The organism is Salinispora mooreana, assembly GCF_000379065.1.
GTDB classification, from domain to species: Bacteria; Actinomycetota; Actinomycetes; order Mycobacteriales; family Micromonosporaceae; genus Micromonospora; species Micromonospora mooreana.
In genome coordinates, this window is record NZ_KB900614.1 from 2205835 (window position 1) to 2261326 (window position 55492).

Here is a 55492-nt window from a genome sequence, read left to right on the forward strand (position 1 = left end):
CACACGCGGGGGTGATCCCTCATAGGTCCGGCCCCGGGTTGACCGCAGAGCCTGCTCCCCGCACACGCGGGGTGATCCTGCAGGATGAGTACGCAGACTCCGGCTGTCCGACTGCTCCCCGCACACGCGGGGGTGATCCCCCGGCTACACCGACCGCCTACGCGATCTCATCCTGCTCCCCGCACACGCGGGGGTGATCCCACCCACGTACTCCCACCCAACGCCGGCAGGACCTGCTCCCCGCACACGCGGGGGTGATCCCGCCGGTAGCAGCGCCTGGACCCCGTCTGCCACCTGCTCCCCGCACACGCGGGGGTGATCCGTCAAGGAGCTTCATCCGCTTGACGACCTGTCCCTGCTCCCCGCACACGCGGGGGTGATCCGGGCCGTGCCTGCGACTGGACGATGACCAGCGGCTGCTCCCCGCACACGCGGGGGTGATCCCGGGCCCGACGCCTCTGCGCAACACCACCGCCTCAGAGTCGCGTTACGGATTGAAGGGGTGTTCACGATTCTTGGATGTTGCCGATTTCACTCTTGAGCCAGTTCAGTGATTTGAGTAGCAGGTCTTGTTCGAACTGTTGTGGTTGGTCGCTATCTGGTTGGTACTCGGCCATTGCGGCGTGAATGCGGTCGTACCAGCGTTCCAGGGCAGGCCAAGAGTTGTTCTGGGTTCGCCCTGTTTCGATGGCGTGCTGGTATATGACTTTTAGCTCCTGGGCCATCAGCTCGGGCTTTGGTCTTTGTGGGTTAACCCAGTCGTCGGCGAGTACTGGCCGGAGGCGTAGGGCGTGACGGTTCCAGTGCATCAGAATTTCAAGGTCGACGGTGAATCCGTCCGGCAGTTTCGTGGGCCATAGTTCGCGTACTGCCGCGCGCTGTCCGGACCATGGGGTGGAACCGACCTTGGGTAGAATTTCGGGGAAAAGGTATCCTGCTATGGGGGCGAAGAATCCGTGCAGCCACATTTGTGGGTAGAGCGGACGCCAGTAGAGGTCAGTGATACAGGCGTCGGCAATGCCCTGCAGGATGGGTTCCACGAGGATGGTTACGAGGGGCCGGTCCCCGAAGTATCGGATGTCTCCGTCGACAAGGCAGACGATGTCGCCGTCAGCCTCGTCGAGCCCAGCCCGGACTGCGGAGCCCTTCCCGATTGGCGCCTCCACGACGTTCGCCCCGGCGTCGGCTGCGACTTTCGCTGTGCCGTCGGTGCAGCCGCTGGCGCTGACGATCACCTCCCCCTGGGCTCCGATGAGGTCGAGTCCACGTCGAGATTCGGCTACGACTTCCGCGACCGTTGCTGCCTCGTTGTGTGCGGGGATGACGACGCTCACCCTGCCGGTGTTGCGTTCTAGGGTGCGTTGAGAAACTAGGTTCAGGCCGAGTGCTGGGTTGATTTCGGGCCGTGTCATTTCAGCCGTCCGTTTCTGGGTCGAAGGTGGGGTGCCCGGTCGGCCATCGTTCCAGCGATTCGGTGAACACCAGGCCAGTGCGGTCCGCTGGGTACGTCGCGTCCGAAATTTCGACGGTCCGGCCGTAGATGTCAACTGACTTGGTGTGAACGCACAGAAGCGGCACTCCGAGGTCCATTCCCCACCGTTGACGGTCCCCGGGGGTGGGTTCGATGGCCGTTACCGACCGTACGAGGCGTTCGATTTCGATTCCCACTGTATAGAGCTGGTGCATGTGGCCACCCGGCCACGGCTCCTTGGACTCGTCGCGCAAGTCTGGATTGGACCTGATCAGGTCAAGTGGAATGTGGGAAATACTCCACGCTAGCCGGATTCCGTTCTGGTCGGTTGTCTCGTAGGTACGGCACAGAAGTTCGGCGTTCACCTCAAGTCCGAACTCTGAAGCCAGCTCTTCGGTCGCCCGAACTTCTGTGTAGCGGGCCGAGAAGCTGGTGTGATCGATCGAGACCCCTGCAGTCTGTTCGACCGTTCCCCGCGCGGCGCGTTCGCTCCTGGGACGGAGTACGAGACTCTTCTGCTCCTGGGTCATGTCGATCGTCAGCTTGATCCGGCGCGGTGGCGTCCGTACGCGTGCGCGTCGACCACGGCCACCCGTGATGCGGCCCTCGCTGGCTAGAACGGCGAGAGCGCTGCGGGCAACACCGGGCGAGCACCGCCACTGGGCGACCAGTTGACTCACCGAGGGCACCTCAGCACCGGGTCCAAGTTCCCCCGACAGGATGCGAGATCGCAGGTCATTGGCTATCTGGTGATGGACCGGGATCGTTCCGGCCGTCGGTTCGGGATGCACGACTCCATTACAGCACAGCTTTGACAGTTCGCCAGCGAACCCCTTGCGCCTGGGCGGAGGTACTGCTAGCTTCGAATCACCTCGCTAGCGAACCGGTGAATCAGCAAGGTCGCAAGGGGTGAGGGTCCACAGACAGTGACCGACATGGTTGAAGACACGTGCAGTGAAGGGGATCAAGAGATGCGGAACATTCCGGTGAATCTTGGTGGGTTCAAGTTGCGGGTGGTGGAGGAGCCGGCGATCAAGATGGATCAGGAGGGGCGGGTGCAGACGGCGTATGGGACGGATGACCCGCTGTACACGGTGGCGGTGTTCGCGAAGCCCCTCGCTACGGAGGACGGCTACCGGGGTAAGGGCGAGGAGCTGAAGATCACTCTGTCCGCGAACCCGGGTGAGGTTGCTGAGGGCGACCTCGTGGAGCTGAGCGGGGCGACGGTGTCGCACTGGGAGCGTGATGGCCGTTCGGGCCTGTCGTGGAAGGCGGCGAGCCTGAAGCCGATCGGCTAGGAGCAAGATCTTTGGCCCTGCCCCTGTGTGGTGGGTGACCCGTTCGAGTCGGGTCAGGGCGCGTGGTCGAGGCCCTGTGGTCGGGGTAGTCCCGGTCGCATCCTCGGTAGCTCGTTTTTTGATAACTCCACAGCGGATATCCCTTGCCTAAAACAGCCCTGAATTGGCTATTTCGAAACGTCTTGTTTCGTGAGTTTGGGAGGGAGGTTTGTGATGTCTGATTTTGAGTTGATCCTGCTCGGTCTACTATTCCTGTCCGTGATGATGAATATTGGTCTGCTGCGTCGTGAGGGTCGGCGGTGGCGTCGTATGTGGCGCTTGACCGGCCGGGAGTAGCCGCCGCCTTACGCGGAAGGTTCTATCCATCCCCAAGTTCTGTGCTGGGGGTGGGTGGTGCCCGCCGCCGTGGCTGGGTGTCGTGTTTTGAATACGGAAAGGGGAGTAGGTATGGATGTGGTTCCGGAGGTGTGGAAGGGGTTGACCGGGAGGTCTCGGTATGAGGCTTTGGTGGGTAACGCGCAGGGGTTGGCGATGCTGCTGGATGGGGTGTCGAGCCTGATCAAGGCGTGTGAGCCGCCGCCCGGGAGCTTGTACCAGTTCGCAGCTCGGGTGGAGGACCTGGAGGACGCGCATAAGCAGAGCGCGGAGACGCTGCGCACGTTTGTGGTGCGGGTGAAGTCGTTTGAGGCTGATCTGGTGTCGAAGCCGTGGAAGGTGTCCTGATGTCGTATCGGGTGTCGGACACGTATGACGGGATTGATCAGGCGATGCGGTTGCTGCGCCGGTCGATGAAGGGCATGCCACAGCGGTATCGGTACATGAAGCAGTACGACGATCTACGTCGGGCGGTCGCGGTGTTGGTGATCCTTTTGGAGGAGGCCGCGCCGTGGTTGGAGGAAACCGACAAGGCAAAAACGGCTACGACGCGGGCGCGGAAGATGTTCGACGCCGTCCGCTAGCAACACAATCCAGCTTTGGTGGGGGTTCGGGTCGGCGGTGACTGATCCGGGCCCCCTCATTTTCGGTACTCACAATACGCGAATTGGGATGGTGTGACAGATGGGCACTACGCAGCGTCGTCAGGGTTGGGAATGGCGTGTGGCCGGGTGGGCGATGCGGCACCCGGGTTTCGTAGCCGTGCCGGCAGCGGGTGCGGCCAGTGTCGCCCAGTTCGGCCCGACCACGGTTGGTGGTGCTGCTGCTGGTGTGCTGGCAGCGGGTGTCGGCTGGTACCGGGGACACCCCGGGTCGTGGGAAGCGGTGGTAGCTCCTCGGCTGCGGGCGATACGCCGCCGGTGGTTATCTCGGACGTATCTGGGCCCGGGGTGGAGCCGGGTCGTGGAGGCGTGTGGCCTGGTCACGGTCCATCGGGTCACCGGGGTGATCAATGTGCCGCGCATCATCCGGATCCGCTCTCACTCCCCGTCCACCGAGACCGTCTACGTACGCCTGCTGTTCGGTCAGACTCCGAAGCTGTGGGAGGAAGCCTCCGAGGCCCTGGCGGTGGCGTTACGGGCGGAACGCATCGGGGTGGAGCGGGTCGGCCCGCAAATCATCGCCCTGATCGTGCAACGCTCGGAACCGTTCGATCAGGTGATCATCCCACCGGACCTTCCCGGCGATGCGGACGCGACCAGTCTGGGCCGGGTTTACCTGGGGGAGACCGAGTACGGCACCGACTGGCACGCGCCCCTGATCGGGCAGCACTGGCTCGTCTCCGGCGCCACCGGCTCCGGCAAAAACTCGGTCACCTGGATGGCGCTTCGGGCGTGCGCTCCGCTGATCCGAGACGGCCTGGTCCGCCTGCACGTGGTCAACCCCAAAGGCACCGAACTCAACGCGCTCACGTCGGTCGCCTACCGGTACGCCGAAGCTGACGGCGACATCGTGGACGTGCTGTCCGGCGTCTGGGAGATCATGCAGGACCGCAAGAAGGTCCTGGCCGAGCAGGGCCGGCGCACCTTCGACATGTCCCACGACACACCCCTCGACCTTCTGCTCATTGACGAGCTGGGTGCGGTCACCGGGTACGGAGACCGATCACTCACTCGGGGTGCTCAGGCGGTGCTGCCGCTGATCCTGTCCCAGGCCCGCGCACTCGGCGGCACCGTGATCGGCGCACTGCAAGAGCCGACCAAAGACGTGATCCCCCAACGGGACCTCTTCTCCTTGCGGGTGTGTATGCGGTCCACCTCCGCCGGACACCCGGACATGGTCCTCGGTGAAGACATGCGCCGCCGGGGCGCCTTGGCCGATGAGATCCCCAACGAACCAGGCTCGGCGGGTATCGGCTTCGTCGTCAAACAACGCTCCCGCACCCCAATGCGAGTGCGGGCGGCGTACTGCGACGACACCGATGTTGCCGACCTCGTACACGTCGCCGGGTGGCCGCACACCGAACTCGCCACCACCGGGTGAACGCCATGGACGACGACACCGGCAAGTCCCGTCAGGTCCGGCAGCCGCGCCCGGTCCGACGGTTGACCAAACGGCTCGACGTGGCCCGGCAGCTTCACGACCTGGAACAAGACTCCGCCTTGGACATTGTGGAGATCGAACGGCTGCGGGTGAGCGTGACCCGCTGCTTGTGGTTGTTCCTCGCGGTCGGATCGGCGTTCACCACCACCGGTGTGCAGGACTTCCTCGCCGGGCACCTCACTCCCGCCGACCCCGTGTGGTGGGGATGCTGGGGAGTAGAGCCCTGCCTCGTCGGCATCCTGATCACCATCCTGCGCTGGGAAGCCGCGATGATCGCCCGAGAGATCCCCATCAACTCCCGTGCCGTCGACTGGCTCAAACGCTTCCTCCTCACCTCCACCCTGATCATGAACGTCGTACCCGCACTATGGCCCAGAGAAGGCAAGATCAGCGCGGGCATGCTCGCCGCGCACATCATGGTCCCGATCCTCGTGTTCTTCCTCGCCGAAGTCATGCCCATCGTGCAAGCACGCTGCACCCAAGCACGCCGCGCCATCACCCTCCCCACCCCGAAACACCCGGAACCCGTACCCGCGCCGGCACCCGTTGCAGCTCCAATCAGCATGCCGGCCCCCATGATGGAACCCCCGGTACCCCCAACTCCGGTTCCGGCTCCGGTTCACCACCTTGCTGAGGTGAGCTCGCCGGTGTCTCTGGACGGACTGGGTATCCCCGCCGGGGTACAAACCCAGATCCGTCGTCTCGTCACCGACCTGGACCGGCCAGTCACCGCCGCTGACATTCAGCAGGCCACCCGACTACCGCTACCTCTCGCGGCCCGGGTCGCTGACCGGCTCACCCCCGCCGGCATGAACGGGCACGCCCACTAACCCTGGGCACCCGCCGGTACTCGTCTTTCTGGTCTGCCGCGCCCCCACCTAAACCCCTCCGGGGGCGCGGCAGACCCCGCGCAGCTTCCTTGATCCGTTGATCCAGCCTGCCCGGAAGTGGAGACACAGTCATGTTTCATCCACTGCTCGACCTGCCCGCACCCGATCCCTCGGCCCCTGAAAGCGCGGCATTCGTCGCCGGTCTGCTCCTGGCCGCCGCTGCCGCCCTGACCTCCCGGCACCGGATACGGGCCCTGCGCCACGAACTCGCCGCGCTGCGCCTCGCCGCCCTACTCGACCCACTGACCGGCCTTGCGAACCGGGCCGGACTCACCCAGGCATGGGTACATCTCGCCCCCACCCGACCGCACGTGGCCGTGATCGACCTGGACGGCTTCAAACCGATCAATGACACCCACGGCCACGCTGCCGGCGACATCCTGCTCACCACCATCGCCCACCGCCTCCAAACGGTCACCACCGCCGCGCGTCTCGGCGGAGACGAATTCGCCGCCCTCATCTGCGACCCCAACCCCACCACCACCGCCGCCCGCCTCGCCCACACCATCGCCGCCCCCGTCCGACTACCGAGCGGGGCCACGGTCTGCGTCACGGCGAGCATCGGCCTGGCTCCTACCGCTGGTGACCTACCCGCCGCCCTCGCCGCCGCCGACGCCGCCATGTACCGCGCCAAAACCAGCAAAACCGGCCCCGCCGTCTACGACCCCGCCCGGGATGACCACACCGCCCCCGACTCCCGGCCAGGTGTGCGGACCCGCGACCTACCCACCCCCACCCCCTGGCACCTACCCACCACGGAGGCCATCGCATGAACCCCCGATCCGCCCGCCGTGCCGGTCACACCGACTGGTGTGCCCGTGACCACCGCTGCAACCTCGGCGAACACCGCTCCCACGAAATTACCGTGGACCTACCCGCCCGTGCCCGCGCTGTTCTCGTCCGCGCCCGCACCGCCACCGGCCGCGACTACGCCGACATTCGTATCCGCGTCGCTCTCGCCCCCACCGAACCCGCCGCCCGCCGCCAACTCACCGGCCTCCTCGGCGACCTGAGACACACCATCACCCGCGCTGCCATCGCCACCCAGCCCCACCCACGAAGGCACCCGCGATGACGCGCCCTACCCATCCCGCCGCCGCCGTCCGCGCCGCCCGACCCGGGCATGTCATGTGCGCGGCCGGCTGCGGCTGGCCCCTCGACCCCGCCGCCCGCACCGGATGCGACGGCAACCCGACTGCGTTCGACCGCCACCCCGGCTGCGAACCCCCCACCACCACAACCACCACCGGGCGGTCCCGCCGGCATCTTCGGAGCGTCCCATGACACCAAACCAACCCACCCAAGGCGGAGAAGCAGCCCTGGCCCACTGGATGCGCAGCCCCGCCTACAAGACCTGGCGCGCCGGAGTGGAGAGCGTCAAAGGCTGCCTCCACCCCGTCCGGCTCACCGGCACCTGGGAAGTGCGGCACGCCGGCACCGGGAATCTGATCACCTCCCGGCACGGCCGGGTGTGGTCGTCCTGCGGCACCCGACGCGCCGCCGTCTGCCCCTCCTGCGCCGACCGCTACGCCGCCGACGCCTGGCACCTCATCCACTCCGGCATGAACGGCGGCAAAGGCATCCCCGCCACCGTGGCCCACTCCCCGCGGCTGTTCGCCACCCTCACCGCCCCCTCCTTCGGCCCCGTCCACAACCGCCCCAGCAAACGACCATGTGCCTGCGGACGCTGGCACCCCGACGGACATCCGCTCCTGGGTAGCCCCATCAACCCCGACACCTACGACTACACCGGGGCGGTGCTATGGCAGGCCCACAGCGGCCAACTCTGGCACCGCTTCACCATCGCCCTACGCCGAGCCGTCGCCGCAGCTGGCGGACTCACCGTCCGCGAAACCAGCCGACACCTACGCATCTCCTACGCCAAAGTCGCCGAATACCAACGCCGAGGCCTGGTCCACTTCCACGCCATCATCCGCGCCGACGGACCCACCGGCCCCGACACACCACCCCCCGCCTGGCTCACCGCCGACGTCCTCGCCGACGCCGTACACACCGCAGCATCGTCCGTCCGGGTCGACACCCCTCGACCCGACGGCACACCACTACCCCTGCGGTGGGGCACCCAGGTCGACATCAAAGACATCACCGCCACCGCCACCGACCTCGACCTCCCCGACAACGCAGACGACGGGGACCAGGTGGTCGCTGACACCCGCCTCGCCGGCTACATCGCCAAATACGCCACCAAAGGCACCGGAGCCACCGACACCGGAGACCGACGCATCCGCTCCCAGACCCACATCGACCAACTACGCGTCTCCGACCACCACCGAGCCATGATCCAAACCGCCTGGAACCTCGGCGGCCAGGAACAGTACGCCGACCTGAAACTGCGGCACTGGGCACACATGCTCGGCTTCCGAGGCCACTTCCTCACCAAAGCCCGCCGCTACAGCACCACCTTCAAACACCTCCGAGCCGAACGCCAAACCCACCAACTCCACACCGCCCTCACCGACGCCGGCCTCCCCGAACACACCGACGTCATCGTCATCAACGACTGGCACATCCTCGGCATCGGCTACGACACCCCCGAACAACTCGAACTCGCCACCGCCATCGCCGACCGCATCCGACGCAACGCACAACAAGCCAGAAAGGAGACCCGATGAAGATAAACGATCCGCGGCCGACGCCTCTGCGCTTTTACCTGCCGTCCGAGGTTGCCGACCGGCTTCGCTGTTCGGAGTGGTGGGTCAAGGAACAGGCTCGACGGCGGCGAGTCCCGTACTGCTGGATCGGTGGCGCCTATCGCTTTACGGAACAACACGTCGAAGCGATTGCCCAGCTTTTCGAGGTACAAGCAAGCGATGCTCCTGTGTCACCGGGCCGGGTTAGCCGAGCGGTCAAGCCCACAACGGAGGAAAGCGGACCCGTTGCCCGCCTCAGCGCACGTGTACCACGTCGGGCCAGAATCCTAGTATCACAATCGGCAGCATGAGCAGGGAGCAGGAAGAATGGGCTACGCGGAAAAGCGGGGCGAGTACTGGCGGGGCCGCTATAAGGTTGACGCTGGAAAGTACAACACGGTTAAAGACTCAGTTGGCGCTACGATTCGCTTTCGCACCAGGCGCGAGGCTGAGCAGGCGGCTAATGATGCTGAGTCCAAGGTCCGTGCTGGCGTTCGGCGTGACGTGATTTCCCCTCGAATCACCTTCGGTGACTTCGTTAACCGTTGGTACTCGGCGCAGGATCTCGCCGCCTCGACCATGCAAAACTACCGGCGTCACATTGAGGAGCATTTGCTTCCGACGTTCGAGCACACGGCTATGGCTGACATCCTTCCGGCGGACGTCACGATGTGGGAGAAGAAGGAGCGGGCGGCCGGCTACGCCGAGTCAAGTATCAAGACCTGGCGGGCGACGCTGCACCTGATCCTGGCCGACGCGGTTGAGGAAGGACTCCGGGACTCCAATCCGGCGTCCCGGCGCCGTGGCAGGGGCAAGCGGGCGGGGCGGTCTCGTAGTCGCGGTCCGGAGAAGGCGGTAACCACAGCGCTCGGTGTTCTGTTGATCGCAGAACGCGCGGCATTGCTGTCGGGCCGTGACGATGAGTTCGTTGCCATAGTCACGAAGGGGTTCACCGGCATGCGCTGGGGTGAACTGGTGGGGCTGGAAGCCGGCTACGTTCGTCCGGCGGAGATCCGGGTTGAGTGGCAGCTCTACGAGCTTGACTCCGGCGAGTTGCACCGCTGCCCACCCAAGGATGACTCGCATCGCACAATCGACCTACCGGCCTGGCTGGATCGGCTGCTGGCGGAGCATGCGGCTCGCACCCGAAGGAAGGCATGCGGGTGTCATCAACGCGCATATGTCTTCAGCGGTCATCGTCCCCCGAAGGGCATGGCTCGTACGTCGGGACCGACCTTAGTGGATGTTGCTCGCCGGGCGGGTGTCTCGTCGGCCACCGCGTCGGCCGCTCTGAATCATCCTGAGGTGGTGCATGGGGCGACTCGCGCGCGGATCACGGCGGCTATCGCGGATCTCGGCTACGTCCGTGGTGGCGCTTCTGGGGAGTTGGCCGCGCACTGGCGTCGGACGAACTTCGCCACCTGGTTGTTTCAGCCGGCGGTGACTGGCTGGTATCCGACGAAGGGGCACCTGAAGGTCCGGCCGGTTCCGGTGCTCGGGGAGCCGTGGCCAGGCATTCCGGTTCGGGGACGCAACGCGGCGGGCCGCGCTGACGCGTGCTGGCTTCCGGTCGCTCCGGGGCTGACCCCGCACGGGCTACGGCACACGCACAAGACGCTCATGGAGGAGCTGGGCACACCGGCGAAGTTGGCGGATGAACGGATGGGCCACGCGGACGGCTCCGTTCAGGCCCGCTACACGCATGTCACGGCGGTGATGCGAGCCCGGCTGCTCGACGGCTTGACGCAACTGTGGGAGGCGGCAGTGTCCGAGCGGCGAGCAATGGCACCCCGGTCCCCCGTGGCCGTCCTGAACCGACTGCTGACCGAGGAAACTGAGTCGGCCGTAAAGATCGTCTCCCAGACTTCTCCCAAGCACCGGTGAGAGAAACGAAAGAGGCCAGCTCCCCGATTCGGGAACTGGCCTCTTACCTGTAAATATTCAACGTGGGCGATACTGGGATCGAACCAGTGACCTCTTCGGTGTGAACGAAGCGCTCTCCCGCTGAGCTAATCGCCCGTTGGCTTGGGTGACTCTACCTGATCGCCGATGTCGACCCCAAACCGAGGCTCAGTTCGCCTTGAGGCGATCCAGCGCCCAGGCCACCACATCGATGCCGACGCTGTACTTGAGCGACAGCCACACGACGGTCGACACGAAGACGAGGCCGACCGAGCCGATAGCGAACCGCACCGAGAGTGACTGACGCGTAACCCAACTGGTCCAACTGGAGACGTGCCGGCGGGTAAAGGTGAGCAGCCGCCGCGCCCAGTGGAACTCCACCGCCCAGATCCCGAGGCCGGCGATCACCAGCAACCAGCCGGGGCCCGGCAGTGGGATCAGCGCGATTCCGACGGTCACGACGATGGCGCCAGTCATCGCGACAAGGGCCTTCAGGGCAAGTCGGCCGGTGGGGTTGGCCCGAATCAACGCGAGGGTGGTCGAGACTCGCTGGCGCCACCGTGGCCGTTCTCGCCGGGCATCAACCAGCGCCGCCCCCGCTGCCGGTGCACCCACATCCGAGCCGGATCGAACCGGCTTACTCCGCTGTTCGTTCGACACCCCGTACCCCCGCCGTTCGGCCGCCTGGGTCGCGATGATCGGCCGACCCGACGGCGTGACACGATCCACTGAGGATCACCCCGTCACATTTCCTCCTCCCAGTGTGGCGCGCGCCCGTCACTGCAACCGTGGACTGGACGTTACCGGAGTAAGTCGACGACTGAAGCACCTGATGCCGAGCGGCACCGCGGACGGGCGGAACCGGAAATCCTACAGGAACTTTCACATTCTGGGGGACACTCCGAAGACCTTCCCACCACTGGGTGAAGTCAGCGTATGGCGGAGCGTAGCTAGGGGCAGCACCTGAGTATGGGAAAAGCGGGACACGCGCGTTCCGCAGCGGTGCCGGGGGGAGAACGTCCATGAGTGTCATCCGACCGACGACCGTAGAGGTCGAGACGTCGCTAAGGCTCGTCGCACCTGACGCCACGGCCTTGCCGGTGCGCGCCAGCCTGCGCTACGACCCTGCTGACCCGTATGCGGTCCACGTCCTGTTCCATGCGGAATCGGCCGGTGGCGAGGCGGTCAGCTGGTCGTTCGCACGGGAACTACTGGTGACCGGCCTCGATGAGCCGGCAGGCATCGGCGATGTGCGGGTCTGGCCCTGGGCCACCCCGCGTGGGGACTTCGTCGCCCTGGCGTTGTCGTCCCCGGACGGTAACGCCCTGTTTGAGGTGCCGCGGAGCGTCTTGGTGCGCTTCCTGCGGCGGACCTACGTCGTCGTCGCGCGCGGCCGTGAGGCCGAGCACCTGGACGTCGACACGGCGGTGAACCGGCTGCTCGCCGGCCGCTGAGATCGAAAGAACCGGAATCTGGATTGAAGGACCGAAATCTGGTGACCGGCTAGCCGGGGCCGCGCGGAGCTGCCGAGTCCGCGCGACCCCGGCCACCCCGGCTACCCGGGTCGATACGTGATACGACCCACCACCGGATTGGGCCCGCTCAGCCATGGGTGGTGATGCCGCCGTCAACCGGGATGACCGCGCCGGTCAGGTATGCGCCAGCCCGCGACGACAGGTAGATCGCGGTACCCGCCATGTCCTCCGGCCGGCCGATGCGACCCAGCGGCACCTGCTTCTCGATGGCGGCCCGGGAGGCGGGGTCATCCAGGGCAAACGCCATCATTTTACTCTCGAACGGGCCCGGGGCGATCGCGTTGACGGTGATGTGTTCGGCGGCGAGTTGGTGGGCGAGGCTGCGGGTCAGCATGTGCACGGCCGCCTTCGTGGCGGAGTACGCGTACACCTCCATCCCCGGGACCCGAATCCCGTCCACCGAGCCGATGTTGATGACGCGGGCGGGATCGTCCGCGGTGCCCGCCGCACGCAGTACGGGCAGCAGTGCGGTGGTGAGCCGGAAGACGGCCTTGACGTTGACCGCCCAGAGCTTGTCGAATGCGCTCTCCGGGTAGGCCTCAAGTGGTGCACCCCAGGTGGCACCCGCGTTGTTGACCAGTACGTCGAGTCGGTCGTGCCGCGCTCGTACGGCGGCGGCCAGCGCCTCGGCGCCGACATCGCTACCGAGGTCGGTGGGGACAGCCGTGCAGTCGCCCAGCGTCGACAACTCGGCGGCGACCGCGGTGCAGACCTCCACCTTCCGAGCAGCGATGATCACCTTGGCGCCGCCTCGTACGAAGCCTTCGGCGATCATCCGGCCGATCCCGCGCGAGCCACCGGTGACCAGGACAGTCTTGCCGGAAACCGAGAAAAGATCCGTCATGCTCATCCCTTCACCGTCCACCCCTACCGCTCGGTAACGTAATCGTCTCGGTCAGCCCCCACAACCCCGTCGCCGGCGCGGCGGAGTCGGCGCGGCAAAGTCGGCACGGCGGCGGGTTGTGGGGGCTCCGCACCGGGACTCCGTCGATGCTGGCCCGCCGCGCGGCGCGGGGCCGCGCGGCGAGGACGGTGCTGCGGGAATCGGCATACCGGGCTACCGTCGCAGGTGATGTTCTCTGCTGTTCATCGCTGCCCGGACGCCGCCGTGAGCGCGGCGCGCGGTTTCGGTGACCTGGTGGCCGATCCGGCGTGGCGGCGTCCGGTCCTGCTGGCGGAGGACCTGCTCCTGCTGGTCACCGCGGGGCGGGGCAGCGCCGAGGTGGACTTCCACCCCTTTCCCTGCCATCCGGGCACACTGCTGCGGGTCCGGGCTGGCCAGGTGCTTCGATGTGGGCCACCCCACCTGGGTGCGATCGTGGTGCACTGGGCCTCGGCGGCGCTGCACGGCTTTGACATTGACCTCGAGGCGGCTCCGACCTGGCTTGAGCTGACCGGTGCGGATGGGGCGGCCATCAGTGCCGGTCTCCGTCAGCTCGCGGTGGACTGCGAGCTGCATCGCGGGGAGACCACCGCGCTGCTCCGCCACCAGCTGGCGACGCTGCTGCTTCGGCTGGCGCTGCTGGCGGGCTCCAGCCGGGGGCCTCAGCCCGCGTCGCGGTCGGCGGCACGCACCGCGGCCGGCACCTTCCTCCTGCTCTGCCGCGAGTTGGAGCAGGGCTACCAGCGCAGCCGGCGGGTGGAGGACTACGCCGACCAGTTGGGCTGCTCGGTTCGTACCCTGACCCGCGCCTGCCTGGCAGTCACCGGGCGCAGCGCGAAGCAGGTGGTGGACGAGCGGGTGGCGTTGCAGGCCCGGCGCCTGCTCGCGGCGACCGACGAGCCGGTGGCGCAAGTCGGCCAGCGGCTCGGTTTCGCCGAGCCGACCAACTTCGGCCGGTTCTTCACCCGGGAGGTCGGGGTCAGCCCGGGTGCGTTCCGCGCCGCTCGGGAGCACCTCGCCGACTATTCAGCGCCGACCGGACCGGTAGCAACCGATTCGGTAACGGCCACACCGGTAGCGGCAGGCCCGGAGTCGGTGCCCGCTCTGCCCGCCCGGGAGGTTCCGCCCCTGGTACGCCCGCGCCCGCCCGCCGATGCTGGCGGCGGTCAGCTACGAATGCCGGGCCACAGCGATGACCACGTCACCGCCGAGTCGACCGTGCTCGGGGTCGCGCACGGCGGCGCCGCACCGCAGCAGCCCGGTGAGCGCCCGCTGCACGTCGACTGACCGGTACGCGGTCGCGGTCAGCGCGTGTCGGCGCAGTTCGGTGACGGTACGGGGGCCAGAGCGGGCCAGCTCGGCGAGGAGTTCCTGGCCCAGCGACTCGGGGTCGGGTGCGATGTCGAGCAGCTGCCCGCTCGGGTCGGCGGGGTCCCGATAGCGCACCGCGGTGTCGTCGTCCACCGCCCACAGGTTTTCCTTGAACGCATCCAGGCTGCGGTCGTGGCCGGTGCCGAAGGCGAGCCGCCGCGTGCGTGACCCGTCCACCGCGACCAGGTCGATCTGGGTGGTGAGCGGGAAACCGGCAGTGGCGAGCCCGGCCCGCACCGAGCCGGCAGAGCCAGCAGCCGCAGTGCCGGCCGAGGCAGTAGGTCCGGTAGAGGCAGTAGATGCAGTGCCACCAGACGCAGTGCCAGCGGAGGCAGCAGGCGCGGGTTCCGCCTCGGTGACCAGCAGGAGCTCGGCAGGGCGGCCGGCGGCGCTGGCGGCCAGCACGCCGGGGTCGGTGGCGCCGGCCCCGTCCAGGTACGACAGCAGCGGCGCCCCCATGGCGCCGGCCGCCTTCACCGCGACCGGCAGCCGGGCGGGCCCGCCGGGCACCAGGTGTACGGCAATCTCGGCCGGCAGGGTTGCCTCGATCGCGCCCAGCCGGGCGGGGAGTTCCTCACTGCCCTCGGCGAGCACCAGCACGCTGAGCTGCCGCCCGCGAAGCTGGTTGGCATGCTCGGCGAGCACGCCGAGTACCGCTTCGGCGGAGTCGGTGGCCGCGAGCAGGGCTCCCGGCCCGTAGGCGAGCGCCACGACGCTGGGCCGCCCCTGCGCAACCGCCCGGGGCAACCACGCTTCGAGCTGCCGGCCGAGCAGTTCCCGTACCACCCCGTCCATCACGTCATCGGTTTTACCGTACTGGGATGGACCGGGGGCGGCGGGGCCAACAAAAGCAGCGCGGGGAAACCCAACCGGCGCGGGTCTTGTACATACCGTCGCTGGTTAAGCACCATGGGGCGTGCCTTCTGGCTTCGGTGAACTGACTGACCACGCGCATCATCTGGTGGCTACCGGCGATCTCGCCGGCGCCCAGCGGCTCCTCTCCGACGCGCTGGCCGACGCCGATCCACGGCCTACCAACGCCAGTGCCGAGTTAGCCGAGTTGGCAGGCCTGCAGGCGCGGGTGCTGGTGGGGCTCGGCGATCCGCAGGCCGCGCGGGGATGGGCCGCCTATGCGTACGCGGCGAGCAACCACCTGCACGGCCGTTCGGACGAACGGACCGTCGCGGCCGCCGCCACCCTGGCCGCGGTGCTGCACCGGGTCGGTAGTTGGTCCCGCGCGGCGCGGATCTACCAGGAGGTGATTATCGAGCTGACCGCCTTGGATGGTCCAGAGTCGCTTCGCGTTCTCGCCGCGCACGCCGATCTGGCCACGCTGGAGTACGCCCGCGGCCAGTGCCAGGTCGCCCGCGACCGGCTCGCCGACGCCTGGGAGCTGCACCGCGAGGTGTACGGCGACGGGCATCCCAGCGGCATCAAGATGCTCGCCCGGCTCGGCGCGATGCAGCGCGACTGCGGGTTGGTCGGTTCGGCGCAGGAGAGCCTGGCGCTGGCCGAGGGGTTGTGCCACCAGCACCTGGCCGCGGGGGATCCACTGGCGGGGCAGGTGGCCGCGTTGGGCCGGGCGGGTGCCGATCCGGAGCACCGTTGCGCGCCCCACGGGCGGGAGGCCCCGATCGTGCCGGCCGCTCGAACGCCCCCGCCGGGAGACGGGCCACTCCCCGAGAACCGACCGCTACCTGGGGACGGGCCGCTCCCCGACGACGGGCTACTCTCCGACGACGGGTCACTCCCCGATGGTGCACCACGGGATGCGGACGGGCCGCAGCATCCCGCGCAGCCCGGATATCGACCGACCGACCTGTACTTTCCGCCGGAGCCAGAGCCAGACCGGCCGGTGACCGAGGAGCATCCCGCGGCTGGGTATTCGCCGCCGCCGGCGGTCCCGACGCCCCGGCTACCGCCGGAGGGTGCCGCGTTCCACGAGCCACCCGAGCCCTTCCCGCCGGATCTACCGGTCAGCGGGGACGAGTACGACCCGTGGTGGCGCGAGTCGTCGACCGAACAGTGGGGTGCCGCCGTGCCCCCAGCGGTGTTGCCCCTGACCCACCTGGAGGAGGCCGACGGGGTCCACCGGGTCGGACCCCACGGGATGCCCGATGCGCCGACGGACCAACCGTCGCGGCGGTTGCCGGTGCCGGTGCCGCGCGCCACACCGCTGCCCCGGCACCGGCTGCCGCTCGTGGTGGGTGCGGTGGTGGTGCTGCTGGGGACGGCCGCGGTGATCGCCGGGGTTGCCCGGTTCGACGGGTCGGCACCGCGGCCGGCGACGGACCCGGCAACCGAGGCTCCGGCCACACCGGCGGACGCTTCCGGCGCTCCGCCGGACGCGGTGACCCTGACCGACAACCGGGACAACGTCGCCCTGCGCTGGACCTACCCGAAGGCAGGCACGGGCCCGGTGGTGGTTTCGGGAGGCCAGCCCGGCGAGTCGCAGACCGTATTCGCCAACCTGCCCGCCGGCAGCACCGAGTTCGTCGTGTACGGACTCAACGGTGGCGTCGACTACTGCTTCGCCGTGGCGGTGGTGTGGTCGACGGAGAGGATCGCCCGGTCCGAGGAGGTCTGCACCACGCGCGGTTGACGCCACGTCCGCCCATGCGGTGGGCGCGTCCGTTACTCGGTAAGCGCGTCCGTTACTCGGTAAGCGCGTCCGTTACTCGGTGGGCAGCGCGGGCAGCGTCACCCGGACGCGTAGGCCCGGCGGCGGGTCGGCATCGTCGAGGTCGATCCAACCGCCGGCCCGCCGCACCAGTTCGCGCACGATGGCGAGCCCCAGGCCGGCGCCGCCGGCGTCCCGGTCACGCGCGACATCCAGCCGGGTGAACCGGCCGAAGACCCGTTCCCGGTCCGCCGCCGGGATGCCGGGCCCGTCGTCGGTGACCGTCACCCGGTGGTACGCGGAACCGCCCGGCTCGGCGCCGAGCAGCACCCGACTGCGGGCGTGCCGTACCGCGTTGTCGACCAGGTTGACCAACACCCGGCGCAGTTCCTCCGGGTCGCCGGCCGCCCAGAGCGGCGACACCGACGGTGCCACGTGAACCCTCCCGGCCGGGTAGCGAGCGGCCACCTCGGCCAACAGAGCACCCAGGTCGACCGGCCCGGCGCCGCGGGCGGGCGGGGCCTCGTCGAGGCGGGCGAGCAGCAGCAGGTCGTTGACGAGCCGGCCGAGCCGTTCGGTGTCGGCCAGCAGGTCCACCGAGACGGCCGGCCAGTCGGTCCGGTCCCCCAGCCGCTGCGCGACCTCGAGTTCGGTCCGCAGGTTGGTCAGTGGGCTGCGCAGTTCGTGCGCGGCGTCGGCGACGAACGCCCGCTCCCGGTCCCGGCTGACGCGCAGCCGATCCAGCATGTCGTTGAGGGTCACCGCGAGCCGGTGGATCTCGTCCTGCGACGCCGGTACGGGTAGCCGGCCGTGCCCGTCCCGACCGGTGATCTCCTCAGCGCCCCGGCGCAGCGCCTCCACCGGACGGAGCGTCACGCCGACGGCCCGCCAGGCCACGAGGGCGAGCAGACCCACCAGCGGCGGGAAGCTGACCAGCAGGATGGTCTGGACGACGTGGATGCTCTGCCGCACGTCCACCAGCGAACGGGCGACCAGCACGGTGAGCGGGTCGCCGTCGGTGCCGGCCGGCACGGCCACCACCCGCATCGGCCCGGTCAGCCCCATGCGTTGCCCCGGCACGGTGGTGCCGGCTCGGGCGGTGCGGTCGGCCTGGTCCGGCCGGACCATCGGCACCAGCCGGTCGGCGTCGATGGAGGCGGCGCGGACCCGTCCCTGCGCGTCGATCACCTGTACCCGCACCTGACTGCCGGCGACGGGCAGGGGGTCGGGCAGGGCGTCCTCGGCGGCCAGCAGGGCGATGGCGTCGGCGGTGCGCAGCGCCTCCGTGTCGACATTGCGGTGCAGGGTCCAGTTGAGCACGGCCAGGAGCACCAGGCCGCCGACGGCGAGCCCCGCCGACACGCCGAGTAGGCCGATCGCCATCAGCCGTCCGCGGAGGCCAAGCGGGGTCCGGGGCCATCCGCGCGCCCTTCGCGCCGCGGTGGGTGGGGGGCCGCTGCCGGGGCGGGGACGACCGGCGGGGGCGGCGGGTTCGGTCATGCGGCGACGAGGCGGTAGCCGGCCCCGCGGACGGTCTCCAGGCGGTCTCGGCCGAGCTTGCGGCGCAGGTAGCCCACGTACACCTCCACCGCGTTCGGGGCGGTCTCGATGCTGGCGTCCCAGACGTGGTCAAGGAGTTCGGTTTTGGAGACCACCGTGCCGGGGCGGCGCATCAGGTAGTCGAGCAGGGCGTACTCCCGGCCGGTCAGGGCGACCTCGACGCCGTCTCGGGTCACCCGCCGCCGGGCCGGGTCCAGCCGTAGGTCCCCCACGGCCAGCACGGCCGGCCGCTCCGGTGCACCGCGACGCAGCAGGGCGCGCAGCCGGGCCAGCAGCACCACGTACGAGAAGGGCTTGGTGAGATAGTCATCGGCCCCGCAGTCCAGCCCGTCGGCCTGGTCGTACTCGCCGTCCTTGGCGGAGAGCATGAGCACCGGCAGCCAGCACCGCTCGGCCCGCAGCCGGCGGACCACCTCGTAGCCGGAGAGGCCGGGCAGCATCACGTCGAGGACCATCGCGTCGTAGTCGCCGTGCCGGGCCGCCGCCAGGCCAGCCGGCCCGGTCGCGGCGATGTCCACCACGAACCCTTCGGCCTGGAGCCCCCGGTGCAGGGCAGCCGCCAGCCGCGCTTCGTCCTCCACCACCAGCAGTCGCACGGGAACAAGAGTGCCATCGGGCGACGCGCGCCGGAAACGCCGTCCTCAGCGTCCGCACAGGGTGCGTTCGGCAGGATGGTCGGCAGGAGGTGCCCCATGTCCGTTCTGACAAGCCGTCCCGCCCTACGGTGGCTGGTCCCGGTGGCCGCCGTCGTGACCGTCATCGGCGGCGGCGCCGCGCTGGGCCGTTTCGCTGCCGAAGCCGAGCCGAGCCTGCCGCCCCGATCCGCCGCCCAGCTTCTGGTCGATCTCCAGACCGCCCGCTTCGAGGGTCTGTCCGGCACCGTCGTGCAGCGGGCCGACCTCGGTCTACCGCCGATCGCCGGGTTGCTCGCCGAGGACGGTCCGGCCAGCCTGCTGACCGGCTCCCACACGTTGCGGGTCTGGCACTCCGGGCCGGACCAGCAGCGAGTCGCGTTCGTGGACACGCTCGGGCAGCAGGACTACATCCGTAACGGGCGGGACGTGTGGCTGTGGAACAGCCAGACGAACACGGCCACCCACCGGGTACTGCCGGGAGGCAAGGAGGTGGCGAACCCACCGGAGGTGCCGGTGACGCCGCGGGAGGCCGCCGCGCAGGCGCTCGCCGCGGTTGATCCGACGACCGAGGTAAGCGTCGGGCGGTCGGCCACGGTCGCCGGGCGGGACGCCTATGAGCTGGTGCTCGAGCCCCGGGACGCCGCCTCTCTGGTGCACCAGGTCCGGATCGCCATCGACGCGACCGAGCACCTGCCGCTGCGGTTCGAGGTCTTCGCCGAGGCCGGGGATCCCCCGGCGTTCGAGCTGGCGTTCACCCAGATCGACTACGCCCGGCCGGATGCCGACCAGTTCACCTTCAACCCGCCGCCGGGGGTTCAGATCACCGAGCGGCAGGACGACGGGAAGCACCCCGGGCAGCCACCGCTGCCGGAGCAGCCGGGATCGACCAAGGACAGCGAACAGCCCGGCCCGCGTACCGTCGGCACGAGCTGGGCCACGGTTCTCGTCGCGGAGGTCGGCGAGGTGGAGCGTCCCACCACCGCCGCCGAGGAGGTGCCCGACCTGGACCTGCTCGCCGGTCAGTTGCCGGCGGTCCAGGGTGACTGGGGCAGCGGTCGACTGTTCCGTAGCGCGCTGCTCACGGCGCTGCTCACCGACGACGGCCGGCTGATCGTGGGGGCGGTCTCCCCGGAGCGACTGTACGAGGTGGCTCGGGGCTGACGTCTCGTCGCCGACAACCCCGGGGCTCGCACGGCGCGCGGGCCCCGGGGTTGTCGTTGCCCACGCCAGTGCCCGCCGCCCGAGGCGGGTGAGGACCTCCGCCCACGCCCCTGGCTCGTCGCCACGCCCAGCCCCGCTGGCACATCACCAGGGGCACCTCCGGTGGCCGCGCCGACCGGTATCCTGACCAGTTCAGGGAATAAAAAAGAACGGCATCAAGCCGTTCCTTCGGGCAAGGGTAGCGAATTGCGAGATGGCTTGTCAAGCAACTCCGGCGTTTCACAGCACTCCGGCGGTCCCGGCGAATCGCCGATAAACGACGACGAGCTCGGCCAGGAGCAGGAGTACGTCTCGATGCTCTACGGCCGGCTGGACGCGCTGCGGGAGCAGGCCACCCACCGGCTGGCCGAACAGCTCCGGGCGACCGGTGGCACCCTCCAGGCCCGGTCCCAACGCGACAGCGCGGTACGGATGTACGGCGAGCAGGTGGAGCAGTACTCGGCGGTCGAGCAGGGCCTGTGCTTCGGCCGACTGGACACCGACGACGGCGGCCGGCACTACATCGGCCGGATCGGCATCTTCGACACCGACGGCGACTACGACCCGCTGCTGATCGACTGGCGGGCCCCGGCGGCGCGCGCCTTCTACCTCGCCACCGCCGCCAACCCGCAGGGCGTCCACCGACGACGGCACCTGCGGACCCGGCAACGCACGGTGACCGGCCTCAACGACGAGGTGCTCGACCTGGCTGCCGCCTCCCCCACCGCCCACGAGGAGCTGACCGGCGAGGCGGCGCTGCTCGCGGCCCTCACCGCCGGCCGGACCGGCCGGATGCGGGACATCGTCGAGACCATCCAGGCCGAGCAGGACACGGTCATCCGGGCCGAGCTGCCGGGCACGCTGGTGGTGCAGGGCGGCCCGGGCACCGGCAAGACCGCGGTGGCACTACACCGGGCGGCCTACCTGCTCTACACGCACCGGCGGGAACTCGCCACCCGGGGCGTGCTGCTGGTCGGGCCGAACACGACCTTCCTGCGCTACATCTCCCAGGTGCTGCCGGCCCTCGCCGAGACCGGTGTGCTGCTGCGTACCCAGGCTGACCTCTTCCCCGGCGTCACCGCGCGACGCGCCGAGGCGGCCGAGACCGCCGCGTTGAAGGGCCGCGCGGTGCTGGTGGATGTCCTCTCCACCGCGGTCCGGGACCGACAGTGGGTGCCGGACGAACCGCTGGAGATCGAGCAGCCGCAGCGGGAGATCCTCCAGTTGCACCCGGAGACCGTCCGGGCCGCCCGGGACCGGGCCCGCCGGTCCGGGCGGCCCCACAACCTCGCCCGGGCGGTCTTCGATGTCGAGATCGTGCACGCGCTCGCCACGCAGGTCGCCGAGCGCATCGGCGCTGACCCGCTGGGTGGGGAGAACCTGCTCGAGGAGGCCGACCGCGCCGAGATCCGTCGGGAGCTGCGGGACGATCCGGCGGTACGGGCGGCGCTGGACCAGCTGTGGCCGCTGCTCACCCCGCAGCAGTTGCTCGCCGGCCTGTACGCCGACCCGGTGCGGATCGCCACCGCCGCGCCCATGCTGACCGAGGCCGAGCAGGCCCTGCTGCACCGTCAGCCGGGTGGGTGGACACCGGCCGACGTGCCGTTGCTGGACGAGGCGGCCGAGCTGCTCGGCGAGGACGATCGGGCCGCGGCGGCCCGCCGGGAGCGACTGCGGACCCTACAGCGGGAGTACGCCGAGGGGGTGCTGGAGATCGCCCGAGGCTCCCGGTCGATCGACGTGGAGGACGAGGCGGACGGTGGCGAGATCCTCGGCGTCACCGACCTGCTCGACGCCGACCGGCTGGTGGAGCGGCAGGAGGAGGGGGACCGGCTGACCACCGCACAGCGGGCCGCCGCCGACCGGAGCTGGGCGTTCGGCCACATCATCGTGGATGAGGCGCAGGAGCTGTCGCCGATGGCCTGGCGGCTGCTGATGCGCCGCTGCCCCAGCCGGTCGATGACCATCGTCGGCGATGTGGCGCAGACCGGTGCGTTGGCGGGCACCGCATCCTGGGCTGAGGCCCTCGAGCCGTACGTGGCGCAGCGTTGGCGGCTGACGGAGCTGGCGGTCAGTTACCGCACTCCCGCCGAGATCATGGCGGTCGCCGCGGAGGTGCTCGCCCAGATCGACCCGACGCTGCGCCCACCCCGGTCGGTACGGTCCACCGGTGTGCCGCCGACCGATCGGGAGGTGGCGCCGCAGCGGCTGGCGGCGGAGCTGGTCGATGCGGCGACCGCCATGGCAGCGGCCCTGACTGACGGCCGGCTCGGGGTGATCGTGCCGGCCGCCCGCGTCGCCGATCTGGGCGCAGCCCTGGCGGGTGCCATTCCGGAGGCCACCATCGGTGAGCAGCCCGACCTCAAGAGCCGTACCGTCCTGCTCACCGTCGCCCAGGCCAAGGGGCTGGAGTTCGACGCGGTCCTGGTGGTTGACCCCGACGGGATCGTCGCGGAGTCCCCGCGCGGTCGGAACGACCTGTATGTGGCGCTGACCCGCGCCACCCAACGGCTGACGATTCTGCGCCCCACCTCCTGATCGCCGTCCAGACCCGGCGCATCGGGCTCGCCGGGCCGCGCCCGGCTGATGACCGGGTACACCGGCGGCCTGGCCCGAACCGGGCCAGGCCGTCGGGGCGTGCGGGTCGGCGGGCGGTCAGTCGTCGGAGAGGTTCGCGACGTGCACGCCGGGACCGGCCGCGTCGCTCGTGGAGCCGGCGGTCGGGGTGCTCAGGCCGCCGGTGGTGGCGTCCCCCGTCGTGGTCGGGGCGACCCGGCCCCGGTGCCGTTCTGGTTGCCGGGCCACCCGGCGAACACTGGCCGGGCCGGCGGTCCCGCCGGTCGTCGTGATCGCGCCCTGGCCCCGGGTCGGACCACCGTCGCGCAGCACCTGCGGGTCGATCCGGCTGTGCGCCGGGTCACCCGGGTCCTCCTCCTGAATGACCCGCTGTACGTCGGTCTGCGGCACGGTCACCTCGTCCAGAACGCCCTCGCCGTACCGGTCGCCGGCGATCCGCTCCTCGGCCCGCCGGGCGGCCTCGTTCCGTGTGTCGTCGGTGCGCACGTCACATCACCTCGCAGACTCGTCGGAAGCTGCTTTGGGTTCCCGCCCCCGGGCTGGCCAAACTCGCCGACACGGTGGGGGCGGGGTTACTGCTCCCGGCCGGTCGGGTAGACCCGGGGTGTCCCCGCCACGAACCGTGCCGTGGCCGAGACGCGGTAGCGGGGCGGGGGATCTCAGGTACTCATCAAATCCGAGGAGGACCAGATGAGCACAGAGGCTGCATCCACCAGGCCAAGGAACCGACCTCCGGCGGAGGCCCAGAGCCGGGAGCGCAGGTCGGAGTTCCAGAGCCGGGACCGCCTGCAGGACGCCCCGACCCGGCCGATGCGGGCGATGGACAACGGGCACCGGGAGCAGATGTCGGCTCCGGACACGGAGACGAAGAACTCGTTCCTGACCACCGAGTTCTGGATCTACGCGGGCGCGGTCACCCTGGTGGTGATCTCTGCCTTCTGGCGTGGGTCCGGCACCAACGGGTTGAACATCAACGACCCGATCTTGGCGTGGTGGTTCCTCTCCGCCCTGACCGCCGCATACCTGATCAGTCGGGGGTTGGCGAAGGCCGGCTCGGACCGGCGTCTCACTGGTGAGCGGGGCATGGCCCGGCGTTAGCCGTTAGCGACGAAAGGGTGCCCTCCGGGAGCTGCGTCCCGGCGGGCACCCTTTGCCTGGATGACTGTTCGAGGTCTGGATTACTCCTCGAAGCCGAAGTCCTCGGCGAAGTCCCCTTCGATCGCGTCCTCGATCATCTCACCCGCGATCATGCCGCCAGCCACACCGAGCGCGGCACCGGCGATCACTCCACCCATGCCCATCCCCCGCTGGCCGTGCTGCTGCGGAACACCGAAGCCCTGCGCCCGCAGGCTGCCGTAGCGGGAGGTCGTCTCGCGCAGCCACCCGTCCACCACCTGCACCCAGTCCACCCGGTCGGCGTCCTGGTGGGCGACCTGGTAGCGGCCGAAGACATCCTGCCCGGAGGTGAAGAAGCCGCCGCGCTTGTCGCACTCCAGGATCACGTCCACACCGTGCGGGTTGGTGACGAACGTGAGCTCCACCTCGGTGATCGTCTGCGCGTACTGCGGGGAGGCGAAGAACTCGATCTCCTGGTAGAACGGCAGCGTCTGCTGCACCCCGTAGAGGGATCCGCGCTCCAGGTCGGCGTTCTTGAACCGGAAGCCGAGCCGGGTGAACGCCTCCAGGATGCGCTCGTGCACCGGCAGCGGGTGCACATTGACCTGGTCCAGGTCGCTCTTGTCCACGGCACGGGCGATCGCCAGCTCGGTCCGCAAACCCATCGTCATCCCGTGCAGGCGCTGGCCGTACACGTCGGTGATCGGGGTCTCCCACGGCACCGGTAGCTGGAACGGGATCGATAGCTGCTGCTGGGGAGCTAGCTGCAGCGGCCCGGAGACCGGCATCCGCTGGAACTCCATGAGCCCCGCGTACTCGGTGTCGTGGCCCTCGATCTCGACCCGGGTGACCAGGCCGACGACAATCTGCTCGATGGCCGCCGGCGAGTCCCCGCCGATCAGGTTGACCTGGCCGTCGAGGGTCAGGCCGGGCCGGGTGTTGGGGTTCGTGAGGACGGTGTCCACGCTGGGGCCGCCTACGCCTAACGCGCTCAACATTTTCTTGAAGACCATCGGAACTCCCGCTGGGTCTGGTGTCGCACTCTCCTGGAGCCGACGGTGACGGTGTGCACCGTACCGGATGCTGTCGAGAGGCCGTCGCAAGTCTCCCACCAGCACCGGGTCGGCCGCCACCTCCACCGGACACTCCCGTTGCTGTGGACGCTACCCGGCACCGGCAACCACACCACCGGTCCGGCTCGCCGGCGAGCTAGGCGAAATCGAACTCACCGTCGCGCACGCCGCCGACGAACGCCGCCCACTCCTCGGCCGTATAGATAATCGTGGCCGCCTCGGGGGCCTTGCTGTGCCGCACCGCCACCCGCCCCGACCCATCAAGCAACGGCCCCGCCTCGACGCAGTTGCCGCCATGGTCCGGGCTCTTGGTGCTGATATGCCAAGCAACGTCGGGCATGGTGTCGCTCATGACAACTCCTCCGCAAGTGCAGAAATCAGCCTCGCCGACTCGCGCACGGTGAGCGCGGCCTCCCGGAGGCGATCGTACGCGCGGACATATCGCAGCGCCTTGTCCGACTCCATGAAGAGCCGTCCGCCAAGCGTCTCGGCATGCGCGACGTCGGTGTAGGGCGGAGGCATCTTGAAGAGCCAGAACGTGCCGTCCAAGCCCGCGTGCAGACCGAGGGTGGTGGACAGGACCCGGATCTCGACCGTCGGCTTTTTCAGCGCCTGCACCAGGTGGTTGAGCTGGGCCGCCATTACCTGCCGGCTCATCACCGGACGCCGTAGGACCGATTCCTCAACGATCACGGCGAGTCGCGTAGCGGTGGGCTGTTCCAACAGGCGCTGCCGGTCCATCCGGAGCTGAACCCACTTCCGGATCTGCACCTCGCTGGTGGAACTGGCCTCCGCGTTCCGGATCACCGCCTCGGCGTAGTCCCTGGTTTGCAGTAGGCCGGGTATGAGCAAGGAGGCGTAGGTACACACTTGGTCCGCTCTCGACTCCAGCCAGGGAAAGTCTATGAACGACGTGTCATAGATCGTCTGATCGAAGTCGTTGTCCCAGCGATCAACCCGCCAGGCGTCCTGTGCAAGCTGGATGATCCGGGTTCGTTCCCGCTCGTCGTAGACCCCGTAGAGATCCAACAGTTCCACGACGAGATCTCGACGGAAAGGCCACTCGGCTCGCTCGTACCGGGCCAGCGACGAGAAGTCCCGCTCCAGGAACTGGGCCACGTACTTGAGCGTCAGGCCACGTCGCTCGCGCAGCTCCCGCATCTGTTGGCCGAGCCACTGCGCCCGAAGCGTCCGCACGAAGGCTTCTCTCTTGACGGCCATGCTCACCTCTCCACGCATCCTGCCGAAATGGATCCGTTGGTGTCGTTGCACCAATACCGAGGCCACTGGAAATGTGGCCTTCGGGTGAGGGTGATCACCGGCCCCCGGGGACGCCCGGTGCAAGCACGGCAACCGCGGCTGTGCCAACAGCCGAGAAGGTGACGAGAGACGGCCTGGCGTGTGGCTGACGCATACCGGCTCTCGTCGGGCCTCAACGTGGAGCCGCGATAGGCGCGCATTACGGCTCCGACCGACTTGACGAATACCTATCACGGAAAGGCGGGTCCCCGCGACCCTGCCTCGCCGCGAACTGACACCACCCACCGGCAGCCCGGTGGCCGTACCGCCAAGGAGGCTGCGGTCGTCGGGCGGGGCGGCCCTGCGCCGGAATTCTCCCCTCCGACCGGGGCCGCCCCTTCCAACACCACCGAAGGGATCCGATCAATGCGTTACGGCACCGTCTACGGCGGCACCGAGCAACTTCATCCCCGCCTCGTCCGCGAACGGAACTTCGCCACGGTGGGCCTCGGCCGGCGCGGCCTGGACCCCCAGGAGGTACGACACTTCCTGCACCGGGTCGCGCACGAGCTGGCCACTCTGCGGCAGGAGGTGGCTCGGCTCCACGACGAGAACACCCGGATCAAGCGGGCGCTGCGCGACTGGCAGAGCGCCCAGTCCCGACGGCGCACGCCCTGACCGACCCCGGGCCCCCAATCCGCCCCCGACGGTCCGTACCTCTAGATCATTCTTTTGCCCCTGGTGTCGCGGTTCTTCTGAACACCCCGACCAGGGCCGCGCCGGTGAGGGTGAGTAGGAATCCGACTGCGAGGATGGTGGGCAGGCTGACACCCGTCACTGGGAGGATGGGCTTTCGGACTACGACTGTCGTGGGGTTGGATGTTGAGGCTGGGCAATTGCCGTCGCCGTTGTAGCGCGCCCGGATGGTGTGTTCGCCGGGTGTCAGACGTGTGACCGTGCGGGTTGCGGTGGCGATGGGGCTCCCGGACAGAGGTTCAGTGCCCAGGACCTTCGTGCCGTCCAGGAAGGTCACGGTCCCCGTGGGGATGCCGCCGGTGCAGGTCACGGTAGCGGTGAGAGTGACGGGTTGATCCGGTTTCGGGTTCGGTGGGGACACCTGCAAGGTTGTGGTTGATGTCGGCCGGACGATAGCCAGACTGTGGAAGCCGCCGCCGGCGACGGCGGTGATCGTGCTGCCGGCCGGCAGATCCACCGCAACCGGGGTACTGCTACTGGTGGTGGTCCCATCGCCCAACTGGCCGGAATCGTTGGCGCCCCAAGCCAGCACGGTGCCGGTGGAGGTCAACGCCAGACTGTGGGCGGCCCCGGCGGCGATGGCGGTGATCGTGGTGCCGGCCGGCAGATCCACCGCAACCGGGGTGCTGCTACTGGTGGTGGTCCCATCGCCCAACTGACCCAAGGCGTTGAGGCCCCAGGCCAGCCCAGTGCCGGCGGAGGTCAACCCCAGACTATGGCGGTTGCCGGCGGCGACGGCGGTGATCGTGGTGCCGGCCGGCAAGTCCACCGCAACCGGGGTACTGCTGTTGGTGATGGTCCCATCGCCCAACTGACCCAAGTCGTTAAGGCCCCAAGCCAGCACGGTGCCGACGGAGGTCACCGCGAGACTGTGGAAGCGGCCGCCGGCAAGCGCGGTGATCGTGGTGCCGACCGGCACATCCACCACAACCGGGGTACTGCTGCTGATGGTGGTCCCATCACCCAACTGACCGGAACCGTTGGCACCCCAGGCCAACACGGTGCCAACGGAGGTCAACGCCAGACTGTGGAAGCCGCCGCCGGCAAGCGCGGTGATCGTGGTGCCGACCGGTAAGTCCACCACAACCGGGGTGCTGCTACTGGTGGTGGTCCCATCACCCAACTGACCGAAGTCGTTGAAGCCCCAAGCCAGCACAGTGCCGGCAGAGGTCAACGCCAGGCTGTGAGAGTTGCCGGCGGCGATGGCGGTGATCGTGATGCCGACTGGTAAGTCCACCACAACCGGGGTGCTGCTACTGGTGGTGGTCCCATCACCCAACTGACCGGAACCGTTGGCACCCCAGGCCAACACGGTGCCAACGGAGGTCAACGCCAGACTGTGGAGACCGCCGCCGGCAAGCGCGGTGATCGTGATGCCGACTGGCAAGTCCACCACAACCGGGGTACTGCTACTGGTGGTGGTCCCATCACCCAACTGACCGGAACCGTTGGCACCCCAGGCCAGGCCGATACCAGGGGGGCCCGCTGCCGCCGACGGCCCGCCCTGCGCGAGCGCGCGCGCCGCGCCGACCGAGGTTGTGCCCAGCACGATCGCCAACATCAGCGGTACCGCGAACAGCCCCCGCACACTCGCGAGCCGGGCCCAGCTCTTTATCGCGTCCGCAACCTTGCCGGTCCAGAAACTCGCCACTTACCCCTACCCCTGCACCGTGTCGAAAGCTCGCCCGCCGCAAGGTATAAGCGAACGAAGCAGGCATAGGTGACGAAGGGCCCGGAGCCGAAGAACGACCAGAACGGCAACCAGCAGTCGGGGAAGAAGCTCGGTGTACAGTTCGCGGGCAAACGAGTCCGGGAGCGAGTCGCAGCCCGACACCTCAACCAGAACGGTCAGACGCGAACCAGCATCTTGTCGTCAACGACATCGAAGGACGTATTCACCCCGGACTCGGCCGTGATCTCCGCCAGGTAGTCGCGGACCGCACGCCCCTCGGGCGTGTCCACCCGGTACGGCACCGGCTCGTTCTCCTCATTGATGACCACGGGCAGGATCTCGACCCGACTGATGTCGCCGTCAGCGATGTGGAGCCGGGCGATCGCCGAGTTCCGTCCCTCCGCCTTCAGATCCCGGCCGGGGGAGAGCTCTTGGTGGAACGCGTGGGCTTTGTCGAGCCATTCCCGACTGAACGACCGCCACCAGGAGTCGTTGAGGTCGAGGGCGAAGTTGCCGAGGCTGTAGAAGATCACCTTGCCCTGGTAGACCTCGACCGGTTTGAGGATGTGCGGGTGATGCCCGAGCACCGCGTCCGCACCGGCGTCGATCGCGGCATGGGCCACCACCGGCTGATAGTCCGCGAGCTTCGCGCGCTGGAAGTGCAGGCCCCAGTGGAGCGACACGAGCAGCACGTCCACCTCGTCCCGCAGCCGGGAGATGTCCGCGGTGAGCGCCGCCAGATCGGCGTCGTTGGTGTGGGTGGAGATCAGGGCCGGCCCGCCGGGCTGATCGGACTCGAACGGTTCGTAGTGCGTCATCGCCCGCATCGGCGCCACCCCGTGCTTGTCCCGCCCGGCGTAGTAGCCCTCCGGCGCGACCGAACAGTAGGCCAGGAAGCCGACCCGGGTGCCGTCGCGCTCGACGATCCCCGGCCGCCGGGCCTCGTCCATGTCAGCGCCCGCGCCCACCACGGTGATGCCGTCGCGCCGGAGCCGCCCGATGCAGTCGAGCAGCGCGTCGACACCCCAGTCGCCGGTGTGGTTGCTCGCCATCGAGATGACATCGAAGCCCGCGCGCGGGAGCGCGGCGTAGTTCGCCACGTCGTGCGGGACCGCGCCGCGCGGCCCGGAGGAGCCCCGGGACCCCTCGTCGGAGTACGCGGTCTCTAGCTGACCGAAGGTGATGTCGGCCTCAACCAGTTGGCCGCGCACGTGCCGGAATATCTCGTCCGGACGGTCCCGCGCGACGAGCAGATCGCCAACGGCGGCGACCACGAACCCCTCAGCATCTCCCACAGCATCGACGCTAGCACTGCTGGTAACCGGCTATCGGTGGATCGCGGTGCGGCGCTGCACCGATCCCGCCCCAGCGCCGCACCGCCCGGATTAGCCTGGGACCAGAGGCCGAGCAGGTGGCTGCGGAGGTGATGCCGACATGGCGGCAGCCAGTGATGCGCCGGTGCTCGCCGCCGTCGGCTCGGAGCAGGACCTACCGCTGGTCGACCTCGCCGCGCGGGAGGCCGTAGCCTTCGGCCATCCCCTGCGACTGATCCACACCTTCGACTGGGGGGCCGCCTTCAAGGCACCGTCGATCGCCGGCACGCACGACGAGGCAGCCAGGCTCCTCGACCGCGCCACCAAGATCGCCCGGGAGGTTGACGAGACCCTGTCGGTGCGCGACGACATCACCGAGGGCTCTACCGTGGAGACGCTGATTCGCGTGTCGGAGACGGCCTTCCTGATCGCGGTCGGCGACAGCGGCATGAGCACGCGGGAACTCGGCTGCTTCATCCCCGCCGACACGCCGGCGGTGCAGGTCGTCGCCCGGGCGGGCTGCCCAGTACTGGTGGTCCGCCACGACACCCCGTCGAAGGGGCCGGTGCTGGTTGGCGTGGACGGCTCGGTCGGCTCCCGCCAGGCCCTGAAGTGGGCGTTTGACTGCGCCGTCCGTCGGGCCGGCCGCCTGGTCGCCGTCCGGGCGGTGGAGCAGGGCCACGACGACGCACCAGAGATCCTCGCCGAGGTGGTAGCGGATGTCGGCGGCCCGGAGCCGGCCGTGCCGGTGGAGTGTCACACCATCCGGGGCGCTCCTGGCGATGTCCTGGTGGAGCAGTCCCGATCCGCACAGCTGGTGGTGGTGGCCGCACGCGGCCACCAGCCCGGCCGAGGAATGATCGGCTCAGCCTGCCAGGCCGTGCTCTACCACTCGCCCACGCCCATGGTGGTGGTGCGAGGACTCGCCCCGGCTGAGAGTCCGTAAGAACCGGGACCTATGCCTCTTAACCCGGCCGTAGCTAGCGACGAGGCTAACCACAACGCCCCGGATGCGCCGCACCTGACCGAGAGGCTTAGATAGAGATGAGCATCGCAACCGCCCAGCACAACCCTCTGACCGAAGAAGAACTACGCCGACTGGACGCGTACTGGCGGGCGGCGAACTACCTCACGGTCGGGCAGATCTACCTCCGAAGCAACCCGCTGCTACGCGAGCCACTCACCGTGGAGCATGTCAAGCCGCGACTCCTCGGGCACTGGGGCACCAGCCCCGGACTGAACCTGCTCTACGCGCACCTCAACCGGGTCATCGTCGCCCGCGACCTGAACGCCATCTACATCACCGGTCCCGGCCACGGCGGTCCCGCGCTCGTGGCGAACACCTGGCTGGAGGGCACGTGGAGCGAGCTCTACCACGGCACCTGCCAGGACGAGGCCGGCATGGCGCAGCTCTTCTGCCAGTTCTCCTTCCCCGGCGGCATTCCCAGCCACGTGGCTGCGGAGGTGCCGGGATCGATTCACGAGGGCGGTGAACTCGGGTACGCGCTCAGCCACGCCTACGGTGCCGCGTTCGACAACCCGGACCTGCTGGTCGCGTGCGTGATCGGCGACGGCGAGGCGGAGACCGGGCCGCTGGCCGGTAGCTGGCTGTCGAACGTGTTCCTCAACCCGGCCCGCGACGGCGCGGTGTTGCCCATCCTGCACCTCAACGGCTACAAGATCGCCAACCCGACGGTGTTGGATCGGCTCCCCGAGTCCGACCTGCTGGATCTGATGCGTGGGTACGGCCACGAGCCGTACCTGGTTGCCGGGGACGATCCGGCCACGGTGCACCAGACGCTCGCCGCGACCATGGACCGGGCGCTGGACGAGATCGCCGCCATCCAACAGCGGGCCCGCTCCGGTGGCAAGATCGAGCGCCCGCGCTGGCCGATGATCGTGCTCCGTACGCCGAAGGGCTGGACCGGGCCGCGCGATGTTGACGGCAATCGGGTGGAGGGCACCCACCGCGCGCACCAGGTGCCGCTGTCGAAGGTGCGCCAGGACCCGCAGCACCTGGCCGAGTTGGAGCGCTGGCTTCGCAGCTACCGCCCGGAGGAGCTCTTCGACGCGACCGGGGCGCCGGTGGCCGAGCTGTTGGACCTGCCGCCGAAGGGCGACCGCCGGATGAGCGCCAACCCGGTCGCCAACGGCGGGCAGGTAATGCGTGATCTGGTCCTGCCCGACTTCCGCGACTACGCGGTGGACGTGCCCCAACCTGGTACGCCGGCCACCAGTGCCACCGGCGCGCTCGGCCGCTGGATCCGCGATGTCATCGCCGCGAACCCGGAGACGTTCCGGCTCTTCGGTCCGGACGAGGTCGCCTCCAACCGGCTCGGCGCCGCCTTCGAGGTCACCGACCGGGCCTGGGTGGCGGCCACCGTCCCCGGGGACGAGAACCTCTCCCCCGACGGTCGGGTGATGGAGGTGCTCTCCGAGCACCTCTGCCAGGGCTGGCTGGAGGGGTACCTGCTGACCGGCCGACACGGCCTCTTCACCAGCTACGAGGCGTTCATCCACATCGTCGACTCGATGGTCAATCAGCACGCCAAGTGGCTGAAGGTGACCCGGGACATCCCCTGGCGACAGCCGGTGGCCTCGCTGAACTACCTGCTCTCCAGCCACGTCTGGCGGCAGGACCACAACGGCTTCTCACACCAGGACCCGGGCTTCATCGACCACGTCGTGAACAAGAAGGCCGAGGTGGTCCGGGTCTACCTGCCGCCGGACGGAAACACCCTGCTCGCCACGATGAGCCACTGCCTGCGCAGCCGGCACTACATCAACGTGGTCGTCGCGGGGAAGCAGCCCCAGCCGAGCTGGCTGTCGATGGACGAGGCGATCCTGCACTGCCGGCGCGGGATCGGCATCTGGAACTGGGCCAGCAACGACGGTGGTGCGGAGCCGGACGTGGTGCTCGCCTGCGCCGGGGACGTCCCGACGCTGGAAACCCTCGCGGCGGTCGACCTGCTGCGCCAGCACCTGCCCGAGCTGAGGGTCCGGGTGGTCAACGTGGTTGACCTGATGCGCCTGCAACCGTCGAGCGAGCACCCGCACGGGCTGCCGGACTCGGAGTTCGACACCATCTTCACCACCGACAAGCCGATCATCTTCGCGTACCACGGCTACCCGTGGCTCATCCACCGCCTGACCTACCGCCGGGCCAACCACTCCAACCTGCACGTTCGCGGCTACAAGGAGGAGGGCACCACCACCACTCCGTTCGACATGGTGATGCTCAACGACCTGGACCGGTTCCATCTGGTCATCGACGTGATCGACCGGGTACCCGAGCTCGGTGCGCGGGCGGCGCACCTGCGGCAGGAGATGGTGGACGCCCGCCAGTCGTGCCGGGACTACACCCGCAGGCACGGCGCCGACGACCCACGGGTGGCGCAGTGGCGGTGGGTCCGCGAGGCTGACGACACCGGCGTGAGCGAATAGCAGTGCACGGGATCGAGATCCTGGTCGGCTACGACGGCTCGCCGGATGCGGTCCGGGCCCGGGATTGGGCGCTGGTCGAGGCTGCCCGGAGTGGGCGGTCGGTGCACCTCGCCTACGTCTTCGAGTGGCTCACCATGGCCGGCTGGACCGGCCCTGGTGGGGGGCCCAGCGTCTGGCCCGACGACACCGCTCGGCAGCAGGCGGAGGAGCTGGTCCGGCAGGCGGCGGCGGACGCGACCAGCCCGGAGCTGACCGTCACCGGTGAGCTGTACGAGGGGCCGCCCGCGCTGGTGCTCCAGGAGCTCTCAGCGCGGGCCGGCCTGGTGGTACTCGGTTCGCGCGGGCTCGGCGGCTTCGCCGGCCTCCTGGTCGGCTCGACGGCGGGATCGGTGGCCGCGCACGCCCACTGCCCGGTGGTGGTGGTCCGGGGAGGCGCCGACCACCGGGAGCGGACCGGGCACGTCGCGGCCGGGGTGGATGGCTCGGAGCAGTCGCTGCTCGCCCTGGGCTTCGCCGTCGAGCAGGCCGCCGCCCGAAAGGTAGCGCTGCACGTGCTGCGCGCGTGGCGTCCGCCGCCGGGTCAGCGCCCGCCGTCCGCCCCGGATGCCCGGACGGATGCTCGGGCGGCCCGCGCCGAGCTGGAGGAGTCACTGACCCGGTGGCGGCGAGCGTTCCCGGATCTCCAGATCACGGTGGAGGTGGCCGAGGGTAACCCGGCCGAGCTGCTCGTGACGGCCAGCCGCAACGCCCAGCTGGTCGTGGTCGGTAGCCGAGGCCGCGGCGGCCTGGCCGGGATGCTGCTCGGCTCGGTCAGCCAACAGCTACTGCACCACGCGCACTCCCCGGTTGCCGTGGTCCGCGAACGCTGAGGCTGGCTATCACCGGCGGCGGGACGCGCTCTCGGGTGCGTCACCGCCGCAGGGTGGCCGGGCCGAGCAGGGCCCGCAACGCGTTGAGGATCACCAGCACGTCGATGCCCTCCTGAAGGAAGGCACCGGCCACCGGCGGCAGCCGTCCGAGGGCGGCGGCGAACATGGCCAGCACGGCGAGCCCCATGCCCACCGTGGCGCTCTGTACGGCGATGCGGCGCGCGTACCGGGCGATCTCCACCGCGTCGGCCAGGCGCTCCAGCCGGTCAACGGTGAGCACCGCGTCGGCGACATCCGCCGACGCGGTGGCCCCGATGGCGCCCATCGCCACGCCGACATCCGCGGTGGCCAGGGCGGGGGCGTCGTTCACCCCGTCCCCCACCATCACCGTGACCGCCCGGTCCACCTCGGCGCGGACCCGGTCGGCCTTCTCGGCCGGTGCGCACCGGGCGAGGACGTCGTCCACCCCGACCTCTCGGGCCACCCGGCTGGCGGTGGCTGGGCGGTCACCGGTGACCATGACGATCCGGCGCAGCCCCGCCGCCCGCAGCCGGCCGACGGTACGCGACGCGTCGGACCGGACCGGGTCCGCGAGCAGGATCACGCCGAGCGGCCCCTGGTCCGCACCAACCCACACCAGCGAGTGCCCGGCCTCCTCAGCGCGGTCGCGGGCCGAGGCCGCCCACTGCGGCGGCGTGCTGTCGAGCTGCCCCACCCATAGGTCGCGGCCCTCCACCCGCCCGCGTACGCCCCGGCCCGGCTCCTCGGTCACGCCCTCCGGCTCGGCGAGGCCGAGCTCTCGCTCCCGCGCCCCCTCCACCAGGGCGGTCGCCAGCACATGTGGGGAGAGCTGCTCCACGGAGGCGGCGAGGCGCAGCACCTCGTCGGCCGTGATCCCCGGCGCCGACACCGTCTCGGCCACCTGGGGCCGGCCGGCGGTCAGGGTTCCGGTCTTGTCCACCAGCAGGGTGCGGGCCCGGCCGAGCAGTTCGAGGGAGCCACCGTCGCGGACCAGGACACCGTGCCGGGCGGTACGGGACAGCCCGGAGACGATGGCGATCGGGGTGGCCAGCAGCAGGGGGCAGGGCGTGGCCACCACCAGGATCGCCACCGCCCGGACCAGGTCGCCGGAGACCAGCCAGCCCAGCCCGGCGAGCAGCAGGGTGAACGGAACGAAGGCGACCGCGTAGCGGTCGGCCAGTCGGACCGTCGGCGCCTTCTGCGCGGTCGCTTCCCGGGCCAGCCGCACGATCCCGGCGTATGTGCTGGAGGCCGCGTCCGCGGTCGCCCGCAGCCCGAAGGCGGCACCCGCGTTCACCACGCCGCTGCCCACCCGGTCCCCCGGGGAACGTTGGACCAGCCGCGACTCTCCGGTCACCACCGACTCATCGAGCGTGGCCGCCGACGCGAGCTGTCCGTCAACCGGCACCACGTCGCCGGGGCCGACCAGCAGGTTGTCACCGGCGGCAACCTGGTCTGCCGGGACCACCTCGATCGTCCCGTCCGCGGCACGTCGGCGCGCGGTTCGCGGGGCGTGCGCGAGCAGCGCGCGGAGGTCGCGGGTCGCCCGGCCCTGGGCGTACGCCTCCAGCGTCCGACCGGTGGCCACCATCACCGCGATCACCGCCCCGGCCAGGTACTCCGCCACGACGAGCGCGCCCGCCAGCGCGAGGACGGCGATAACGTCCACGCCGTACCGCCGGTGCCAGAGCTCACGCAGCATCGACCCGACGGCCGGCACCAGCGCGGCCACGGTGGCGGCGGCCCAGAGCAGGTCAGCGAGGCCGGACCGGCCGGCGAGCCGCGCTACCACGCCAGCGAGCACCAGCGCGGTCAGCCCGCTCAGCGGCGCCCAGAGCAACCAGCCACCCGGCCCGGACCGCGCCGGCTGCTCGGGCACGCACTCCGGTTCCGCCGCCATCACCGAAATCGTCCCAGCGAGTCGGCCTGGGTGGGCGGTGCATCACCGAACCCGCCGGGTCGGAATCGTCCCCGTGGGTCACCGAGGTGGGCAGTGCGTCACCCGGGTCGAATGGTCCGGCGGCGACGGGACCTGCGCCCCATGTGGTCGGTGGGAGAATGTCGCAGGATGGATCGGCAACCACGCCCGGGTGCCCTCCGGGTGCGGCACGATGTGTTCGAGGGAAGGGTCGAGAGCATGAGCCAGACGGACCACGCGCTGACCACCGCGCTCGCGCAGGCCGCCGCGACCGCCGGTCACGCCCCCTCGGTGCACAACACCCAACCGTGGCGGTGGCAGGTCCTCCCCGACGCGCTGGAGCTGCGTGTGGTCCGTGACCGGCAGCTCACCGCCACCGACCCGGAGGGGCGGCTGCTCGTCCTGAGCTGCGGTGCGGCGCTGCACCACGCCCGGGTCGCGTTGGCCGCCGAGGGGTGGCAGACGGTGGTGGAGCGGATCCCCGACCCGGGTGACGCGGACCTGCTGGCCCGGCTCACCGGCCTGACCCGGGTGGGGACGGACCCCGAGGCGATGCACCTGGTGCAGTGCATGCGAATCCGGCACACCGACCGCCGACCGGTCGGTGACGAACCGATCACCGACTCGGCCCTTACCGAGATCACCGAGGCGGCCACCGCCGAAGGGGTCCGGCTCCAGTTCCTCGACCGGGACCAGGTGTTGCAGCTGGCGACCGCCGCGTCTCAGGCCGACACCGTGGAGTCGGAGGACCCCCGGCTCCGCGCGGAGCTGGCGTACTGGACGAGCCGGGCCGACAGTGTCGGTCTGCCGGCGGCGGTGTTGCCGGAGTCGCCCCCACAGACCACCGTGCCCGGCCGGGACTTCGGCCGGGCCGGCACGCTGCCGGTGGGGCCCGGCCACGACCAGGCAGCCGCGTACGCGCTGCTCCACGGCGACGAGGACGAGCCCATCACCTGGCTGCGGGCCGGTGAGGCGCTGTCGGCGGGTTGGCTCACGGCGACCCGGCTGGGCGTCTCGGTGGTGCCGTTGAGCGGGGTGATCGAGGTGCCGGGGACCCGCGCGGAGCTGCGCGGGGTACTGGCCGGCATGGGACACCCGTATCTCGTGCTGCGGCTGGGCCGCGCGGATCCAACGCATGCCGGCCCGCCGCACACGCCGCGGCTCTCCGCGGGGCAGGTGGTGGACACCTCAGCGGTCCGCGAAACCTGACGGGCGTGTCACGTCCCTGGCCGGCGGCGTTAGCATCGGCCGGTGACACCCAGTCCCGAACACAAGTCGCACGCCACCCCTTCGCTCGGGTTGACCCCGCTGTCCCGGGTCCATCTGGACGAGCTGCTGCAGGAGATGCTGGAGCGGGTCAGCCAGGTGGTCACCAGTCGGGAACGGCTGCGGGCCCTGCTCGACGCGGTGGTCGGCATCAGCACCGACCTCGACCTGCGCAGCACGCTGCAACGCATCGTTAAGGCGGCCTCCGAGCTGGCCGGCGCCCGCTACGGAGCGCTCGGCGTCCTCGGCCGGGACCGGACGCTGTATGACTTCGTCACCCACGGTATCGACGACGAGCAGCGCGCCAAGATCGGTGAGCTGCCACACGGCCGAGGAGTCCTCGGCCTGTTGATCGACGATCCGCGCCCGGTGCGGATGCCCGACATCACCCAGCACCCCGACTCCTACGGTTTCCCGCCGCACCACCCACCGATGCGCAGCTTCCTCGGCGTCCCGGTGCGGATCCGGGAGCAGGTCTTCGGCAACCTCTACCTGGCCGAGAAGCGGGACGCGGCCGAGTTCACCGAGGACGACGAGGAGATCGTGGTGGCGCTGGCAGCCGCGGCCGGGGTGGCGATCGAGAACGCCCGCCTCTACGAGCTGGCGCACCGACGGGAGCGGTGGCTGGCCGCCGCCGCCGAGATCACCACGCTACTGCTCGGCGAGGTCCGCCGTACCGATGCGCTGTCGCTGGTGGCGCGGCGCGCCCGGGAGGTCGCCGAGGCGGAGCTGGCGCTGGTGCTGCTCTACGACCCCGGCGCGGACACCTTCACCGTTGACGTGGTTGACGGCGCGGGGGACCAGGCCGCTGCCCTGGTCGGCACCGTCCTACCCGCCGCCGACACCAGTTTCGGCGCCGCCGTCACCCATGGCCGGCACGACCGGGTGGCGGACCTCGCCCACGCCGCGCCCTGGCCGGCGCTGTTGGAGACTGGGCCGGCGGTGCTCTCCCCGCTGGCGACCGCGGACACCCTGCACGGCGTGCTGGTGGTGGCGTACAACGCTGACCACGCCGAGACCAGCGAGGATGACCTGGCGCTGCTCGGCAGCTTCGCCGCGCAGGCCGCGCTGGCCATGGAGCGGGCCCGGGGCCAGGAGGAGCGGGAGCTGCTGGTGGTCCTGGAGGACCGCGAGCGGATCGCCCGGGACCTGCACGACGTGGTGATTCAGCGGTTGTTCGCCACCGGCCTGCAGTTGCAGAGCGCGGTGCCGATGAGCACCCGCCCCGAACTCGCCAACCGGATCAACGCGGCGGTGGACGACCTGGACGCCACGATCAAGGACATCCGTCGCACCATCTTCGAGCTGCGCACGCCGATGACCGCGCAGTTACGCTCGGAGATCCGGGAGGCGGTCGAGGACGCCGCCGGGTCGCTGGGCTTCCGACCCGCGCTGGAGTTGGCCGGCCCGATCGACAGCGCCGTCTCGGACGAGCTGCGTCCCGAACTCACGGCCGTACTGCGGGAGGCGCTGTCGAACGCGGTGCGCCACGCCCGGGCCCAGCGCGTCGCGGTCACCGTCCGGGTGGCGGCCGGTCAGGTTTCGGTGACCGTCACCGACGACGGGGTCGGCTGCGATCCGGCCGCCGCCCGAGGCGGGCTGGTCAACCTACGGGAGCGTGCCGAGCGCCACGGCGGGGTCTTCGAGGTGCGACCAGAGCACCCGCACGGCACCCGACTGCACTGGTCCGTGCCGCTGGAAAGCTGAGCCGCCAGCGGCACCGGATCCGCCCCGCGGGTCAGTGGGTCTTGCCGAGCAGGCGGGTGGCGAGCACGGCTGCCTGCGTCCGCCGTTCCAGGCCGAGCTTCGCCAGCATGCTGGAGACGTAGTTCTTCACGGTCTTCTCGGCGAGGAACATCTTGCCGGCGATCTCCCGATTGGTGAGGCCCTCTGCCACGTACTCCAGGATCCGCCGCTCCTGCTCGGTCAGGGACTTCAGCTCCCGGGGCTGCTCGACGCCGCTGCGAATCCGCTCCAGCACCCGGGTGGTGATCGCGGGGTCGAGCAGCGACTGCCCGGCGGCCACCCGCCGCACCGCGTCCACCAGGTCGGTGCCGCGGATCTGCTTGAGCACGTAGCCGGCCGCGCCGGCCATGATCGCCGCGAAGAGCGCCTCGTCGTCCTCGTACGAGGTGAGAATCAAGCCCTTGATCGACGAGTCCAGGGCCCGGATGTCCCGGCACACGTCGATGCCGTTGCCGTCGGGCAGCCGCGCGTCGAGGATCGCCACGTCGGGCCGGAGCGCCGGGATGCGGCGGGCCGCCTCCTGCGCCAGGCCGGACTCGCCGACGACCTCGATGTCGCCGCTGGCCGTGAGCAGGTCGGCAAGGCCACGACGGACGACTTCATGGTCGTCGAGTAGGTACACGCGGATCATCCCTTGTTTCTACCCTGCTGGCGGCTGTTCCGCAGGGGTCGAAGGTCCCGACCCGCCCCGGCCGGGCATCCCGCTCGGTGTTTCTCCCTCGACAAGGGCCGATAAGCGCGACAATACGGACATCACCGGTTGACGGCGCGGGTGCCGGAAGCGCCGATTCGGGGCAGGACAGTCGGTCCCGCAGGGAAGGGACATCCGGCCCTGGGCCCCCAGGCTCCGCGTGGGAGACGGTGGAAGGAGCAGCAGACGTGGCGCGCCAACGGAGGGAGCGACACCATGGACGCTTACTACACCGTAACGCAGCTACGTGCCGCCGCGACCGACGGCGTCCGCGCCCCGTCGCTGCACAACACCCAGCCGTGGCGGTTCCGCCTGCGCGACGGGGGGATCGAGGTGCTGGTTGACCCGTCCCGACGGCTGCCCGCCACCGACCCGAACGGCTGGGGTCTCCGCATCGCCGCCGGGGCAGCGCTGTTCAACCTGCGGCTCGCCCTGGCCGTGGCGGAGACGCCAGCGGTCGTACGGCTGCGCCCGTATCCGGCCGAGCCTGACGTGGTGGCCCGGCTGGTCCCGGACGCGCCGCGCCGCGCCACCCCGATCGAGCAGGCCCTCCACGCGGCGATCCCCCGCCGGTTCAGCAACCGCGCACCCTTCCAGCCCGACCCGGTGCCCGCCGACGCCCGGTGGCGGCTCGCCGAGGCGTCCCGGGCCGAGGAGTGCTGGCTGGAGCTGCTGGTCGGCACAAGCGCGGTGAACGCGTTCGCGGAGATCGCCCGGGGCGCCCACCGGGTGCTGGAGCGCAACCCGTCATACCGCGCCGAGCGGGAGAAGTGGGTCCACCACGACGAGGCCCCCGACGGGGTGCCCGCTGCCGCCGGCGGTCCGCCGTTCGAGCCGCAGGATCTGCTGCCCGCGCGCGCCTTCGGCGGCCGGGAACGCGCCCCCGGCCGCGACTTCGAACCGGAGCCCCTCGTCGCGGTGCTCGGCGGCCCCGGCAACACCGCCGTTGACCAGGTCATCGCCGGCCAGGCCCTACAACGCACGCTGCTCACCGCCACCGACGCCGGGCTCTCCGTGTCGATGCTGTCCCAACCCATCGAGGTACCAACCGCCCGTGAGCAGCTTCGGCTCTCGCTGGGCCGCTACGGCACCCCGCAGATGGTGATGCGGGTCGGGTACGGCCAACCCGGCTGGCCCACGCCCCGCCGCGACGTTGACGAGGTACTCGACCTGACCGTCCCGCAGCTCTGACCGTCCGGCCGCCTCCGACGCACCAGTCAGCTCCCGGCCGAGAGTAAACCCGCCTCCCGGGCCGGCTCCAGGCCCACCGGGGCACGTTGCGGACGGCCCGCGCGGGGCGGCACCGCGCCGACCGCCCGCAGCCAGGACCAGGTGTCGGCCACGGTCTCGGCCACCGGGCGGCACACCAGCCCGGCAGCGTACGCGGCCCGCACGTCGCGCTCCTGCAACCAGCGGTACGGGTGCCCGGCCGGAATCCAGATCGGCAGGTCGTTCCAGGGCACCACGCCCGCCGCCAGAATTCGCTCCGGTTCGGTCCAGCGCAGGCGGGCATCAGCCCCCGTCGCCGTCACGCAGGCGGCGAGCAACTCCCCCATCGTCGCGTGCCCGGTACGGCTGACCACGTTGAAGGTCCCACCGGGCACCTTCGGGTCGAGCAGGAACGCCGCCAGGTCGCGGACGTCGACGTACTGCAGGGCGAGGTCGGCCGGGCCGGGTGCCAGCACGGCACCGCCGCGGGCGATCCGCCGCAGCCACCACGGCAACCGCCCGATGTCCTCACCCGGCCCGAGGATCAGGCCGGCCCGGGCGATCAGTGCCCGCTCGCCGTAGACCTCCCGGACCGCCCGCTCGGCACCGGCCTTGTTGGCCGGGTAGTCGCCCTCGACGGCGTCGGGCGCGGCGTCGACCACCGGAGCGTCCTCCGCCGACCCCAACGCCACCGGCTCGGCGTAGACCGAGCCGCTGGAGACGTAGCCGTAGCGTCCGACCTGCCCGGCCAGCGCCCGTGCCGATTCCCCGGCGGCCCGGGGCGCCCCGTCCCAGGTGTCGACGACCAGATCCCACTCGTGGCCGGTGAGCGCGGCCAGCCCGCCCGGTGCGGTCCGGTCGCCCCGGAGCCGCCGCACACCGGTCGGCGTCGTCCCGTGGCGGCCCCGGTTGAAGACCGTCACCTCCCACTCCCGGCGCAGCCCCGCACCGACCACCGCCCCGCCGACAAATCCCGTACCACCGAGCACCAGCAGTCTCATGTCTCCACCGTGCCGGCCCGCGAAGGCTGCGCCTACCGGGTTCTGCCGCCAGCAGTTCCGCTGACGGCAGAAGAGCGTTCGGGCTCCCGGGACGCGCACCCGGCGGGGTCCGTGATGTCAGGTGGCGTGGACGCCGACCTCCTTCAGCGAATAGCCCCAGTCGGTTCCGCGCTCCTGACCCTGGATGCGGACGTAGCGCGCCGACGTTGGGTCGAAGATCGCCGTGTCCAGACCACCGTCGCCATCCGATATGGAGGACACGGTCTGCCAGGAGCTGCCGTCGGCGCTCACCTCGATCCGGTACGCCCGGGCATACTCACCCGCCCACTCCAGGGTGACCCGTCGAATCTGCTGCGCCGAGCCGAGATCCAGTCGCAGCCACTGGTCGTCACTCCACCAGCTCGCCCAGCGGGTCGTCAGGTCGCCGTCCACGGCTCGGCGGGGGGCGTAGGTGGTGAACGGCTGCCACGCGGTCGAGCTGGCCGAGGCGGACGCCCCGGCGGCGAGGTTGACGCCGGGCGCGTGGCCCTCCGTGGCGCCCCACATGCCGAGGTACGACTCGGCGCCGCGCAGCAGGTCGTCCACCACCGCCTGGCCGCCCAGGACCCGGATCTCCTCCACCCAGTCCGGCACCAGCCCGTAGTGGGGTGCACCGTCAACGTTGATGTCCCAGGTCCGATCACCGGTGATCTGCCGATCGAGGACGGCACCGCCGTCCGCGGACTGATACGGATACTGGACCGGGTTCGGGGTGTCCGCGCCCCGGGGGCCGGGCCAGCTACCGAAGCCGTTCATGTCGGTGCCGAAGCCGTACCCGACGCCGTAGCTGTCGCGCAGCTCCTTCGTCCGAGCCGCGTCCGCGATGAACCGCTCGGCGCCGTGCATGTACTGCGTGATGAACCCGCCGAGCTGGTAGACCCGCTCGCTCCAGATCAGGTCCATCCAGCTGTGCGACGAGACCACACCGGGGTACGAGACGGACTCGAGGATGTCCAGCGCCCGGCCGGTGGCCTTGACGCTCATGTGGTCGATCTCCACCAGCATGTTGCGGTCCATCATGCCCCGCAGGGCGTACTCGCCGAGGCTGGTCAGCCCGCGAACGTTGCACCGCGCGTCCGACGAGTACGACGGAATCTCCACATCGGATGGCAGTAGATCCCCCAGCCCGGACAGGTCTCCGGAGGCGATCGGGTTGTCCTGCTGCGGCCCCCGGCACTGCTCCGTCGTCCAGAAGGTGCCGGTGGACAGGAACTGCCCGGCGTTGACCGCGATCCCGGTGGTCCCGGAGTCGAATCGCACCCCACAGAGCGCGTTGTCGAACTTGTGGCACAGGAACAGGCTGCGTACGCCGAGATCGTGCAGCTCGTCGAGCCCGCGATCGATGTCCTCCTCGTCGCACTGGGCGATGTCCAGGATCTGTTTACAGCCGAACGGCTCGGAGGTTTCCACCCCCAGGACGACGGCGAGCCTGCCCTGCTGGATGACCTCGCGGGCCTGGTCGCTGTCGGTGACGACGCGGAACCATCCTTCGCCCGCTCCGCCGAACATCTGGTCGATGTAGTCCTGCATCTCGTACGTCTTGGCGGCCTGGAGCCGGATCGAGGTCATCTCGTCGCAGCTACGGTCCTTGAAGAAGTAGACCGAGCAGATCACCCCGTTGGTGACCAGGTGGTTGACCATGACCCGCTGACCACCGCGCCAGGCCCGCTCGATCCAGGCGTAGTAGTTCTGCTGGTGGGTCTGCGAGTCGTGGGCCGGCCAGTCCGCGAACGTCGGCCAGCCGTCGGGGTCGTGCCGGCCGTCACCACCGTTGGTGAGGAAGTCGAACAGGGCCAGGGAGCCGTCGGGGTAGTGCTCCGGGCAGTCCTTGAGGGCGTCGGCGATGCCCGCGTCGGAGAAGGGCTTGCCGCAGAGGAGCCGCCCACCGAAGGCCTCGTTGGACATGATGTGGTTGTGCGCGTCCACGAAACCGCGCACCTGACCCTGCGCGTCGGTGCCGGTGAACGGCGCTCCGGTCACACCGATCGCGGAGTCGGGTGCCGGCCGGGCGGTCGGCGTCCACCAGTCGGACTCCGCTGCCGCACCGGGTGCCGCCGTGCTGAGTAGCAGCGCGGTCACGGCGAGCAGGACGGTCGCCACCACCGATCGCCGGCGGACCGCCCGGCTCCCCACCGCAGATCGCCGACGGGTCGCTCGGCTCGCCATCAGAGTACCGTCGTGGAGCTGAGCACCGGACTGGGCGAGGGATAGCACGACGTCGGGACATCGGCGACGAAGAGGAGGATCGGCACTCGCGCGGTGAAGGTGAGGCCAGGATCACCGTAGCTACTGCCCGCGACCATCGTCTCGACGGTCGTGCCGGCGGCACCGGCGGTCATGGTCAGCGTCAGCACGGGTGGGGTGAAGGTGTTCCCGCCGTCGATCGGTCCGGGGACCGTCACGACGACCCTGCCGTTGGCGACGTGCACGGTGGGCGGTGCGCTTCCCAACCCGGAACCGCCGGAGATCTGCTGTCCGGTCAGGGTCGCGTTCGCCGGAACGGGCACCGACAGTTGGAGGTCCTTGATCTGCCGCACCGTGTATCCGTTCACGGAGCTGGGCACGGTGAGCGGTGTGGGGGCGAGTTCGACGGTGAAGGAGGCACCGGCGGCGACCGAGGCGGGGGCGACCGCGTCGACGCCGGCCGCCAGGTCGAAGATCTGTGGCGAGACGATGGGCGGCCGGGCCTGGCAGGCGAAGTTGACGTCGGTGTCGGCAGCCGCCACGGGTGACACGTGGAGCACGGCGAGGGCCAGGCCAACGCCGACCGCTACCAGTGGCCGCAGCCGTCGGGACAGGACAGACATCGTTCCTCCAAGGCAGATGTCGGATCGGTGTGGGCAACACCGGCCAGCCGATTGCCATGGCCTTCCCGAAGGGTGGTGGTGTCGAGGTGGGGCGGAGCTGTCGATGGCGGTGGGCCGTAGCAGGCAAGTCTCCCGGCGCTGCCCAGCCGGGTGTCCGCGAGATTACGGATATCCGCCGGGCGAGTCGGCGCCGAACGACGGACTGTTTCAACATTGATAAGCATCTATTAATAGCCGAAGTGACCCGACATGTCGATCAGCACGACAGAAAGGCCGAACGACCCCCACATCCAGGTAGATCACCGGGATAAGCCCGATACATCCCTTGAGGCGGTTCAAGAATAATAAACAGCCATCTATGGCTGGACATCCTGTTCCAGTGTCACGAGTGGGCGATACTGGGTTTGAACCAGTGACCTCTTCCGTGTCAAGGAAGCGCGCTCCCACTGCGCCAATCGCCCTGAACCACCGCAACCCGGCCATCCAAGCTGGCGGTGAACGAGCGGACGACGGGATTCGAACCCGCGACCCTCACCTTGGCAAGGTGATGCGCTACCAGCTGCGCTACGTCCGCGTGCCGCCGAAACCGCGCCGACGACGAGCTCACCCTACCCGAGGGCAAGATCGCTGGAGCCGGGCACCCCCGGCCAGGCCGACTCGGCCGAGATCCGCGTCGCTGGCTGACCTCGCCGCCGCCGGTGGCATCTGATCATCTCAGGGTTGACGGCACCGGCGGCCAAAAGACTCCGGGCCCGGCACCAACGGTGCCGGGCCCGACTCAACTGGTGGGCGATACCGGGTTTGAACCAGTGACCTCTTCCGTGTCAAGGAAGCGCGCTCCCACTGCGCCAATCGCCCTGAACCACCGCAACCCGGCCATCCAAGCTGGCGGTGAACGAGCGGACGACGGGATTCGAACCCGCGACCCTCACCTTGGCAAGGTGATGCGCTACCAGCTGCGCTACGTCCGCGTGCCGCCGAAACCGCGCCGACGACGAGCTCACCCTACCCGAGGGCAAGATCGCTGGAGCCGGGCACCCCCGGCCAGGCCGACTCGGCCGAGATCCGCGTCGCTGGCTGACCTCGCCGCCGCCGGTGGCATCTGATCATCTCAGGGTTGACGGCACCGGCGGCCAAAAGACTCCGGGCCCGGCACCAACGGTGCCGGGCCCGACTCAACTGGTGGGCGATACTGGGTTTGAACCAGTGACCTCTTCCGTGTCAAGGAAGCGCGCTCCCACTGCGCCAATCGCCCTCAATGATGCTGAGGTGGGGACGGGATTTGAACCCGCGTACACGGCTTTGCAGGCCGTTGCCTCGCCTCTCGGCCACCCCACCGGGTTGCCCCCGGTCAAACGTGGCGGCATCTCCGAGCGGACGACGGGATTCGAACCCGCGACCCTCACCTTGGCAAGGTGATGCGCTACCAGCTGCGCTACGTCCGCACGCCCCGGATTCCCGGTGACGGATGAGAACTTTAGCCGAGCCGGCGAGCAGTTGCCAACTCGACCCCCTCGGCGCGCCCCCGCCGCACCTCAACCAGGGCCAGGACCCACCTGGGCCGAACCGGGCCGAACCACCGAAGAACCAACCGGCGCAGCACCGAAGAGCCCGGCGGAGCAGTGCCCGAGAGAACTGTCCTACTTCCGACTGCGGTAGGTCGATTTCACCGTGGGTGGTAACAGCTAGTACCCGTTCGAGTGCACTACGGTAACGGTCGTGACAAGACGTGCGGCCGAGGTCCGCCTGGATGCCCTGCTGCGCACCGCCTGCGACGTGATCGTGGAACGCGGGTTGGCGAACACCCGCACCGCGGACGTGGCCCAGGCGGCCGGGGTGAGTCAGGCACTGGTCTTCTACCACTTCGCCACCAAGGACCGGCTGCTCGCCGAGGCGTTCGCGTACGCCGTCGAGCAGGATCTGACCCGGCTGGACGCGGTGCTGCGCTCCAGCGCCCCGCCGCTGGCCAAGCTCCGCCGGCTGGTGCGGCTCTACGCCCCCGCCGGTCGTCCCACGTCATGGGCGATGTGGATCGACGGCTGGGCCGAGTCGCTGCGTACCCCGGAGTTGGAGAAGACCTCCCGCCGGCTGGACCTGCGCTGGCGGCAGGATCTGGCGACGGTGATCGCGGCCGGGGTAGCCGACCACACCTTCGAGTGTGCCGACCCGGCTGGCGCCGCGTGGCGGATCAGTGCCGTGATGGACGGTCTCGCCGTCCAGCTCGCGGTGCACGACCGGGTCATCTCCCGACGTCAGTTCACCGAGTGGGTGCGCCTGGTGACCGCCCGGGAGCTGGGGCTCGACCCGGCGCAGCTGGACTGAGCGCGGGCCGGACCGGGCCGTACCCCCGGTGGGCCGGACCGGGCCGTAACCCTGGCGGTCCGGCTGCGGGAGAATCACTCGGTGTCCGAACTCGCCACCGCCTTCGTCCGACTACACGCGCGTCTCGCGCCGGTTGCCTTCGTCCCCGAGGTACGACTCCACCAGGCCGACGACGCGGTCGGGCTCTGGGAACTGACCGAGGGTGAGTTCCGCAGTGACCAACCACCCCCCTTCTGGGCCTTCGCCTGGGCCGGTGGGCAGGCCCTCGCCCGATACGTCACCGATCATCCGGACCTGGTCGCCGGTCGGCGAGTACTCGACCTCGCCGCCGGCTCGGGCCTGGTGGCCATCGCCGCGGCCCGCGCCGGCGCCACCGCCGTCCGCGCCGTCGAGGTCGACCCGCTGGCCGTCGCGGCCGTCGCCGTCAACGCCGAGGCCAACGGCGTACGCCTCGACGCCGAGCTGGCCGACATCCTCGACGGCGACGCGGGCGACGCGGAGGTCATCCTCGCCGGAGACGTCTTCTACAGCGCGGCGATGGCACGGCGGATGCTCCGCTTCCTGCTCATGGCCGCCCGCGCGGGGGCCACGGTGCTGGTCGGCGACCCGGAACGCGCGTTCCTGCCCCGCGACCGCTTCGACCCGCTGGCCAGCTACGAGGTGCCGGTACCCGAGACGCTGGAGAGCGTACGCGTGAAGCGTGCCACGGTGTGGCGGCTGCGAGCGGGGTTGCCCGGAACGGCCCGCTAGCGTGTCCGCCGTGCTGTTCCGGAGCTGGACGAAGACCGCCGGCACCCACTGGCCGGCCGTCACCCGGGTGGCTGACCAGCAGGGCACCGAACACCTGGTGGTGACCGAGCACGCGCTGGTCCGGCAGGTGCTCACCGACCAGGTGACCTACCGTCCGGACAATGCCCTGGACGCCGTCACCCCGATCCCGGTGGCCGCCCTGCGGGTGCTCACCGGACACCGCTTCCGCCTCCCCCCGACCCTGGCCAACAACGGTGGCGTGAGCCACCCGGCGATCCGCGCCCTCGTCGCCGACGCGCTACACCCGGCGAAGGTCGCCGCCCAACGGCCCTGGCTGACCGGGCTGGTGGCCGAGCGGGTGGCCGCGATCCGCGCCACCCTCGACTCTGGTGGCTCCGCCGACCTGCACGCCGAGCTCAGCGCCGACCTGCCGCTGCTGGTCCTGGCCCGCCTGGTCGAACTCCCCGACGCCCCGGTCTCGGCGGTGAAGCAGTTCGCCCGCGCGGCGCTGGAGCTGTTCTGGGCCCCGCTGGACGCCGGCCGCCAGCTGGCCCTGGCCGACGAGGTCGGCCGGTTCCACCAGGTGCTGCGGGAGTTCGCGGACACCGGTGGTGGGCTGGCCGCCGCCCTGCGCGCCACCGGGCATCCGCCGGACGTGCTCGTCGGGGCGCTGTTCTTCCTGCTGGTAGCCGGTCAGGAGACCACGTCGCAGTTCCTCACCCTGCTCCTGCACCGACTGGCTGGCGAGCCGACGGTTCGCGCCGCGCTGCGGGACGGCAGCGTCTCGGTGACGAACGTGGTCGAGGAGGGGCTACGGCTGGAGCCGCCGATCGTCACCTGGCGTCGGGTCGCCGCCGTGGACAGCACGCTGGGTGGGACTGCCGTGCCGGCGGGCACCAGCGTGCTGCTGTGGCTGGCCCGGGCCGGCCGTGACCCGGCCATCGTGCCGGCGCCCGACGAGTTCCGGCCCGGCCAACGGGGGTCGCGCCGGCATCTGGCCTTCGGGGCGGGCGCCCACCGTTGCCTCGGCGACCAGTTGGCCCGGATGGAGGCGGCGGTGGTGGTCGAGCAGGTCACCCCACTCCTTGACGGGATAACCGTGGTGCGTGCTCCATGGTATCCGGACAACCTCACCTTCCGGATGCCCGACGCCTTCGTGATCCGCCGCTGACCAGCCGGCGCAACGGACCGCTGACCAACCCGGCTCAGCCGGACCTCCTCAGCCACCCCGGCTCAGCGGACCTCCTCGGCCCAGACCCGCCAGTCGTCGAGCACCCCGTACAGCGCGGGGGTGAGCCACCCGGGCGCGGACCGCCGGAACACGCCCGGGTCGATCGCCCCGGCTCCGGCCGGCAACGCACCGAGCAGGTACGGCACCAGGTCGGTCAGGTTCGCCCAGTGGACCAACTCCGGCTCGGCCGGCCAGGCACCGAGCAGCACCCCCGCCGGCACCGCCCGGCGTTCCAACGCCTCCAGGGTGAGCGCGGTGTGATTGAGGGTGCCCAGACCGGCCCGCGCCACCACCACAGCCGGGCAGCCGAGGGAGACCGCGAGATCGGCCATCGTCCACGGCTCACCCGACGGGCGCAGCCCCATCGGCACGAGCAGCCCGCCAGCCCCCTCGACCAGGACCAGGTCGTGCTTGTCGACCTCGGCGCGGACGGCGTCAACCGCCGTGTACAGCTCCAGTGGCGGCAGCTCGGCGACCCGGGCCGCGGCCAGTGGGGCCAGCGGATCGGGGAAGTTCGCCAGCGTCCGCCCGGTGAGCGGTGCGGCGAGTCGGGTGACTTCGTCGATGTCGACCGGGTCGCCGGTGGCCGTACCGGTCTGGCCTGGCTTGACCACCGCGACCCGCAGCCCGGCGGCCTGCGCCGCCGCGGTGACCGCCGCGGTCGCCACGGTCTTGCCGACCCCGGTGTCGGTGCCGGTCACCAGCACCGGCCCCCGCCACGGCGTCGCACTCACGGCGCGCACTCCACGATGACCTCCAGGGCCCGCTCGAAGTCCGCCCGGGGAACCCCGACGTTGACGGTCAGCCGGAGCCGGGAACGGCTGTCCGGGGTGGAGGGGGGACGGAAGCAGCCGACCGCGACGCCCCGGTCCCGGCAGTCGGCGGCCCAGGCGGTGGCCGCCTCGGGACCGGGTGCGGTCACCGACACGACCGCGCCCTTCGGCACCGACCCGGTCAGGCCGGCGGAACGCAACCGCCGGACCGCGAAGGCGGCCCGGTCACCCAACTCAGCCCGCAGCTGCTCGCCCCTCCAGGCCAGCCCCACGGCGGCCCGCACCCCGGCCGCCACCGCCGGCGGCGGGGCGGTGTCGAAGATGAACGTCCGCCCGGTCTCGACCAGATGCCGGACGAACTCCGCCGGAGCGGCGACCACGCCGCCGGCTCCGCCCAACGCTTTGGAGAGCGTCGCGGTGACAATCACGTCGGGCTTCCCGGCCAGACCGGCCGCGGTCGCTCCCCCGGCACCACCGGGGCCGACCACGCCGAGCCCGTGGGCCTCGTCAACCAGCAGCAACGCGTTGTGCTCCCGGGCGACCGCATGCAGCTCGGCGAGGGGAGCGAGGTCCCCGTCAACCGAGAACACCGACTCGGTTACCACCACCGCGGGGCGACCCGGCGCGGCGGCGAGCGTGGCCCGAATCGCGTCCACGTCGGCGTGTGGGGTCACCACGGTCTCCGCACCGGAAATCCGGCACCCGTCGATCAGCGACGCGTGGTTGTGCGCGTCGGAGACCAGGAGCGTCCGCGGCCGCACCAGGCCGCGAACCGCACCGATATTGGCCAGGTAGCCGGAGGAGAAGAGCAGGGCGCGTTCGGCCCCGAGCCAACCAGCGAGATCTTCTTCGAGGGCGTGGTGCGGTGCGGTGGAGCCACGCACCAGCCGGGACCCGGTGGCACCCAGCCCGTACTCGTCGAGCGCCGCGGTGGCCGCGGCGGTCACCGCGGGGTGCCTCGACAGGCCGAGGTAGTCGTTGCCGGCCAGGTCAACGATGTCGTCGGCGGCGGTTCGAGGGCGGAGGGTACGGGTCAGCCCCGCCTTGGCGCGCAGCTCGGCTCGGCGGTCCAGTGCCGCAAGCCAGTCCGACACCGCCGCTCCTTCCCCGGCTCCCGCTCGCCGGGCGCCTCCGCCGGGGCGAACGTACCACCTGGCCTGACGCCGCTCCGGCGTGCCGCGCGACGCCCCGGCGCGCCGTGCTTCGGTCCCACGCGGGTCGCCCGGCCGACTCTTCCCGACGCGGTGGCCTTGTAGGGTACGGCCATGCCAGAGATCCTCGACCAGGCCCGCACCCAGGTACTGGAGAACGGCGTCGGCCTCGACGAGGCCGGCGTCCTCGCCGTGCTGAACCTCCCCGACGAGCACCTGCCCGCCGCTCTCCAGCTCGCACACGAGGTACGGATGCGCTGGTGTGGGCCGGAGGTCGAGGTCGAGGGAATCGTCTCGCTGAAGACCGGCGGCTGCCCGGAAGACTGTCACTTCTGCTCGCAGTCCGGCCTGTTCACCTCGCCGGTCCGCGCGGTGTGGCTGGACATTCCGTCGCTCGTGGAGGCGGCGAAGCAGACCGCGAAGACCGGCGCGACCGAGTTCTGCATCGTGGCCGCCGTGCGCGGCCCGGACGACCGGCTGATGCGACAGCTACGGGAGGGCGTCGCCGCGATCCGGGCGGAGGTCGACATCCAGGTGGCGGCCTCGGTCGGCATGCTCACCCAGGAGCAGGTTGACGAGCTGGTCGAGATGGGCGTGCACCGCTACAACCACAACCTGGAGACCTGCCGCTCGTACTTTCCGAACGTGGTCACCACCCACTCCTGGGAGGAACGCTGGGAGACGCTGCGGATGGTCCGCGAGTCCGGCATGGAGGTGTGCTGCGGTGGCATCCTCGGCCTCGGGGAGACCGTCGAGCAGCGCGCCGAGTTCGCCGCCCAGCTCGCCGAGCTGGACCCGCACGAGGTTCCGCTGAACTTCCTCAACCCCCGGCCCGGCACCCCGCTGGAGGACCGCTCGGTGGTCGAGGGGAAGGACGCGCTGCGCGCCATCGCCGCGTTCCGGCTCGCCATGCCCCGCACGATCCTCCGGTACGCCGGTGGTCGCGAGCTCACGCTCGGCGACCTGGGTACCCGCAGCGGCCTGCTCGGCGGCATCAACGCGGTGATCGTCGGCAACTACCTGACCACGCTGGGCCGTCCGGCCACGACGGACCTGGAGCTCCTCCAGGACCTGAAGATGCCGGTCAAGGCGCTCTCCGCGACGCTGTGAGCCCGGCCGGGATGAGCAGCGACACGACGGGGCCGGCCCCGCCTGGTACGTCGACGAGGGTCGGCGCCCCGGCCGGGACCGCTGCCTTCTGGTGCGACCGGTGCGGCACGCCGGCCGGCGAGGGGGACCACACCGCCTGCCGGGCCGCCCGGCAGTGGGAGCCACCCCGCCACTGCGGGCACTGCCGGCGACGGATGAAAGTGCAGGTGCTGCCGATCAGTTGGGCTGCGGTCTGCGTCGAGCACGGCGAAACGCGGGCCTAGCCCACGTCGAGCACGGTGAGACGCGGGCTGGGCCCGCACCCGGAGATTCCTCACAACATCCAAGATTTTCGATTTAAGCCGGGATGTTCGGCCAGTTCAGGACGAAGACAGGGCGACTCCACACCCGCTGAATAGACGGACCACGGACAGCCCACCGTCCTGACATACGAACGTACTGTTGCCGCCCCGCTCAGGGCAGGCGACAGTACGCCACATCAGCGGTGCCATCGACGCCGCCGCTCCCCGGACAACCCTGAGGAGATCGCGATGGCTCTACGACTCGCCGACGGGACCGCCTGGTCCGAGGTCCTCGACCGCGCGGTGGCCGCCGCCCCCGAAGCCTTTTCCGCCCCGACCGACGGCATCCGGATGCTGCACAACCTGATCGAGGGCGACTGGCGAGCAGTCGGCACCCCGGCCACCATACGCACGCCGGTCGACAACACCACCCTGGTCCGCCTCCCCCGGCTGGATGCGACAACCGCCCGCGCCGCGGTCGCCCACGCTGCCGCCGCCCACCGCGACTGGGCCGACACCCCCCTCGCCGAACGGAAGGCGCGGGTCACCGCGGCCCTGGACGCCCTGACCGCCCACCGTGACCTCCTCGCCCTGCTCCTCGTCTGGGAGATCGGCAAGCCGTGGCGGCTTGCCGGCGCCGACGTTGACCGGGCGCTCGACGGCGTCCGGTGGTACGTCGAGGAGATCGACCGGATGCTCGCCGACGGCCGGGAACCCCTTCCCGGGCCGGTGAGCAACATCGCCTCCTGGAACTACCCGATGAGCGTCCTGGTCCACGCCGAGCTGGTGCAACTGCTCGCGGGGAACGCCGTGATCGCCAAGACCCCGTCGCAGGGTGGTGCGGTCTGCCTCACCGTCGCGCACGCGTTGATGCGCCGCGCCGGCCTGCCCGCCACGCTGATCTCCGGCAGTGGCGAGGAACTGTCCGAGGTGCTGGTCCGCGCCCCGGAAGTCGGCGCGGTGGCGTTCGTCGGCGGGCGTTCCAACGGCGGAAAGGTGGCGGCAGCGCTGCTGGACACCGACAAGCGGCACTTCATCGAACAGGAGGGGCTCAACGCCTGGGGGATCTGGAACTTCTCCCGGTGGGATCAGCTCGCCGGGCACCTGAAGAAGGGCTTCGAGTACGGCAAGCAACGCTGCACCGCCTACCCACGCTTCGTCGTACAACGAAACCTGGTTGACCAGTTCCTCGACGTGTACCTGCCGGTGATCCGGTCCGTCCGGTTCGGACACCCGCTGGCGGTGGGCGACGGATGGTCCGCCGGCGACCCGCTCCCCGAGCTGGACTTCGGGCCCCTGATCAGCGCCGCCAAGGCCGACGAACTCCACCGCAAGGTCGACGAGGCGGTGCGGGGCGGCGCGGTCCCGCTGCACCGGGGCCGGCTCGACGGGGCGCCGTTCCTCAACGGTCAGGACACCTCCGCCTACGTGGCGCCGTCGGTACTGCTCGCGCCGCCCGGTCGATCCCGCCTGATGCACGCCGAGCCGTTCGGGCCGGTCGACACGATCGTGGTGGTGGACACCACCGACGAGCTGCTCGCCGCGATGAACGCCTCCAACGGCGCGCTGGTCGCCTCCCTCGCCTGCGACGACGAGGACGAGGCGGCGAAGCTCGCCATGGACGTGCAGGCGTTCAAGGTCGGCATCAACAAGCCCCGTTCCCGGGGCGACCGCCAGGAGCCGTTCGGTGGTCGGGGCGCCTCCTGGAAGGGGGCCTTCGTCGGCGGCGACCTGCTGGTCCAGGCGGTCACCGTCGGCGGCGCCGACGATCGCCTCTACGGCAACTTCCCGGACCGGACGGCGCTACCGCCGAACGTCTGACGCGTCAGCCGGCTCCGTCGACAGCCGAGCCGCCTCTGTCACCATGACGAAGCCACACCACACGGACGGGCGGCGGATGGCCCGACACGGTCGCCATCCGCCGCCCGCACGCCTCAGGTGGTGCCCAACCCCACCCACCAAGTGCGGTGGTTCGGACGGGGTCACCTATGCCGGTCGCAGACGTCTCAACCCAGCACCGCCGGGGCCCTACACCTGGACCGATCTCAGCGGAAACGCCAACTACCCGGGAGATTCCGTCTGCGGGGTCGCCATCTCCGCCGCCGGAAATGACGCCTGGGTAAAGGTGTTGACCACCGAGGGCGAGGTATGGGAGACCGAATGCGCTACGCAGGGGCAGAACTTCACCTGCAACAACCCCTGGGTGCAGCTGACAACGCCGTCCTGAACGAACAAATTCTGAGAAATGAACGGTGGCCACTTTGGCAGTGGTGGCGGGTGACTTTCGGTCACTCGCCACCACTGACTCACCACACCAGGCAGCGGGACGGACGAGCGCGTCAGGCCTCGCCCTTGCTGGTACGCGGCACCTCGTAGACGGGCTTCGCCCGCCGCCCCAGCAGCACGCCGAGCCAGGGCCACCGGGTCTCCAGAGCACGGGCGAGGGCATAGTAGACGGCAACGGCAACGGCGACCGCGCTGGCGGTCAACGCGGCGGAGGAGTCGGCGTCAAGGATGACTCCCGTTTTGGAGGCGAGCCAGGCCAGTACGGCACCGACAGCGGCCGGGACGGCGGTACGGATGACAGAGATCAGAAAGTCATTGAACATAGGAGTGCCCCCTC

At 70.2% G+C, this 55492-nt stretch carries 50 protein-coding genes, 8 tRNA genes, 2 pseudogenes and 2 CRISPR repeat arrays (1 of these 62 cut by a window edge); of the genes and pseudogenes, 30 read left to right on the top strand and 30 right to left on the bottom strand.

The genetic code is table 11. The features are described 5' to 3' along the window. Positions 1 to 19: a CRISPR direct-repeat array (repeat unit 28 nt) (it extends 254 nt beyond the left edge of the window). Positions 20 to 111: 92 nt separating this feature from the next. Further along, positions 112 to 444: direct repeats of the CRISPR family, unit length 28 nt; unit sequence CTGCTCCCCGCACACGCGGGGGTGATCC. Positions 445 to 506: 62 nt separating this feature from the next. The 3 genes and pseudogenes from SALPAC6_RS0110525 to SALPAC6_RS31200 form a co-directional block, all read right to left on the bottom strand. Then, on the bottom strand, positions 507 to 1334 hold the full coding sequence (locus tag SALPAC6_RS0110525) for a glycosyltransferase family 2 protein (protein WP_080636152.1): 828 nt from the start codon (positions 1332 to 1334) through the stop codon (positions 507 to 509). 79 nt (positions 1335 to 1413) lie between these two features. Next, positions 1414 to 2001, bottom strand: a complete 588-nt coding sequence (locus SALPAC6_RS0110530; protein WP_026189526.1) for a UTRA domain-containing protein — start codon at positions 1999 to 2001, stop codon at positions 1414 to 1416. Positions 2002 to 2049: 48 nt separating this feature from the next. Beyond that, positions 2050 to 2262 (bottom strand): annotated as a pseudogene (locus SALPAC6_RS31200) (winged helix-turn-helix domain-containing protein); the annotation flags it as partial. 180 nt (positions 2263 to 2442) lie between these two features. Between SALPAC6_RS31200 and SALPAC6_RS0110535 the strand changes: the two are divergent. From SALPAC6_RS0110535 to SALPAC6_RS0110575, 10 genes are all read left to right on the top strand, one after another. Next, the gene (locus SALPAC6_RS0110535; RefSeq protein WP_018253385.1) at positions 2443 to 2769 is read left to right on the top strand and encodes a hypothetical protein; all 327 of its coding nucleotides are present in this window, start codon (positions 2443 to 2445) and stop codon (positions 2767 to 2769) included. A 213-nt stretch (positions 2770 to 2982) separates the two neighbouring features. Continuing rightward, the gene (locus SALPAC6_RS30750; RefSeq protein WP_263404713.1) at positions 2983 to 3105 is read left to right on the top strand and encodes a hypothetical protein; all 123 of its coding nucleotides are present in this window, start codon (positions 2983 to 2985) and stop codon (positions 3103 to 3105) included. Positions 3106 to 3216: 111 nt separating this feature from the next. Next, on the top strand, positions 3217 to 3492 hold the full coding sequence (locus SALPAC6_RS0110540; protein ID WP_018253386.1) for a hypothetical protein: 276 nt from the start codon (positions 3217 to 3219) through the stop codon (positions 3490 to 3492). Continuing rightward, positions 3492 to 3728: a hypothetical protein gene (locus tag SALPAC6_RS0110545; RefSeq protein WP_018253387.1), complete on the top strand. Its 237-nt coding sequence runs from the start codon at positions 3492 to 3494 to the stop codon at positions 3726 to 3728. Before SALPAC6_RS0110540 ends, SALPAC6_RS0110545 begins: the two co-directional genes overlap by 1 nt. 154 nt (positions 3729 to 3882) lie before the next feature. Continuing rightward, positions 3883 to 5187 (top strand): FtsK/SpoIIIE domain-containing protein, encoded by a 1305-nt coding sequence (locus SALPAC6_RS0110550; RefSeq protein WP_026189527.1) that lies wholly within the window; start codon positions 3883 to 3885, stop codon positions 5185 to 5187. Between the two features lie 5 nt (positions 5188 to 5192). Then, a complete protein-coding gene (locus SALPAC6_RS0110555; RefSeq protein WP_018253389.1) occupies positions 5193 to 6077 on the top strand; it encodes a hypothetical protein in 885 nt (294 codons plus the stop codon). Between the two features lie 131 nt (positions 6078 to 6208). Continuing rightward, positions 6209 to 6910, top strand: a complete 702-nt coding sequence (locus tag SALPAC6_RS0110560; protein ID WP_018253390.1) for a diguanylate cyclase domain-containing protein — start codon at positions 6209 to 6211, stop codon at positions 6908 to 6910. Next, complete coding sequence (locus tag SALPAC6_RS0110565; protein WP_018253391.1) at positions 6907 to 7212, top strand: hypothetical protein; 306 nt, start codon at positions 6907 to 6909, stop codon at positions 7210 to 7212. Before SALPAC6_RS0110560 ends, SALPAC6_RS0110565 begins: the two co-directional genes overlap by 4 nt. A gap of 256 nt (positions 7213 to 7468) precedes the next feature. Then, positions 7469 to 8770 carry a replication initiator gene (locus SALPAC6_RS0110570; RefSeq protein WP_018253392.1) on the top strand — a complete coding sequence of 434 codons (1302 nt, stop codon included), beginning with the start codon at positions 7469 to 7471 and terminating at the stop codon, positions 8768 to 8770. 345 nt (positions 8771 to 9115) lie between these two features. Continuing rightward, positions 9116 to 10672, top strand: coding sequence for a LacI family DNA-binding transcriptional regulator (locus SALPAC6_RS0110575; protein WP_026189529.1), 1557 nt, complete (start codon positions 9116 to 9118; stop codon positions 10670 to 10672). A 63-nt stretch (positions 10673 to 10735) separates the two neighbouring features. Here SALPAC6_RS0110575 and SALPAC6_RS0110580 read toward each other — a convergent pair. Continuing rightward, a tRNA-Val gene (locus SALPAC6_RS0110580) sits at positions 10736 to 10807 on the bottom strand. A 51-nt stretch (positions 10808 to 10858) separates the two neighbouring features. Continuing rightward, positions 10859 to 11419, bottom strand: coding sequence for a TIGR02611 family protein (locus SALPAC6_RS0110585; RefSeq protein WP_018253394.1), 561 nt, complete (start codon positions 11417 to 11419; stop codon positions 10859 to 10861). A 293-nt stretch (positions 11420 to 11712) separates the two neighbouring features. Between SALPAC6_RS0110585 and SALPAC6_RS0110590 the strand changes: the two genes are divergently transcribed. Next, positions 11713 to 12144, top strand: a complete 432-nt coding sequence (locus SALPAC6_RS0110590) for an SsgA family sporulation/cell division regulator (protein ID WP_011905498.1) — start codon at positions 11713 to 11715, stop codon at positions 12142 to 12144. Between the two features lie 148 nt (positions 12145 to 12292). On the opposite strand, the gene SALPAC6_RS0110595 is transcribed toward SALPAC6_RS0110590, so the two are convergent. After that, entirely contained in the window at positions 12293 to 13069 is a 777-nt protein-coding gene (locus SALPAC6_RS0110595; protein WP_026189530.1) for a RhlG family 3-oxoacyl-ACP reductase, read from the bottom strand. 228 nt (positions 13070 to 13297) lie between these two features. Here SALPAC6_RS0110595 and SALPAC6_RS27560 point away from each other — a divergent pair, with 228 nt between their 5' ends. Continuing rightward, positions 13298 to 14395, top strand: a complete 1098-nt coding sequence (locus SALPAC6_RS27560; RefSeq protein ID WP_026189531.1) for a helix-turn-helix transcriptional regulator — start codon at positions 13298 to 13300, stop codon at positions 14393 to 14395. Here the strand turns inward: SALPAC6_RS27560 and SALPAC6_RS29375 are convergent. Next, the gene (locus tag SALPAC6_RS29375) at positions 14279 to 15274 is read right to left on the bottom strand and encodes a hypothetical protein (protein ID WP_018253397.1); all 996 of its coding nucleotides are present in this window, start codon (positions 15272 to 15274) and stop codon (positions 14279 to 14281) included. The two genes, SALPAC6_RS27560 and SALPAC6_RS29375, sit on opposite strands and share 117 nt — an antisense overlap. 121 nt (positions 15275 to 15395) lie before the next feature. Between SALPAC6_RS29375 and SALPAC6_RS0110615 the strand changes: the two genes are divergently transcribed. Beyond that, positions 15396 to 17081 (top strand): tetratricopeptide repeat protein, encoded by a 1686-nt coding sequence (locus tag SALPAC6_RS0110615; RefSeq protein ID WP_026189534.1) that lies wholly within the window; start codon positions 15396 to 15398, stop codon positions 17079 to 17081. A gap of 72 nt (positions 17082 to 17153) precedes the next feature. Here the strand turns inward: SALPAC6_RS0110615 and SALPAC6_RS0110620 are convergent, their stop codons facing one another. Then, complete coding sequence (locus SALPAC6_RS0110620; RefSeq protein ID WP_018253399.1) at positions 17154 to 18482, bottom strand: sensor histidine kinase; 1329 nt, start codon at positions 18480 to 18482, stop codon at positions 17154 to 17156. Between the two features lie 113 nt (positions 18483 to 18595). Continuing rightward, positions 18596 to 19255 carry a response regulator transcription factor gene (locus SALPAC6_RS0110625; protein ID WP_018253400.1) on the bottom strand — a complete coding sequence of 220 codons (660 nt, stop codon included), beginning with the start codon at positions 19253 to 19255 and terminating at the stop codon, positions 18596 to 18598. A gap of 96 nt (positions 19256 to 19351) precedes the next feature. Here SALPAC6_RS0110625 and SALPAC6_RS0110630 point away from each other — a divergent pair, with 96 nt between their 5' ends. Together SALPAC6_RS0110630 and SALPAC6_RS0110635 are read left to right on the top strand one after the other, a co-directional pair. Further along, positions 19352 to 20455, top strand: a complete 1104-nt coding sequence (locus SALPAC6_RS0110630; protein ID WP_018253401.1) for a LolA family protein — start codon at positions 19352 to 19354, stop codon at positions 20453 to 20455. A 312-nt stretch (positions 20456 to 20767) separates the two neighbouring features. After that, the gene (locus tag SALPAC6_RS0110635) at positions 20768 to 23032 is read left to right on the top strand and encodes a HelD family protein (protein WP_026189535.1); all 2265 of its coding nucleotides are present in this window, start codon (positions 20768 to 20770) and stop codon (positions 23030 to 23032) included. A gap of 117 nt (positions 23033 to 23149) precedes the next feature. Here SALPAC6_RS0110635 and SALPAC6_RS0110640 read toward each other — a convergent pair whose 3' ends face one another. Beyond that, on the bottom strand, positions 23150 to 23557 hold the full coding sequence (locus SALPAC6_RS0110640) for a hypothetical protein (protein ID WP_018253403.1): 408 nt from the start codon (positions 23555 to 23557) through the stop codon (positions 23150 to 23152). Between the two features lie 324 nt (positions 23558 to 23881). On the opposite strand from SALPAC6_RS0110640, the gene SALPAC6_RS0110645 reads away from it, so the two are divergent. Next, complete coding sequence (locus SALPAC6_RS0110645) at positions 23882 to 24169, top strand: hypothetical protein (protein WP_018253404.1); 288 nt, start codon at positions 23882 to 23884, stop codon at positions 24167 to 24169. 80 nt (positions 24170 to 24249) lie between these two features. Here the strand turns inward: SALPAC6_RS0110645 and SALPAC6_RS0110650 are convergent, their stop codons facing one another. The 3 genes from SALPAC6_RS0110650 to SALPAC6_RS0110660 all read right to left on the bottom strand — a co-directional run bounded on the left by SALPAC6_RS0110650 (position 24250) and on the right by SALPAC6_RS0110660 (position 26481). Then, positions 24250 to 25326, bottom strand: coding sequence for a sporulation protein (locus SALPAC6_RS0110650; protein ID WP_018253405.1), 1077 nt, complete (start codon positions 25324 to 25326; stop codon positions 24250 to 24252). Positions 25327 to 25396: 70 nt separating this feature from the next. Then, the gene (locus SALPAC6_RS0110655) at positions 25397 to 25612 is read right to left on the bottom strand and encodes a DUF397 domain-containing protein (RefSeq protein ID WP_018253406.1); all 216 of its coding nucleotides are present in this window, start codon (positions 25610 to 25612) and stop codon (positions 25397 to 25399) included. Further along, positions 25609 to 26481: a helix-turn-helix domain-containing protein gene (locus SALPAC6_RS0110660; RefSeq protein ID WP_018253407.1), complete on the bottom strand. Its 873-nt coding sequence runs from the start codon at positions 26479 to 26481 to the stop codon at positions 25609 to 25611. The genes SALPAC6_RS0110655 and SALPAC6_RS0110660 overlap by 4 nt, the downstream gene beginning before the upstream one ends. A 444-nt stretch (positions 26482 to 26925) precedes the next feature. Between SALPAC6_RS0110660 and SALPAC6_RS0110665 the strand changes: the two genes are divergently transcribed. Next, the gene (locus tag SALPAC6_RS0110665; protein WP_018253408.1) at positions 26926 to 27177 is read left to right on the top strand and encodes a DivIVA domain-containing protein; all 252 of its coding nucleotides are present in this window, start codon (positions 26926 to 26928) and stop codon (positions 27175 to 27177) included. Positions 27178 to 27223: 46 nt separating this feature from the next. Here the strand turns inward: SALPAC6_RS0110665 and SALPAC6_RS0110670 are convergent, their stop codons facing one another. Together SALPAC6_RS0110670 and SALPAC6_RS0110675 are read right to left on the bottom strand one after the other, a co-directional pair. Next, on the bottom strand, positions 27224 to 28906 hold the full coding sequence (locus SALPAC6_RS0110670; RefSeq protein WP_018253409.1) for an RCC1 domain-containing protein: 1683 nt from the start codon (positions 28904 to 28906) through the stop codon (positions 27224 to 27226). 197 nt (positions 28907 to 29103) lie between these two features. Further along, positions 29104 to 30222 carry a CapA family protein gene (locus tag SALPAC6_RS0110675; RefSeq protein WP_026189537.1) on the bottom strand — a complete coding sequence of 373 codons (1119 nt, stop codon included), beginning with the start codon at positions 30220 to 30222 and terminating at the stop codon, positions 29104 to 29106. 139 nt (positions 30223 to 30361) lie between these two features. Here SALPAC6_RS0110675 and SALPAC6_RS0110680 point away from each other — a divergent pair, with 139 nt between their 5' ends. The 3 genes from SALPAC6_RS0110680 to SALPAC6_RS0110690 all read left to right on the top strand — a co-directional run bounded on the left by SALPAC6_RS0110680 (position 30362) and on the right by SALPAC6_RS0110690 (position 34553). Then, positions 30362 to 31186, top strand: a complete 825-nt coding sequence (locus tag SALPAC6_RS0110680) for a universal stress protein (protein WP_018253411.1) — start codon at positions 30362 to 30364, stop codon at positions 31184 to 31186. A 98-nt stretch (positions 31187 to 31284) separates the two neighbouring features. Further along, on the top strand, positions 31285 to 33684 hold the full coding sequence (locus tag SALPAC6_RS0110685; protein ID WP_018253412.1) for a phosphoketolase family protein: 2400 nt from the start codon (positions 31285 to 31287) through the stop codon (positions 33682 to 33684). 2 nt (positions 33685 to 33686) lie between these two features. Next, positions 33687 to 34553: a universal stress protein gene (locus SALPAC6_RS0110690; protein ID WP_018253413.1), complete on the top strand. Its 867-nt coding sequence runs from the start codon at positions 33687 to 33689 to the stop codon at positions 34551 to 34553. A 40-nt stretch (positions 34554 to 34593) separates the two neighbouring features. Here the strand turns inward: SALPAC6_RS0110690 and SALPAC6_RS0110695 are convergent, their stop codons facing one another. Continuing rightward, on the bottom strand, positions 34594 to 36474 hold the full coding sequence (locus tag SALPAC6_RS0110695; protein WP_018253414.1) for a heavy metal translocating P-type ATPase: 1881 nt from the start codon (positions 36472 to 36474) through the stop codon (positions 34594 to 34596). 237 nt (positions 36475 to 36711) lie between these two features. Here SALPAC6_RS0110695 and SALPAC6_RS0110700 point away from each other — a divergent pair, with 237 nt between their 5' ends. Both SALPAC6_RS0110700 and SALPAC6_RS0110705 read left to right on the top strand, forming a co-directional pair. Then, positions 36712 to 37701 (top strand): Acg family FMN-binding oxidoreductase, encoded by a 990-nt coding sequence (locus SALPAC6_RS0110700; RefSeq protein ID WP_397539646.1) that lies wholly within the window; start codon positions 36712 to 36714, stop codon positions 37699 to 37701. Positions 37702 to 37743: 42 nt separating this feature from the next. Then, positions 37744 to 39465: a sensor histidine kinase gene (locus tag SALPAC6_RS0110705; protein ID WP_026189538.1), complete on the top strand. Its 1722-nt coding sequence runs from the start codon at positions 37744 to 37746 to the stop codon at positions 39463 to 39465. Between the two features lie 31 nt (positions 39466 to 39496). Here SALPAC6_RS0110705 and SALPAC6_RS0110710 read toward each other — a convergent pair whose 3' ends face one another. Next, on the bottom strand, positions 39497 to 40135 hold the full coding sequence (locus SALPAC6_RS0110710; RefSeq protein WP_018253417.1) for a response regulator: 639 nt from the start codon (positions 40133 to 40135) through the stop codon (positions 39497 to 39499). 276 nt (positions 40136 to 40411) lie between these two features. Between SALPAC6_RS0110710 and SALPAC6_RS0110715 the strand changes: the two genes are divergently transcribed. Beyond that, entirely contained in the window at positions 40412 to 41386 is a 975-nt protein-coding gene (locus SALPAC6_RS0110715; protein ID WP_018253418.1) for an Acg family FMN-binding oxidoreductase, read from the top strand. 26 nt (positions 41387 to 41412) lie between these two features. On the opposite strand, the gene SALPAC6_RS0110720 is transcribed toward SALPAC6_RS0110715, so the two are convergent. The 10 genes from SALPAC6_RS0110720 to SALPAC6_RS0110765 all read right to left on the bottom strand — a co-directional run bounded on the left by SALPAC6_RS0110720 (position 41413) and on the right by SALPAC6_RS0110765 (position 46696). Beyond that, positions 41413 to 42405 (bottom strand): NAD-dependent epimerase/dehydratase family protein, encoded by a 993-nt coding sequence (locus SALPAC6_RS0110720; protein ID WP_018253419.1) that lies wholly within the window; start codon positions 42403 to 42405, stop codon positions 41413 to 41415. A gap of 117 nt (positions 42406 to 42522) precedes the next feature. Beyond that, entirely contained in the window at positions 42523 to 44547 is a 2025-nt protein-coding gene (locus SALPAC6_RS0110725; protein WP_018253420.1) for a discoidin domain-containing protein, read from the bottom strand. 62 nt (positions 44548 to 44609) lie between these two features. Next, positions 44610 to 45251 carry a hypothetical protein gene (locus SALPAC6_RS0110730; RefSeq protein ID WP_018253421.1) on the bottom strand — a complete coding sequence of 214 codons (642 nt, stop codon included), beginning with the start codon at positions 45249 to 45251 and terminating at the stop codon, positions 44610 to 44612. A 389-nt stretch (positions 45252 to 45640) separates the two neighbouring features. Further along, positions 45641 to 45712: transfer RNA gene (locus tag SALPAC6_RS0110735), tRNA-Val, on the bottom strand. Between the two features lie 40 nt (positions 45713 to 45752). After that, a tRNA-Gly gene (locus SALPAC6_RS0110740) sits at positions 45753 to 45825 on the bottom strand. A gap of 209 nt (positions 45826 to 46034) precedes the next feature. Further along, positions 46035 to 46109, bottom strand: a tRNA-Val gene (locus SALPAC6_RS0110745). A gap of 40 nt (positions 46110 to 46149) precedes the next feature. Next, positions 46150 to 46222, bottom strand: a tRNA-Gly gene (locus SALPAC6_RS0110750). Positions 46223 to 46431: 209 nt separating this feature from the next. After that, positions 46432 to 46506, bottom strand: a tRNA-Val gene (locus SALPAC6_RS0110755). 12 nt (positions 46507 to 46518) lie between these two features. Further along, positions 46519 to 46589: transfer RNA gene (locus SALPAC6_RS0110760), tRNA-Cys, on the bottom strand. Positions 46590 to 46623: 34 nt separating this feature from the next. After that, positions 46624 to 46696, bottom strand: a tRNA-Gly gene (locus SALPAC6_RS0110765). Positions 46697 to 46970: 274 nt separating this feature from the next. Between SALPAC6_RS0110765 and SALPAC6_RS0110770 the strand changes: the two genes are divergently transcribed. The 3 genes from SALPAC6_RS0110770 (at position 46971) to SALPAC6_RS0110780 (ending at position 49494) form a co-directional block, all read left to right on the top strand. Next, on the top strand, positions 46971 to 47573 hold the full coding sequence (locus SALPAC6_RS0110770) for a TetR/AcrR family transcriptional regulator (protein WP_018253422.1): 603 nt from the start codon (positions 46971 to 46973) through the stop codon (positions 47571 to 47573). A gap of 81 nt (positions 47574 to 47654) precedes the next feature. Continuing rightward, positions 47655 to 48323, top strand: coding sequence for a class I SAM-dependent methyltransferase (locus SALPAC6_RS0110775; protein ID WP_018253423.1), 669 nt, complete (start codon positions 47655 to 47657; stop codon positions 48321 to 48323). 1 nt (position 48324) lies between these two features. Then, on the top strand, positions 48325 to 49494 hold the full coding sequence (locus SALPAC6_RS0110780) for a cytochrome P450 (protein WP_018253424.1): 1170 nt from the start codon (positions 48325 to 48327) through the stop codon (positions 49492 to 49494). Positions 49495 to 49556: 62 nt separating this feature from the next. Here the strand turns inward: SALPAC6_RS0110780 and bioD are convergent, their stop codons facing one another. Next, positions 49557 to 50297, bottom strand: coding sequence for a dethiobiotin synthase (gene bioD, locus SALPAC6_RS0110785; protein WP_018253425.1), 741 nt, complete (start codon positions 50295 to 50297; stop codon positions 49557 to 49559). Next, entirely contained in the window at positions 50285 to 51421 is a 1137-nt protein-coding gene (locus tag SALPAC6_RS0110790; protein ID WP_018253426.1) for an 8-amino-7-oxononanoate synthase, read from the bottom strand. The genes bioD and SALPAC6_RS0110790 overlap by 13 nt, the downstream gene beginning before the upstream one ends. 171 nt (positions 51422 to 51592) lie before the next feature. Here SALPAC6_RS0110790 and bioB point away from each other — a divergent pair, with 171 nt between their 5' ends. From bioB to SALPAC6_RS27590, 4 genes and pseudogenes are all read left to right on the top strand, one after another. Next, entirely contained in the window at positions 51593 to 52588 is a 996-nt protein-coding gene (bioB, locus tag SALPAC6_RS0110795; RefSeq protein WP_018253427.1) for a biotin synthase BioB, read from the top strand. 11 nt (positions 52589 to 52599) lie between these two features. Next, a complete protein-coding gene (bsaP, locus tag SALPAC6_RS27585; RefSeq protein ID WP_080636154.1) occupies positions 52600 to 52851 on the top strand; it encodes a biotin synthase auxiliary protein BsaP in 252 nt (83 codons plus the stop codon). A 267-nt stretch (positions 52852 to 53118) separates the two neighbouring features. Continuing rightward, positions 53119 to 54690 (top strand): aldehyde dehydrogenase family protein, encoded by a 1572-nt coding sequence (locus tag SALPAC6_RS0110805; RefSeq protein WP_018253428.1) that lies wholly within the window; start codon positions 53119 to 53121, stop codon positions 54688 to 54690. Between the two features lie 151 nt (positions 54691 to 54841). Further along, positions 54842 to 55096, top strand: a pseudogene (locus tag SALPAC6_RS27590) (hypothetical protein); the annotation flags it as partial. 112 nt (positions 55097 to 55208) lie between these two features. Here SALPAC6_RS27590 and SALPAC6_RS0110815 read toward each other — a convergent pair. Then, positions 55209 to 55478, bottom strand: coding sequence for a hypothetical protein (locus SALPAC6_RS0110815; protein WP_018253429.1), 270 nt, complete (start codon positions 55476 to 55478; stop codon positions 55209 to 55211). Positions 55479 to 55492 lie beyond the last annotated feature (14 nt).

Bases quoted from the DNA above. Each gene is read 5' to 3' on its own strand.
- SALPAC6_RS27560 (WP_026189531.1), top strand. From the start codon at position 13,298: ATGTTCTCTGCTGTTCATCGCTGCCCGGACGCCGCCGTGAGCGCGGCG.
- bioB (WP_018253427.1), top strand. From the start codon at position 51,593: ATGCCAGAGATCCTCGACCAGGCCCGCACCCAGGTACTGGAGAACGGC.
- SALPAC6_RS0110710 (WP_018253417.1), bottom strand. From the start codon at position 40,135: ATGATCCGCGTGTACCTACTCGACGACCATGAAGTCGTCCGTCGTGGC.
- SALPAC6_RS0110680 (WP_018253411.1), top strand. From the start codon at position 30,362: ATGGCGGCAGCCAGTGATGCGCCGGTGCTCGCCGCCGTCGGCTCGGAG.
- SALPAC6_RS0110715 (WP_018253418.1), top strand. From the start codon at position 40,412: ATGGACGCTTACTACACCGTAACGCAGCTACGTGCCGCCGCGACCGAC.
- SALPAC6_RS30750 (WP_263404713.1), top strand. From the start codon at position 2,983: ATGTCTGATTTTGAGTTGATCCTGCTCGGTCTACTATTCCTGTCCGTG.
- SALPAC6_RS0110550 (WP_026189527.1), top strand. From the start codon at position 3,883: ATGCGGCACCCGGGTTTCGTAGCCGTGCCGGCAGCGGGTGCGGCCAGT.
- SALPAC6_RS0110805 (WP_018253428.1), top strand. From the start codon at position 53,119: ATGGCTCTACGACTCGCCGACGGGACCGCCTGGTCCGAGGTCCTCGAC.
- SALPAC6_RS0110590 (WP_011905498.1), top strand. From the start codon at position 11,713: ATGAGTGTCATCCGACCGACGACCGTAGAGGTCGAGACGTCGCTAAGG.
- SALPAC6_RS0110565 (WP_018253391.1), top strand. From the start codon at position 6,907: ATGAACCCCCGATCCGCCCGCCGTGCCGGTCACACCGACTGGTGTGCC.
- SALPAC6_RS0110815 (WP_018253429.1), bottom strand. From the start codon at position 55,478: ATGTTCAATGACTTTCTGATCTCTGTCATCCGTACCGCCGTCCCGGCC.
- SALPAC6_RS29375 (WP_018253397.1), bottom strand. From the start codon at position 15,274: ATGGACGGGGTGGTACGGGAACTGCTCGGCCGGCAGCTCGAAGCGTGG.
- SALPAC6_RS0110535 (WP_018253385.1), top strand. From the start codon at position 2,443: ATGCGGAACATTCCGGTGAATCTTGGTGGGTTCAAGTTGCGGGTGGTG.
- SALPAC6_RS0110620 (WP_018253399.1), bottom strand. From the start codon at position 18,482: ATGGCGATCGGCCTACTCGGCGTGTCGGCGGGGCTCGCCGTCGGCGGC.
- SALPAC6_RS0110720 (WP_018253419.1), bottom strand. From the start codon at position 42,405: ATGAGACTGCTGGTGCTCGGTGGTACGGGATTTGTCGGCGGGGCGGTG.
- SALPAC6_RS0110700 (WP_397539646.1), top strand. From the start codon at position 36,712: ATGAGCCAGACGGACCACGCGCTGACCACCGCGCTCGCGCAGGCCGCC.
- SALPAC6_RS0110660 (WP_018253407.1), bottom strand. From the start codon at position 26,481: ATGGCCGTCAAGAGAGAAGCCTTCGTGCGGACGCTTCGGGCGCAGTGG.
- SALPAC6_RS0110665 (WP_018253408.1), top strand. From the start codon at position 26,926: ATGCGTTACGGCACCGTCTACGGCGGCACCGAGCAACTTCATCCCCGC.
- bsaP (WP_080636154.1), top strand. From the start codon at position 52,600: ATGAGCAGCGACACGACGGGGCCGGCCCCGCCTGGTACGTCGACGAGG.
- SALPAC6_RS0110560 (WP_018253390.1), top strand. From the start codon at position 6,209: ATGTTTCATCCACTGCTCGACCTGCCCGCACCCGATCCCTCGGCCCCT.
- SALPAC6_RS0110630 (WP_018253401.1), top strand. From the start codon at position 19,352: ATGTCCGTTCTGACAAGCCGTCCCGCCCTACGGTGGCTGGTCCCGGTG.
- SALPAC6_RS0110685 (WP_018253412.1), top strand. From the start codon at position 31,285: ATGAGCATCGCAACCGCCCAGCACAACCCTCTGACCGAAGAAGAACTA.
- SALPAC6_RS0110730 (WP_018253421.1), bottom strand. From the start codon at position 45,251: ATGTCTGTCCTGTCCCGACGGCTGCGGCCACTGGTAGCGGTCGGCGTT.
- SALPAC6_RS0110595 (WP_026189530.1), bottom strand. From the start codon at position 13,069: ATGACGGATCTTTTCTCGGTTTCCGGCAAGACTGTCCTGGTCACCGGT.
- SALPAC6_RS0110530 (WP_026189526.1), bottom strand. From the start codon at position 2,001: ATGACCCAGGAGCAGAAGAGTCTCGTACTCCGTCCCAGGAGCGAACGC.
- SALPAC6_RS0110695 (WP_018253414.1), bottom strand. From the start codon at position 36,474: ATGGCGGCGGAACCGGAGTGCGTGCCCGAGCAGCCGGCGCGGTCCGGG.
- SALPAC6_RS0110545 (WP_018253387.1), top strand. From the start codon at position 3,492: ATGTCGTATCGGGTGTCGGACACGTATGACGGGATTGATCAGGCGATG.
- SALPAC6_RS0110655 (WP_018253406.1), bottom strand. From the start codon at position 25,612: ATGAGCGACACCATGCCCGACGTTGCTTGGCATATCAGCACCAAGAGC.
- SALPAC6_RS0110555 (WP_018253389.1), top strand. From the start codon at position 5,193: ATGGACGACGACACCGGCAAGTCCCGTCAGGTCCGGCAGCCGCGCCCG.
- SALPAC6_RS0110540 (WP_018253386.1), top strand. From the start codon at position 3,217: ATGGATGTGGTTCCGGAGGTGTGGAAGGGGTTGACCGGGAGGTCTCGG.
- SALPAC6_RS0110575 (WP_026189529.1), top strand. From the start codon at position 9,116: ATGGGCTACGCGGAAAAGCGGGGCGAGTACTGGCGGGGCCGCTATAAG.
- SALPAC6_RS0110570 (WP_018253392.1), top strand. From the start codon at position 7,469: ATGCGCAGCCCCGCCTACAAGACCTGGCGCGCCGGAGTGGAGAGCGTC.
- SALPAC6_RS0110645 (WP_018253404.1), top strand. From the start codon at position 23,882: ATGCGGGCGATGGACAACGGGCACCGGGAGCAGATGTCGGCTCCGGAC.